Raw genomic sequence first — 57671 nt, 5'->3', positions numbered from 1 at the left:
ATCGTATATCTATTATAAAGATAAGCAATACTGCCACCTATTAAGAAACCCAAAAATAACCATTTCCAATAGGCAAGATATTTAAAGATCTCAGCTTTAATGTCAAAATTCGATTCTTTTTCCTCTGTAAAATCTTGTAAATCCTCCATTTATATTTATCTGGTAATAAGGACCACTATACCAAAGATAGTAGTTGCTAATGAGATTAATCCTGTATAAGATGTAATAAAGCCTGCAGACTTAACTTGTCTATAAGTAGGTTCTACATATACAATATCATTCTGTTTCAAATAATAGTAGGGATTTTTAAAGACATCTGCGCTAGTCATATCAACTTCTCCCACAGATTTTATACCAGCAACATCTCTTATAATCATAATATTATGACGCTTACCTGTGTAATTTACTCCTCCAACAGTAGCTAATAATTCTGGGACACTTATTCTTTCATTTTCTACATCTACCACAGTTTCTGCTCCTGCTTCACCTAATACCACTACTCGAAAATTTAGCAATCTTACGGCAATAACGGCATCCGTTACATAATCATGTATTTTATCTGTTAAAAATGCTTCTAATTCACTTCTAGTTTTTCCTGCAACCTCCACTTTTCCGAGCACGGGAAATTGAATATTTCCATCAATATCCACTAAATAACCCATTAGAGATGGATTTTGTTGACCTCCACCTCCTCCTGAAGACTGTCCTCCAGATTGCATTTGAAAAGGTAAAACTACTTCCTCATTCAAAGAAGTTACTTTGATGTGCAGAATATCGTTAACTTCAAAAGTAGGTTCAAATTCCATAGCAGTTTTCATATTCTCCAACTTCTCAGCATTTTGAAAATACAGAATCTCCTTTTTAGTAGAACAACTAGCGATTGTAACTAATAAAAAAAGTAAAAGAAATTTATTTCTCATATAAAAGTTTAAGGGTACAAATATAATCGGTTATTAATAACATGAAATCAATATAAAAAAAATTAAGACGAATTCTTTAAAAAAATTAATGCTCACTAGCCTTTCGATCTAGGCTTTGATACGAAGAATTCTTGCTTATAAATTCAGGAATAAGTTCTTTTAGTTTTGCTACAACTTTATCATTCTTTAAGTTATTAGCAGACTTGATAATCTTATTTATCTTTTCATTAATAAACTCATAATCCTGGACTTTGTCTACTCCAATCATTATCTTTTTATGATGAGTTGGAAGTGTCTTACATTCATCATTTAAAAGTTCTTCATAAAGTTTCTCACCTGGTCGTAAACCAGTTATTTTTATTTTGATATGTTTATCTGGAGTATAACCAGCGAGTTTGATCATTTTGATAGCTAAATCCATGATCTTTACAGGCTCACCCATATCAAAAACAAAGATTTCACCACCATTACCCATAGTTCCAGCTTCCAAAACTAATTGACAAGCTTCTGGAATGGTCATAAAGTATCTTATGATATCTGGATGTGTAATTGTAATTGGACCACCCTTCTCTATTTGCTTTTTAAATAGTGGAACCACAGAACCATTAGAGCCTAATACATTACCAAATCTTGTAGTAATGAATTTAGTGGTGTCTGGATCTAAACTGTTCTGACTATGAAATAACGATTGCACATACATTTCTGCAGCTCTTTTTGAAGCTCCCATAACGTTACTAGGGTTGACGGCCTTATCTGTAGATACCATCACAAAATGTCCTACTTTATATTTGACTGATAGGTCTGCTAAATTCTTCGTACCATTAATATTTACAAAAATTGCTTCATGAGGATTCCCCTCCATAAGAGGAACATGCTTATATGCTGCTGCATGATAAACAACATCAATATTCTGATTTTGAAACATCAACTCTAATCGTTTCTGATTACCAACATCACAAATTATACATTTGTAATCTAAATCCGGAAACTTAGATTCTACCTCTAATTGAACATTGTGTAAGGGAGTTTCAGCCTGATCCAATATTAATAATCTCTTTGGATTATATTGCGCAACCTGTCTAACAATCTCACTTCCAATAGAGCCTGCTCCTCCAGTAACCAATATAGTCTTTCCGGTAAGCTGAGCTTGTTTATTCTCTTTATCAAGTGTAATTGGTTCTCTATCTAAAAGATCTTCAATTTGAAGTGTTTTTACGGTTTGAGCTATAGGCTTATCTTGATCATCCCAAGAGGATACTATAGGTGCGTTAAAAACTTTAATGTCATGTTCTAAGCAATCTTCAACTATGGCAAACTTTTCTTCTGAAGTGAATTTATTTTCAGAAAGTATAACGGCAGAAGCACCGAGGTTTGAAATTTGCTGATGAATGGTACTCGTATATTTTACCACGGGCTTATCTAATATTCTGATACTCCTGTTATGTTTCTCTTTTGTTAAAAACCCTGTTATTTTGAATCTTCTAGGATGCTCAATATCCAATGCTCCAGCAATTGAAATGGCATTCTCATCCACCCCAAGAATTACAGCATCAATTAACTCTGCACTTTTCTGAGCAATCTTAAAGTACTCATAAACTTGTTTAATAGTTAATCGAAAAAGAAATAAAAGTGAAAAAGAGATCCAAAGATTTATAAGCAAACCTCCTATTAAAAAAATCTTAGCACCAATTATAAAGTAAGTGATATAATTTATAAAGATCAACGTTATAAAAGCTGAAGAAGTTGCTAACAATAATTTTATAGCATCAATATTCGAAGAATACCTAATGATACCCGCATAAGTTTTAAATACGAAGAAAAAGAAAATATTGATGAGCACAATTATCATGGCTTTTAATGGAAAGTCCAATAAAGTATAATAATTAGGTGTTAAATCTATTATGATAAGAATAGTTAGTAAGGTAGAAACCGAAACTAAAAATATATCTATAAGAAATACAACCCACCTGGGTAGATATTTTATATTTCTAATATCAAGCGATGTATCTTCACCAGATAAACTAAACTTAAGTGCATTCTTAATTCTATTCGCCATTTTTTAATTATCTATTAAAGCTTTCTCTTATAGCGCTTGAAATACGATCTCTGTCCTCATCAGATAAATTGGATCCCGATGGTAAACATAACCCAATATCAAAAAGTTTTTCTGAAACTCCATTACCATAAAAAGGTGCATCAGCAAAAACCGGCTGCATATGCATTGGTTTCCATAATGGCCTACTTTCTATATTTTCTTTTTCCAGACTTAATCTTAGATCTTCTCTACTAATTCCTCCTGTTAGCTTCTCATCTACTAAAATCACCGAAAGCCAATGATTTGAAAATATATCTGTATTATTTTCTTTAAAAACAGTAACACCATCAATATCAGAAAAAATATCTTGATAAAATTGATTCATTTTTCTGCGCAATGCAACGTGTTCATCTAAAATTTGCATTTGTCCTCTGCCTATTCCTGCAGAAATATTGCTCAATCTATAATTATAACCAATTTCGCTATGTTGATAATGTGGCGCATCATCTCTTGCTTGTGTAGCTAAAAATACTGCTTTTTTCTTAAACTCCTCATTACGAGTAACTAATGCTCCACCTCCAGAGGTAGTGATTATTTTATTACCATTAAATGATAAAACTCCAAGATCACCAAAAGTTCCACACTTTTGACCATCATAAGTACTTCCTAATGCTTCTGCGCTGTCTTCAATAACAGGTATATTATATTTCTTCGAGATTGCTTGTATTTCTTTAACCTTGTAAGGCATACCATAAAGATGTACCGCAATAATTGCCTTGGGTGTATTGCCTTTTCCAATTCTATCTAAAATGGCTTTCTCTAAATGCACAGGACAAATATTATAAGTATCCATTTCACTATCCACAAAAATAGGCTTCGCTCCTAAATAAGCTATAGGATTTGCAGAAGCTGCAAAGGTCATACTCTGACAAATAACTTCATCTCCAGGTTTTACACCCACCAAAATTAAAGCAAGATGTAGTGCAGCCGTCCCAGAACTTAAAGCTGCCACTCCACCGGTTTTAGTAGCTCCAAAATTAGATTCTTCAACGGTAGTAAATAAATAGTCATTAAGATCCTGCTCAAATCCATTCACGTTTGGTCCTAATGGAGCAATCCAATTATTTTCAAAAGCATCATTAATGAAATTCTGCTCGTTTCCACCCATGTGTGGAGATGATAACCAAATCTTATTCTTTTCCATAAACTTATTTCGTATACTTTATAATTTTACCGGGATTACCTACTACTACTGCAAAATCTGGTATGTCATTAATAATAACCGCTCCAGCACCAATCTTAACCCAAGACCCAATCTTAACCCCAGGTATTACCACTGCTCCAATTCCAATATGTGTTCCTTCCCCAATCTCTACATTACCAGCTAACGCAGAATTAGGTGATACGTGAACATAATCTGATAGAATGCAATCATGCTCTACCACTGCTCCTGTATTAATAATACAATGAGAACCTATTTTAACATCTGCATTAATACTGGAATTTGCCATCACAACAGTACCATTACTAATCTCTGCCGATTCTGATACTTCCGAAGAAGCATGTAACAGTGCCTCACTGATGTTACCTTTAAAACTCGCAGCTACTCTTTTTCGAATTGAATTATCACCGATTGCCAAAACTGTTCCACAATTCAATATTTCTGGTGTTAACTCATGAGAAACATCAAATCCATAAACTTTGATTACAGCTTTATTATCATCATAAACAGTAGTAATTTTTCCATTTATAGATTTTATAATATCTATAATTACTTTCCCATGACCACTTGCTCCGTAAATATTCATAATTTAATTTGAGCCATTAAAAGGTTCTGTAGTGGCCATATTTTCGGCATTAATTCCTTCAGAGACCACTACTTTCTGGATGGTTTTAAAAATAATCTTCACGTCTAATGCAAAAGATAGATTTTCAACATACCAGTAATCATATTCAAATTTCTGATTCCAACTAATAGCGTTTCTACCGTTTACTTGAGCCCATCCCGTAATTCCAGGTTTAACTAAATGCCTTTTATTTTGCCTTTCACTATATATTGGTAAATATTGTGGTAATAATGGACGTGGTCCTATTAAGCTCATATCTCCCTTAATAACATTTAATAATTGAGGTATTTCATCAATAGAAGTTTTACGAACAAATTTTCCTATTCCCGTCAAACGATCGGCATCAGGAAGAAGATTCCCCTGATCATCCTTGGCATCAGACATTGTTTTAAACTTAACGATCTTGAAGATATTTTTATTTTTGCCCGGTCTCAATTGAAAAAAAAATGGGCTTCCACTATTTGCCAAAGCTAAGGCTATGGCAACAAAGATCAATAACGGACTTAAAACTAATAATGCCGCAAAAGCTAACACAAAATCTATTAAAGGCTTGAAAATCTTTTGATACATATTACAATTTAGTACATTTCTCTATCTATACGTAGAATAAAATGCAATGGTTTAATCCAGTTTTAAATAGTTGCAAAAGTATGAAACCTTATCTTAATAAAAACTTAATCTAGTGTATTACCTAATGTAAACGTTTTCCAAACCTTCGTACTCCTTCAAAAGCAGTTTCCAAAAAACCTTTCTTTCATATTTCGACGTTATTTCGCTCCTCGATGATTTGCTTAAATTTACAGAAAGAGCTTTATCGTCAATAAATCTTTTCATTGATTCTTTAAGGGCTGCTTTATTTTTAGCTGGTATAATTAATCCATTTATTCCTTCTTTTATAATTTCATTACATCCATTGATATCAGATACAATGGAAGGAATTCCCATTGCTCCTGCTTGCATCACTACATTTGGAAAACCTTCCCTGTAACTTGGAAATGTTAGAATATCGGATACAGCGAAATAAGGGCGCACATCTTGTTGATAGCCAACAGCAACAATACTTGGATGTGTTTTTATAAGTTCTAAGGTTTGTGCAGATAATGGATCTAAATCCTGCTCAAATGGGCCAACAAGCATTAAAGTTATAGCAGAATTATTTAAATATAATTCTGTAAATGCTTCTACCAGTTCATTGATTCCTTTCTCGGAAACCAATCTCCCTATAAAGATAAAGACTAAATTATTTTCAGGAATTTGCAGTTCTTTCTTTTGATTATTTTGAAATTCTTCTGAATAATTTTCGGGATTAAAATATTGTGTATCTATACCGTTAGAACTGCCTTCTCCCAATACTTTCAACTTATCTTCCTTTGCAAAATTAGCCTCTAATATGATTTTCTTTAAACCATACGAATTGGGAAAAACCTTGGTAGCTAAGCTATAGGTGAAAGTTTCTACAGCATTCAAAATTTTTCTTTTCATACCCGTAGTTTCCATAAGCGGTAAACCCGCTACGGTATGCAATCTTATAGGAACTCCTGCCAATTTAGCCGCCAACATCCCTACAATTCCTGCCTTTGGGGTGTGAGTATGAACAATTTCCGGTTTTTCTTTCTTAAAATACTTATATAATTTATATACTGCCTTTAAATCTTGAACTGGAGTAATAGCTCTTGTCATTTCTACCCAGTGAGTATTTACATGATTATCTACACCATATTTATCAAGTCTAGGCTTCTCCGCAGAAATAGCCGTAACTTCATAATGATCATTCATAAATGTTAACTGTCCTTCTAAAAGCTTTTCAAGAGAAAGTGGTATAGTGGTAATTCGAACTAATTTGTGCAAAATATATATTTTCTGTAAAAATATTATAATTAACTCAGATAAAATTAATCGATAGATATTTATAAAGTAAAATTTCTGACAGAAGTTTTAGGCTGCCTTAGGAAACGATTCGTACACTTTTAGTGTACCTAATTTTACTTTCTCTGAAATGGCCTTTTCATGAGCCAAGAAATAATAAATTACAAAAAATAGAAAGTACATTATCATAGACTTTTGTCTGATGATTATCCCCAGATTAGACATAACAAACGTCATTGCAAAAGAAGTTAATAAGAAAAGCACTAAACTCATCTTCACATTAGAGGGTGCGGTTCTTATAAATTGAACGAAGTTCCTTTTAAAAATCTTTAAGAAAAGTAAGAGATAAATAAGATTCTCAAAAGACACAATGACCCCTAAAATACCTGGAGCATCCAAAAATAGAGGACGGAACCAAAATGTAAACATTTTCTCCGGAAATGAATACCCAGCCATATTCACTCCAGAAGAGCTTTCGCTTAAATCGTTGGCACGATTAGATGTGAACTTCAGAAAATCTGCAACCAGATTTTGTGAATTTTCTAAATTAACGACACCTAAGATCTTGTCTTTAGCTAAGCTTAGCGCTAATATTAATATGCTACAGATGATAGATTTGATTTTCCAATTCAATTTTTGCTTTCCACTCAAAAATCCGACTATAACCCCTACAGCAATCAATAGAAATATATGTGGTCTAATATAGAAAATAAAGAGAGAACTAATAACAACTCCCATATACCTGTCTTTAGGTTTGGAAATGGAATATGAAAATATCATTAGAAATAGAAAGATTAATGCGCCTTTTCCTAAGGAGGCTGTCCAAAAATGCATATTAGGTAAAAATAGGATCAATGATAAAAAATCAATTTTCTTAAATACTTTTACATCTAAAGAAATATTTTCTTTAAAAAATAAATAGGCGAAGACAAAGCCCATAAATCCGATCCAGGTATATAAAAGCATCATCATTTCATAACTAAATCCTAAGTAATTAATGAAAGGATAATTTATAAAATTGATAAAAGTTGTTTCAGTACCAAAGAAACCAGACCATGATCTACCAACCCTTTGTGGCCAAGAAAAATATTTATGGGAATCAGACGGATTAAATGATGCATATAAATAATAAATAACTCCAAAAAAGATATGATAGAAAAATAATTTATTCATTAATGGAATTGAAAAGAATTCATGTTTTCTTTCAAATTGCTTAAATAAATATTGAGTAAGAAGATATAGAAATGGAATAAGAAATATTACATCCACCAAATCATAAAGCTTAGATATTTCGAATTTCATAGTAATTTTTTATTTTACTATGAAATGCAAATTTTCAACCATTCAAGAGTTAACATCACAACCTATGTTGTACAATTGGCGGATTACTCTACGAATCAACCTATTATTGATAATTAGCGTGCCAAAATAATTTTAGTCCTAATAATAGTAAGACCACTAATTAAGTTTAAAATTCAGAGTTTCTACACAAAACTGTGGAAATTTTACATAAGTGTATTAAAATGTTACAAGAGAACTAAATCGCAATATTAACAGCTAATTGCTACAATTAGAACTATAAATAAATTCTTCGATTTAGTGATAAGAAAAGAGCAGTTGAATATAATCCCCCTGCTCCTTAAAAGATATAAGTTGATTAATTTTCAATCTTCAATCACCTTTATCGTTAACTGAACAGAATCTGAACAATCACCTTCTATAATAGTATAAGTAGTTGTAAACTCTCCAATTGGGTTATTTTGAAAATTGCGAATAAGTTCCCATATTGATGGATCAAATGTCCCTTGTCTAGAAATACCTTGAGCTAATAGAGTTAAATATAATTTTCTAACTTCATCCCAGCTTTCAATATTAGCTGCAACAGATCTTGTTAGTGTAATTGAATTATCTGGGCCAGCGGTTACTCCATTACAAATTGGGTCTGAATCCTTATCCTTAATAACCTTTACCGTAAGGATTACGCTATCTGTACATTCACCTTCACCAATGGTATAGACCGTTGAAAAATCCTGAAGAGGTTGACTTTGAAAAGCGGTAATAATACTTTTAATTGAAGGATTAAATGTACCTGCTCTACTAACTCCTGTCGCTAATAAACCTAGATAAAGTTTTCTTACTTCATCCCAACTTTCAATGTTAGTTGCTACATTTTGTTCAATTTCAATTAAATTGTCTGGACCTGCATCAACCGGTTCACATGGAGGTGTATTTATTGGATCTTCTATAACTTGAATGGTTAATAGAACAGTATCCAAGCATTCACCTTCATCCAAAGAATATTCAGTAGTAAAAAAGGCCAAATTTTCCTCATTAAATTGATGTATTATTTCCCAAATAGAAGGATTAAAAGTTCCTTTAGTACTTACTCCAGCGGGTAGTAAATTCACATATATTTTCCGAACCTCATCCCAACTTTCTTGATTACTAGCTTCTGAACGGGTAAGGATCGTAGATTTGTCTGGCCCCGCACATCCTATAATTTCAGTTGTAACATCTAATTGTTTAGTAATTTGTAATTCATCTTCAATTGGATCAACTGAACATGAAACTTGAATTAAAACAATAAACAAAATAAGTAATATCTTCTTCATAATCATCTGTTTTTAAGTTCATTACATTAAATTACCACTTAAGAACACATGAAAATTATAAATTCGACAGGCGGACTTTATAATCGACTAAAGACATAATTACCGTAAAATTTAAGTAATCATATGAAGGAAATACCGTATGTTTCATTTATAGAAATGCTTATAGATTAAATTTTATTTAGATATGGTTTTATTAATTGATAATATAAAACCAATTCTGGTAAAAGCTATATATTTGAAAGAAGGAAGATTATTTTAATTATATGATAAAGAAGAAATTAATTATTTATGGAATAGGAAAATTTGCAGAATATGTAAATTATGTTTTTGAAAATGATAGTGAATATGAGGTTATCGCATTTTGCATTGAAGAAAAATTCTTAGAGTTTAATTCTTTTAATAATAAACCCATAGTAAAATTTGAATCAATTGATAGTACTTACCCTCCAGATGTTCACTCTTTATTTATTGCAGTTGGGAACAACGATATTAGAAAAAGAATCTTTGACCAATCAGTATTAAAAGGATATGCTTTAGCTAATTATATTTCCTCGAAAAGTAAATTTTGGTCTAATTTAATTGTGGGAGACAATGTTTTTATAGATGAAGGATGTGTTTTACAACCTTTCATTGTAATAGAAGACAATTCAATACTTTTCACTTCAAGTTTAGGACACCACACCACAGTAGGAAAAAATAGCCTGCTAAGCGGAAGTAAAACTGGTGGAAATGTCACTATAGGCGAATTTAGTTATATCGGATTGAATGCTTCTATAAAACAAAACGTTAAAATTGGTAATTATACGATTGTTGGAATGAACTGCGCTATTGAAAATGATACAGATGCATTCTCTGTATATTCTAACAAAGGAACAATTAAAAGAAAGCTAAATTCTTCACAATTAGGAAATAGATTTTTGAAATAATGAATTTTAAAGAATTTAAAATGCTATTTCAAAAAATTGAGGTTGAGCATTACGCAAATAATGTCCCTGAAAATGTTGTAGTTAGTGTTCTTGTACAAACCTTTAATCATGGATCATATATTTCAGAATGTCTTGATTCGATTTTGATGCAAAAAACTAATTTTAATTATGAAATACTTATTGGGGAAGATAATTCTAATGACTTGACAAGGGAAATATGTATAGATTATGCAAAAAGATTTCCCGAAAAAATTAAACTATTTCTACATCATCCGAAAAATAAAATTTTTATTTTGGATGGTCCAACTGGAAATTTTAATGCTTTTTATAATTTATTCTCTGCCAACGGAGCTTTTATTGCATTTTGTGAAGGAGATGATAAGTGGACCGATCCAAATAAACTTCAAGATTCTGTGGATTTTTTAAACTTACATAAAGATTATTCCTTTGCATATCATTCCTTTGAAACTATCGACGCAATAAATCTTCCTAAATCTAGCGAAGAAGAGAAGAACCAACCTCTAGTTGACATAAATTCAATTAAATTAAAGAGATGCGCATATCATCCTTTATTGCTTACAACATGTTTTAGAAATCATTTTCAGGACATACCTGCGGAAATAGTCAATGTCATAAATATTGACTCATTTATGATAAGTTTACTAGGTAATTATGGGAATGCAAAATTTTTAAAAAAAATAAAACCTTCACAATATAGAAAACATGATGGGGGAATATGGTCTCTACAATTGAGAGAAAAACAAATTAGATCTAAAATTTTAACCTATAAAAACATCAGCAACTATTATAATAATAAAGAAAAATTAATTGCAGATTATTTTAAGGAGCGGACCACCAATTCATATAAAACCTTAATATACCATCAATTAAAAGAAGGATCTTTATTACAAATAACAACTACGATATGGAATATATTAAAATTAAAATTTAATTGAATCTAAGAAATATTTGCCGCTATTTTATTGTAAAAATTATCATATTGAGTGCTTACTATTTTAATATCAAAATTCTTTTTAGCAAAATTATAAGCATTAGTAGTAATTGAAGTCCAGTTATCCATATTTAATGCCTTATCCATACGCATAGCCATCTGTTGAATATTTCCAGGCTGAAAGCTCAACATCGCATTTTTTGGAAAGCATTCCATATTTTCAGGAATATCTGAGATTATACATGGTGTTTTGGACATTATAGCTTCAATCAGCGCACCAGATAAGCCTTCAAAATAAGAAGGAAATACGAAATAATTAGCTAATTGCAGCAGTAAATGAACATCGTTGCGATAGCCTAAAAGAAATACTTTATCCTTCAGCTCTAATCTTTCTATACAATTTTGAAGCTCCTTCAACAAAACTCCTTCTCCAATTAATAGTAAAATTACATTAGAGTTATTATCACTAAATTTTTTAAACGCCTTAACTAAATCTAATTGGCCTTTACCTATACTCAGCCTTGCAACATTAAGGAAAACGGTTTTGTCAATGGCAATATTCAATTCTCTCCTTGTTTTAGAAATTAATCGATCGCTAGTTTTTTTCTCTTCAAAACTCCTACCCCTATATATAACCGTTACCTTATTGCTAGGAATTCCTAAGGCTTTTACATTACTCTTCTTAATTGCTTCGGAGTTACTAATAAAATAATCAACATTTACTGCTGATATTCTATCTCTAAATTGAGTTGATCTTAATTTTAATTTAGAAATAAATGATAATTGCTTAAATCTATTAGCGTTATAAGAATTACTAACAAAACTCCCTACGAATATAATTGAAGGAAAAAGCCTTTTTAATTTTCGAGCAAATTGATCTGCTCTGAATAACGTAGAATGTATAATCTGTGGGTTTTCTAATCTTACAATATTTATTATTTTTTCTAAACCATTAGATGCATCATTTTCTAGTTTTAGCGAATAGATCTTAATAGATTTTTTATCATGTAAGTTTCCTATACCATTACCCTCGAAAAGTTGAATAAAAACAGGAGTCGCACAATTCAAATTTTGAGCTATCTGCAAAATACTTTTCTCTGCACCATAACCGCTTAGTGTATCTATGATATATAGAACTTTCATATTGAAATTTTCAAATAAATTATCTTTAATAATGCTTTAATTTTATAAGGATATGTCTGCCAAGATTTAAAATACAGCATATAAGCAAATTTATTTTTATTAATATTTTCAAGATTATAGCCGATCATATAAAGCAGTTGCGAATGTTGTTTAGGATGAAAAGAATAAGCTATTTTGTGTTTTTTAATTAGATGAAAATATGAGAGTAATTTATTAAGGGGATTGTCACTTGTGCGTAGACTTGTTTCCACAATATAACCAGATAAGGGTTTATTTATTAAATAAATATTTAAAGCTTCTGAATTGCTCCATCTTAAGCCTAATTCATAATTTTCACCAAAAAACATTTCTTCATCATACCCACCAATTTCAAAAAAGACACTCTTTCTATATGCTATACTTCCGGCTAAAAAATGTACTTTCAAGTTTTTGTACATTGAGTCTAAGCGTGTTGGTTTCCAAATGTTTTTCTTACCATTCAACGTCTTCAGGACGTACCAGCAAACAAGATCATATTCTGTAAGATTTAAACTATGAATTTCAAAAATTAAATCAGGAAAGATATAATCATCAGAATCCAGAAATATCAAAAAGTCGCCATTAGCTTGTAAAGCTCCGTAATTTCGGGCAGTTGAAACTCCTTTATTTTTCTGATAATAATAGCTGACTTTTGGATTACGAATATAGCTCTCAATAACTTCTCTAGTATTATCTGTGGAACCGTCGTCAACTATAATTAATTCCCAAAATGACAAGGATTGATTTAGCACACTTTCAATTGCTCTTCTTAAAGTATTTGAGCGATTAAACGTTGGGATAATAATAGAAATTAAGTGTGTATCTAAATTCATAAATTAAATATACACAATTGTAATTTTTTATTGATTTGGATAATTAAAACTCTGGTTGTGACTGTGATTTATTTCCTATTTCCATCATGTTTAAAGAATTAAATCCATACTTGCTATGGCAATAACTATAATGATCTAAAATCTCCCTTAAATCCTTTATATTATCTTCAGGATTATTTCCGAAATTATGAGGATGCCACCATAAATGATAAATTTCACCATTCTTTGCAGCCTTAGTCATTTCAGATTTTATTCTTTTCAATTTAAGAGAATTCACCAAACTAGAACTAGAATAAGGCCGTAATAATCTACTTGCTTTTTGAGAGTTTGGTTGATTTTTTTTGTTTTTTATTTCCGAAATTTTATAGGATTTATCATTCAATCCTAAATAAGCATCGCCTGTTCGAAATATTTTATCTCTTAATGAATCTCCTTGGACGTTAGTCCAGTACCAATTAGATGGATTAGATCGTACATTTTCAATACCTAAATCATAACAAACTTTTAAATAACTCTCATTAAATTGATTTCTAGGAAAGACTAATGATTTTAGTGATATCCCCATGTCTTTTGCAATCGTTATTGCCATTTTAAGATCTGCTTTAAAAGACTCCAAAGTTTGTCCAGATTCCAAGCAGTAATAGTGAGAATAAGTATGAGTGGCAATTTCTTGAAAAGGAGCATTATATATCTGTAAAATTAAATCCTTGGCAAAGCACATTTCTTCTACTTCTTCGTTACGAACTGTATTAGCATAATTATATGCTGAAATATTAGAATTTGTATACTCAGGTAGAGTAGATGGAAGATTTTTTTGCCATTCTGTCCAATTCTCATTGAATAACATCCCTACAGTTGCCCAAGTAACGTGAACTTCATACTTTTTAAACAGTTCTAATAATTGAGGTACTACTCGTTTTGTATTGGAAAAATAAGTTTCCTTTTCTTTATAATCAACCTTGTCAAAAACTCCCCAAAGCAGTTCAAAATCTAACGATACTACTAAATAACCACCTTCTTTTATCATAACATCACATATAAAACACAATCAAAAGGATCGCATAAAAACTTAACATTAAATATTCTTATAAACAGTTTAAGTAACAATTTCAGTTCATTGAGTAACACTTTGAAATTCTCGTAACTTTTTAATTTTTATAATTTTATCATATTTTTTCTGTGCTAAATAATAATATATAACAAAGAATAAGAAATACATTACCATGGATTTTTGTCTCATTATGATACCTAGATTCGACATTATAAAAGTCATTGCAAAGGAAGATAAAAAGAAAACCACCAAGCTCATTTTGACTACAACAGTAGAGCTTTTAATAAAACTTATAAAATCTTTTTTCAAAATTTTTATAAAAAGCAATAAGTAGATCAAATTCTCTACAGATGTAATTAATCCCAATAATCCTGGCGCGTCAAAGAAAAGCGGCCTGAACCAAAATGTAAATAATTTTAAAGGCAAAGGATAAGAAGACATATCCACTCCCGAACCTGAATTACCTAATGAAGCAGATCTATCGTCAGAAAAATTTTCAAAATCTGAGACTAAATCCTCTGAGCCATCTAAACCAGCTATTCCTAATATTTGGTCCTGAACAAGAATTAAGCCTCCTATCATAATAACGTAAATGAGCAATTTTTTACCCAATGAAATCTTCTCTTTCCCTGTCATATAACCCAATACTGTTCCTACTGCCACAAATAAGAAAACATGAGGTCTTATAAAATAAATAATTAGTGATCCTATAATTAAGGTAATTAATCTACCTTTTGGATTTTTTATGGCATATGCAAACATCATCAATCCCAAGAAAATTGGCGCACCTTTTCCTAAAGATGAAGTCCAAAAATGCATATTTGGAAAAAATAAAATTAATGTTAGTAAATCGAATTTTTTGAAAACCTTTATTTTTAAAGGAATATTTTCACGAAAAAATAAATAAGCATATAAAAACCCAAGGTATCCTAACCATGCATAGAACACCATCATCATCTCATAATTAAAATTCAAAATATTAATTATTGGCCACGAAAGAAAGTCTATAAATGTGGTACTGGTTCCAAAAAAATCCATCCATCCCATAATTGGATTTTGGGGTCGATCAAAATATAGTTTTGAATCTGAATTATTGAACAAAGCATACAAATAATATACTAACCAAAAAAATATGTGATAAACAAAAAGAATATTCATTAATTTTTTCGAAAAAAATGCATGCTTATTCTCAAAATAATTAAAAATCCCTTGATTTATCAAATGCAAAAAAATAATAAGAAAAATGGCTCCTAACATATTAAAATAATTCTAAATCACCAATAGTATAATTCCAATTTTTAAGATCTAATAGCTCATCATTCATATCTATATCAAAATTTAGATTTCTCAACGTAAGAATGGGGCCAAGATTACCAGAAAGCTGTAAAATGTTAGGGAGCTTTTTAGAATTTGTTATAACATGAACATTCAAATTTTTAGTTAGAAGCTTAATTTCATCGTTCAATTTTTTTAAACCCTTTTTATCTATATATATTTGTTCTACAATTCTTAGTTCGTTAAATTTTTTATGCTTTTTAATATAAGTTGCTAAATAAAAATCATCATCCGATCTAACATCATATTTCTGCAAAGGATTATTTTCATACCTCCACGCTAAGTATTCCGAAGATTTCACACTAAATAATTCTGGTCTTGACGCATTAATAGCATTAAAATTTCTCACTAATTCATCAAATGAACTTTCATTTCTGTTTTTTTGAATAACATATTGATGATCTTTTTTAGATCTTATAAAATTTATTGGATTTACCGGAGCTAAATGAACCTTAAGCTTATTGACTTTTTTCCAGTCCATTTTAATATAGCCAGGTAAACTTTGAGAATTTGGTGTATTAAAAATAAAATGATCTCCATTTTCTTTAGCAATTTCTAATGCTCGAAGGGTTAAATTTTTAAAGATACCTTTGCCTTGATAATTAGGATGTGTTGCGGTATCTACAGCTCTATAAGCCGAAAACACCTTATTACCCATTTGCCATTGCCAGCGCATAAACGCTCGAACACCAACTATTTTATCATCTTCTTCAGCTAAAAGAATTAGGGATTTACCAAATGGATTATCAAAGTGTTTAAACTGCCATATCTCCTCTGTTTTAGGAAGTTTAGATTCTCCTAAACTCGCTTTTAAAACAGAGATTATCTCTTTAGTATCAGAAGATGTACCTTCCCTAATAATCATAGATCAAGAATTTATTTTTGCTAACTAAAAATAGTTGTTACTTTTTTGTAACTAACAATTCTTCATATAATGCTTCTAAAGATTTAATCATTTTATTTAAACTAAATTCTTGAAGCACTCTTTCTCTTGCCGCTTTTTTGAAAGCTTCAAGCTCATTTGGATTATTTATTAATCTTAAACAAAGATCAGCTAATTTCTCCCATTCAGAAACGTCACAGGTTAATCCATTCTGCTCATGAACTATCACTTCTTTTATCCCTCCTGCATTAGTTGAAACTATTGCGCATTCCATGCTCATAGCCTCTAAAAGTGCAATTGGCAATCCCTCGAAAGAACTACTCATCATAAAGATATCCATTGCGGAAAAATAAGGTTTCACATTGGTTTTCAATCCAGTAAATTTTACTTTGTTCTGTAGATCCAATCGAATTAACTCAGCCATTATTTCTTCTTCCAATGGACCTGCACCAACTATTATTCCATAAACATTAGAATTTCTTAGGGTGATTGTTTTAAGTACTTGAAGCCACTCTACAATTCTTTTTTGAAATCTAAAAACAGCTACATTACCAATTACTATTGCATCTTTCGGAATTCCTAATTCAGTCTTTGCATCAATACCTATAGCACTATCTCTCCTAAATGATTCTGTATTTGCGCCATTTAAAAGTGTTCTTACGGGAATATTTGGATTAATATTCTTCTTAATTGAATTAGTTACATCTTCTGAAACCCCTAAGCCTAAGCTTTGCGAATTAAACGTAAATTGATTTATCTTTTTAGTAATTATATGATATCGCTCCTGCATATTATGCTCTGTATAAACAGTGGGTATTTTAGTTTTCTTATAAACAAGCCTACCTAAAAAACCAGCCCATGGGAGATGGCAGTGAATTACATCAATATTATTTCTCGTACAATAGTCAACTACACTCTTAAATTGTTTTAACAGCTGTATATTATTCTTAGCCGAGAAACAAGTTACTTTACCCCCAGCTTCTTCGATACTTGAAACCATTTGATCTTTCCAAGGAAGAAAATAAATGTAATGAAATTCAAATTTTGAGATATCATGAATTTTCAGGGTTTCCGGTAATAACATTTCTGCTCCACCTCTGCCCAATGATTTTATTATATGTAAAACCTTTATTTTTTGCATGTATTTAAAGTAAGGCGACAAATTTAAGTCATTTCAAAAAGAAGACAAGCTATTAAACAGAATTAAATAAATTAATAGAAAATATAGAACAGATTAGATAAAAAGTTTTGCTTTCACATTGTTATTGAAAATAGGCCTTATATACATCAGTAAATTCTTTTGCAATTTTTGAATTCATATATTTAGAATTTACCAAGTTAAACGCATTAGTTAATCTAATATCATTTTGATTATTAATTAGCTTTAAGAACTCATTAGCAAAATCTTCGATGTCATCTTTCTTCACTAAACTACCCGTATCTGTCGATATAATTTCGGAAATACCGCCAACATTATAAGCAATTACCGGAGTTTTACAGTACATTGCTTCTAAAAGAACTGCTGGCAATCCTTCAATATTACTAGGTAACATCAGTACACTAGCTCCAGAAATATATGGCAAAGGATTATGAACACCCTCATAAAAAGTTATGTGTTGATATAAATCCATCTCAATAGATTTATTTTCAATTCCTTTACGTAATGGACCTTCACCAAACAAATGCAAATGTGTATTAGGACATCTCTCTATTATCTTTTTAAAAATTAATAATAGTCCTGAATGATTTTTTTCACGAGTAAAAGAGCCCACGTGAATAATATTATATCTTTTAGCTCCCAATTCTATAGGTTTTTCACTATTAGACTCAATGCCTATGGGTATCACTATCGTCTTTAACTTTGTAAATGGAAAGAGATTATTTAAATCCTTCTTCGATGCATTAGATACAGATATAATTTCATAGACCTTCTTGAGTAAAAGGGAATTAATTAATTTTGAAAAAGTAGATTTGATATAATAACTAGAAGTACTAGCATTTCTGTAGAAGATAGGTTGTTTCCATCTAAATATCATTTTGGAAAATACTGCATACTTCAAAGTATCTGCAGCATTCGCTTGTACTACATCTGGCCTAAAATCTAAAATTGTTTGATTCAATTTTCTCCAACCAGCAATATCAAAATATCTATTTGATTTTTCAGATGAGAGATTACTTATTTTCTGCTGGAATGGCAATAATGCATCACCATCATATATACTAACCATTTCTACAATATGCCCTAATTCAATTAAATGATTAGAAAGTTGGCTTGCAAAGATCTCTGCTCCCCTATATTGTTTTTTTTGAATGATCTGTAATATTCTCATCTATTCAATTCTGCGCCCCAATTAATTATCGTGAATTAATCCACCATATAAATCTTCGAATTTATGAGCATTTTTTAATGGATTAAACTCTTGAACTACTAAATTATACGCATTAGCCCCCAGTTCAGTTTTTAAATCCTGGTTATTAATTATTTTGAGTAAGGTATTTTTAAATTCATCCTGATTAAAATCGTCTATTATGAATCCGGTTTTTCCATTCTCAAGAACCTCACAAACTCCTCCAACATTGGTAGCTATAGAAGGAACATGTTGACTTCCCGCTTCCAGAATCACTCCCGGAACACCTTCTACTTTACTTGCAAGAACAAAACAATCTGAAGATGCTAAAAGTTCAGGAATATCTTTTCTAAAACCTAAAAGAAATACCGTTTCTTCCAAATTTCTTTTAACTATTTCATCTTTAATAAAATTGTATAGCACTCCATTTCCAACACAAACCAATTTTAAATTTGGTTGTAATTGCTTTAATTCTTCGAAAATATCCAAGAGAAATACATGATTTTTTTCTGAACTAAAATTACCAATATGTATTGCAATACTATCTGTATCAGCTAAACCAAGCCTATTTCTTATTTTTTTTGCTTCAGAAATCGCATCTACATCCTTTATAGGAATTCCTCTTCTTATAACCGTTGTTTTTTCTTTAGGATAATCAAAAGTTTTTATAAAATCATTAATTGCTTCTTCACCAACTGAAGTTACATGATCAATCTTTTTAAAGATCTGCTTATATAAATGTTTTTTAATCCCATCAGATACCCATTCGCTTATCATACTTATATTACGATAAACTATTGGAGTTTTCGGAATAAAGTAAGACGCTGCAACCATATATTTTAAAGTATCGGAACCATTACACTGAATAATTTCTGGTTTCGTTTTTTTAATAAGCTGTACTAATTTCCTAACTAGGATTATAGAAAAACTTCCACTTTTATCACTTACCAGATCATAATTATCTGCTTTATCTACATTTAAAATGTTATCATCATTTTTATATAAACCAGCGAAAATTATTTCATGACCTAAACCTATTAATTCTGAACTAAGATTTGCTGCAAAAACCTCTGCACCACGATATTGGCGTTTGGTAACTAACTGAAGAATTTTCATCTTAGACTTCCGTTTTTAAAATATCATTGTACATTTGGAACATTTCCGCATTGATAGTATTCAAATCAAAGTTTTCCTGGAATCTTTTATAAGAGTACTTTCCCAATTTTTCTCTAAGTTTTTCATCATTATAAAGCTTTAGAATATTCATGGCAAGTGCTTTATAATCTCCTGGTTGAGAGAATAAAGCACCTTGATCTGATCCAACAACCTCTTTCAAAACTGGTATGTTAGAACAGACACAAGGAAGTTTTGCAGAGAAAGCCTCTAATAAAGCTCCTCCTAAGCCTTCATAATAAGAAGGGAAAATAAAAGCATCAGCATCTACCAATCTCTTTTCTACATCATTTACAAAACCATGTATCTTAACCTGATCACTCAAATTATTAGTAGAAATGTAGTTAAGTATTTTTTTTGTGTATTGCCCCTCTCTTCCTAAAATCTGCAACTTGATATTAGTAATATCATATTCTTCTTTTAAAAAATTTATAGCATATAAAATATCAATCTGACCTTTAGCGAATTCTTGCCTCCCAGTGTTTAGTAAATGAAAATCATTATTTTTAGAAGAAGATTTTACATTTGTATTTTCTTTCCTCCCTCTATAGATAATCCTATAATTATCATTTATTTTAAATAAAGGTAAATAATGATGATAAACCTCTTTAGTTATGGCATGGTAGAAAATATCTGAGGTTAATCTTGCTGTCCACTCATCAACTTTTTTAGCAAGCTGAAATTTCTGCCAAGAGAGTTCACTATCTTTTTTTCTTTCCAAAGAATAGGGAGTATTAACAAGACTTTGAATTACTTTACCTTTGCTAACAAAAAATCTGGATAATCTCAATATCAGATTAGATTCTGCTAAGACAGAATGAATAATATCCGGATTTTCATCCTTTACAATTTGTGAAACAAATTTTATCTTTGACCTTAAATTATTACTACCTTCATAATACACAGTGTGTATTCCAAAATTATTAACCTCATCTTCCAGCCCTATCTTTTTATGCTTCAAACAAACAATTTGTAAATTTACCTCATCCTTTAATTGAAGAAATTTCGCAAATTCTACCATTGACCTTTCCGCCCCACCAGCTCCCAGAGAATTAATTAAAATTATTATTTTCATAAATTTTATAAATCTATTTATAAGCGACCTTCCAGATCACCTGAAGAAAACTGTAAATCTTCCATTATTTTTAAATTATCATCCCGGTACACTACAACAGAATTCCCTCTTCGTTTAGAGAATCTTAAATGTAATTTCTCATTATCTAAATAATAAAGCAAAAATACCTTATTAATTTTTGCCAGTTTACTTAGAGAAGCTTTCATAAGGTTTTGATCTCCAATGTAGTCAATCAAAATTAATGTTTTTATTCCTTTAAGGGTTTCCAATCTAAATATTACTAGAGCGGATGCACCATAAGCATTTATTAATACTATCTGGTAATCATTATCTCTATAACGCCAATCTAAATATTCTTTAGAAAGGTTAGTTTTAAACCCTTTGTTATTTATACTTAGTTCACTAATATCCACATCACCATTTCTAACATTCTTTACAGTTATTTCACCACTCATGGAAGGAAAAATAATTCCAAACTTAAAATTTAAATTTTCTTCGTAATATTTCCATCCCATCTTAATATAACCAGGTAAACTATTATTATTAGGAGTATTGAAAACCAAATCATAACTATCTTTGAATTTAGCCAATCCTGTCATGGTTAGATCTTTAAATAAACCTTTACCTCTATAATCTGGATGAATTATAGTATCTACGGGACGAATCGCTTTAACTATCATTCCTTCCTTCATAAATTCCCAAAACATGAACATCCTAACTCCTACTATCTTTTTTTTATCACAAGCCACTAGTCCTAATGATTTTCCAAAAGGATTCTCATAGTGCTTCCATAAAAATGAAGCCTCAGTGTTTTTATCACTAAGGCCTAGATGGATTAGATCAATGATCTCTGGAACATCCGTAGAGTATTCAATTTCTCTAAATGAGATCATACAATTCTATTTTTCAAGGTCATTAATTTAGAGTGCAAACCAGAGATTTTAACTTTAAACTCATTCAATTCTGTATCTGAATTCACTCGTATTCTAGAAATCCTCATAGGATTAATATCTTTTTTATTTAATTTATGATCAAATAGAAAGGCCATATCTATACCGTTATTTTTTAGAATCTCTTCAGATTCTTTATCCCAATTACCATTGGGATATGCAAATATTTTACCCCCTGGAAGTTGCCATTCTTCAAAACTTGCCAGAGACAATTTTAGATCATTATTCAATTCCTGATTAGTACATTTATTAACCATTGGATGAGTATGTGTATGGTTTCCAATGAACATTTTTCCATTTTGCATCTTTAACATATCATCTATAGTTAGCTGTCTAGAAGCAACAGGATCCAGTTTTTCTAAATAAGCTACTCTTTCAGAATTCGACATTTTTTTTAGGCTATTAACAACCACTCTAGATTCTGCATATGATTTCCCTTGGTTTTGTAATGCTATTTCCACCCACCTACACCAAAAAGTGTTCGCAGAATTTATAAGTCCAGTAATAACAAACATTACAGATGGCAGATCGTATTTTCGCAATATTGGCAAACCATGATCCAGTACAGAGACATCACCATCATCAAATGTTATTAATAATGAATTTTTAGTTAGAATTTTTCCATCATAAAGGTATGCATGCAAATCATTTACACTAATAATATTATATTTTGATTTAACCAAAAACTTTATTTGAGCTTCAAATTTATTAGAATCAATTATATCATGATACGCTAGAACTCTTAAATTACAAGATTCTGGTAAAAATAAATTAGAGATGAAATTGAGAAATTTATATGATTTAGATTTCATTATTAGTAAGTTTTACCTAATTTTCTTCGATAAGCATCCATTACCGCATTTAGCATAAATTTTGAATTTTCAGTACCGTATTTCCAACCTTTTAGATAACCAAATGGAATTTTAATTAAAGCCCTTAGCGCAATTTTTTTGGCTAATTTCTTTTTATCGAAAGTGTTATTTAACATATAGATTAAATTCCTATAAGAATAGTAATCTCTTTTTAAATTAGATATACTTTTTTTCGGTACTAAAGATCTAGTCGAATTAATATTTAGCCGATTACTATGAACCCGATGCTTTAAAAGTGAATTCCCTTTAACAACAATTCGAAATCCCTTTAATTTCAAACGTTGTAAAAACTCAAATTCTTCAAAACCAAAAAATAACTCCGGATTAGGATAAATACCGGTATTGCGAATAACCTTCGCATTGATAATAAGATTATGATTACCTCCTATTGAATCGCAATCTAAAACTCCATCACATTCCGAATCTTTAAATCTCTCTCTTAATCCAGTTTTATAATTAAATTTAGAACCTACAGAACCAATAGCAGCTATATTATTATCAGAATTGTCTGCTAAACATAATAGCTCCTGAAATTCATCCAGAAATATTGGAGGGTCATCATCATCACCCCAATACACCCAATCAAATCCATGCTGAACTAAATATTCCAATCCTATTTTTGCTGCACCTGCAGGACCAGAATTATGTCCAACACGTAGATAGATTATCTTCGGATTATCCAAATTAGATATTAATTCCTCCGTATTGGAATTATCACTATTATCCACCACAAGTAACTTTAAAGGGGATAATGTTTGATCAAAAATTGAATTAATGGTATTTTCAATTTGCTCAGATCTATTATAAGTCATTATAAAACCTGCAAAATATTTATTTTTGTCATTCATAAGCTATTTTAGAAATTATAGCATCTAGTTGAAACTTTAAATAATAGTTTTCTTAAGATTTGAATAAATTGTATTTAAATATCCTTAAAATCTTTTTAAGAGATGGTTTTGATTTTAAGGATTCCCATGCATAATGATTCGCTTCTTTTTTCAAACCAATCTTGTAGGCATTAAAAGCAACAATACCTTCATAGTTGCTTTTAATAGTTGGCCTTAACTTAAAAAAATTATAATGCTTAGTAAGAGTTCTTTTACATCCCAAGTATTTAGCTTTATTATTATATCTAATTCTATCACCTAAATGAATATGTATTTTTAAATGCGATTCTTTGATATTAAAAATCTTAATGTTATTTAGGTCGAGATATGGAATTAAACGAATTGATAATTCGGTATGTTGTCCTGAACGAAGTTCATTGTCAAAACCACCTATTGCTGTGAAAATTTGTTTTTTCAATAAGTAACTTCCCCCGTTTGTAAATTGCCCTTCATGATTCTCAAACAAGTCCTCTAGCTTACCTGGTAGTTTTATTTCTACTAATTTACCCGATTCATCAAGGATTTCCAAACCACAACACACTACACTGGCGTCATTCAAATCAATAACCTTAATGTACTCTTGCAACCAATCTTTATCGGCCTCATCATCGCTGTCAAGAAAAGTTACAAATTCTCCAGTAGAGTGCTGAACACCAACATTTCTTGAATGAGCAGCTCCAGAATTTATTTTATTTACATACTTAATTCGTTCATCCTTTAAAAAAGGGGATATAACTTCTTCAGTATTATCTGTAGATCCATCATCTACAATAATTAGTTCCCAATCTTCAAAGCTCTGATTTTTAATGCTCCTGATAGCACGACTAATTAAATTTGCGCGATTATGTGTAGGTATAGTTATAGAAATTTTAGGCATATTTTGTAATTATTAATTGAAAAATATGTGGAATTTTTAGGAAAGTTCTTGAAGTGATACAAGTTTCTTAAAATAAATTGAGCTATCGTATAGTTCTTGAAAACTACCTTGTTCTTCAATTCTTCCTTTATTCATTATTACAATTTTATCGGCATTTTTAATCGTAGAAATACGATGAGCCACTATTAAAATGGTATAGTCCCCTTGTAAATTATCCATATTTTTTTGTATCTCTTTCTCAGTTTCAGAGTCCAAAGCGCTAGTAGCTTCATCTAGAATAAGAATTTCAACATCCTTATACAGCTCTCTGGCAATAGAAATACGCTGTTTTTGTCCTCCGCTTAGATTACTACCAAAACTGCCTAATAAAGTGTTTTCTCTTTCTTCTTGTTCCTGAACAAATTCATAAATAGCTGCCTTTTTAATAGCATTAGTAAATTTAAGAATATTAACCTCAGACTTTTCATCCCAAAAAGTAATATTATTAAATATTGTGTCGTTAAAAATTACTGGGTCTTGAGTTATATACCCAATTCTAGACTGATATGAAGTAAGATTCAGTTCCGATATAAAATTTTTATTGATTATTATTTCACCCTGATCTATTGGTAATAGTCCGGCTATTAAATTTACCAAAGTTGTTTTCCCACTACCACTTTCTCCAACAAAAGCAATAGTCTTATGTCTTGGAATATCTAAGCTAACCCCATTTATTATAGTGTTAGGACCATACTTAAAAATAACCTTATTTAATTTTATTTTAGAAATCTCGTCCCTAATTACTATCGAGCCTTTCTCCTCTTTATTAAGTTTTAATTCTTCACTAAAACGAGACATATTCTCCATAGATCCAGAAACGGCCAAGAATTTATTCCATTGATTTTGCATTTGCATTAAAAAATTCAAAGCTCTGTAAAAGAATAATAAACTAATTAAGATTGGCCCTAGAGATGAACCTAAAAGAGAAGTTTGAATATAAATAACTGTTACAACCACTAACACTACAATAGGCTCCCTAGATGCAGTTAAAAATGCCCCTAATTTACCAATCCTCACATTGCTCGTCTCAATCTTATCAATTGAACTTTTCAACTTATTAGAATATTTAGATATACTACCTGTAGCTTTTAAATATTTAAAATTTGAAACATGTTGTATTACCAAACTTTGAAAAACATTATTCTCACCAGTTAGTTTCCTCGATGCACCTTTGGTGTTTTTATAAATCTTTTTATAAACAAAATTTGTTAAAATACCTCCAGCAGAAACTAATAACGCAAATTTAGTATCAATTGTAAAAGCAAAATACATATATACAACCACCATTATTCCCGCTTGAAAAGCAGTAAAATAGGTCAAAAATGCCCGTGCAACACGATCTACTTCCCCTGTCATAGTATTCTGGATTCTTCCAGGGTCCGAACTTATAAAGTATTTAAATGCCAAATTATTTAATCTTCTAAGATTGGTAAACCTAATTTTGGTTATAAATTGCTGTTGTACATTAACCTTATACACTTCATATAAGTAAACTACTATACTCTTAGCAATAAAAAAACAAGCCATGAGTAAAAGTATTCTTACTAGAGTAAGATCAATATTTAAATCTGTTATAAACCTTAGTAAAAAATTTAAATTTTCTGAACTCGCGCTTTGTGTACCGCCAGTATCACTAACCATAGTTAACAATGGTAAGAACATTGTTAGTCCTAGTCCATCCAGAAAACCAATTAAAACACTTAATAATAAAATTATGAAGACTTTGTATTTCAAAGCTCTGTAAAAATAAACCAGACTTTCAAAATATTTTTCTATTAGTTTTTTCAAAATTTAAAATTTATTAAAGAAAATTCGTCCCCAAATTATCCAATTTTTAATGTTCAACTTTTCATAATAACAATTTTCATAAAAAGTAGTTATTCCGTCTGAAATTGAATTTACATTGAAATTTTCATGAAATATTTCCCTTGGGAAATTTTCATCATACACTTCAGATACCAATAAATTTTCTGATAACTCTACTCGTTCTGAATAATTATAATGTAACATCGCTTTCCAATTATCTTTAGATAATCTTACCAGACCATGTTTCTTGGTTGGTACTGCAATATTACCACCAGTGTAACAAGCCTCCATTGTTGTTCTTCCATTAGTTACTTTAATATCAGCAATTGACAATAAAGATTTTGGATTATTAGTAAACTTTGGAGAATCTATAATGAAAATGTTTTTTAAGCCTTCATAATCAGTTAAATCTAAACTTTGATCTCTGTGACCTATTAATAATAATTTTACATGACTATTGTGGGAATAACTATTTCGAAAAAAATTTATAGTAGCTATAATACCATCTTTATAATAAGAATTAAGTCGTCCAATTCTTAATATAATAAAATCATCCCTCTTATAATCAATTAGGTCCTTCAGAGAATTACATAAGGCCTCATCTTGTTCAAAAGGTAAGATTCGATTGGGAAAATATCCCAAGTTCATAATTGGGTAGTCAAAATTGTCTCTATGCTGTTCTAAAAATTCAAAATTCTCATTAGAGATTGCAATAACATTATGAAAATGATTTGATTTAAATCCTGAATTTCCTTTTCCACATTTGGTAAAAACAGTTTTACTTTTTGCGATTACCTGAGATAAATATGTTAGAAAAAGTACGTTATTACCAAAAACATGAACTATAGCAGGCTTTAATCTAAATAAATACTTTAAATAATGATACAAAGATTTAAATGTTCCGAAAAATCCGGAGGTATTTAAAAAAATATGATTAGAACCTAAAATTTGAGTTACAGCTTCAGAATCAAAATCCCCAATTACGAAGAAAAATACATCATGTTTTAAAGACATGGCCTTGGCAATAGTGGCTGCACTATGAAAACTACCACCCTTCCCAGTATTACGCTTTTTTAAATTCGCAATTATATAAAATACGGTCATTATTTACACTATATAATACGCTGTTCTACTTCCAAATTAATATTGTATTCTTGATAAACTTTTTCCTGAATCTCTTTAATAAGATTTAATACATCTTCTCCAGTAGCATTATTATAATTAACAATGAAACCTGCATGCTTTGTAGAAACCTGAGCGCCACCTACTGAAAAACCTTTTAGACCCAATTTCTCAATCATTGTGCCAACATAATGACCTTCCGGCCTTTTAAAAACACTCCCGGCATTTGGATAGTCTTTAGGTTGCTTAGCCCATCTTGAAGTCTTAATATCATCCATTTTCTCTCTAATTAATACTGGATCTCCCGAAATTAATTCTAACCAAACTTTCAACACAATTTTATTAGTGTTTTTTTGGAAAAATGAATTTCTATATTCAAAATTGGCTTCATCTTTTGTGATTTCCTTTACTTTTAAATCATCTAGATCTAAATATCTAGCCCTTAAAAAATGATCTTTGATTTCAGAACCACTTGCCCCAGCATTCATTACGATTGCACCACCAAGTGAACTCGGAATGTCATAAAATACTTCCAAACCTGAAAGGTTATGAGCTAATGCTAATTCACTCATTTTTTTCATTTCGATTCCAGCTTCAGCTTCAATTACATTACCTGTAACCTTATATTGTGCAAATGTTTCCCCAATTAGCAAAAAATCTTCCTCATAATATTTTTTGGAGAGAATTACATTATATCCACCTCCTAAAATAATTTTCTTACTATCCCTATGAACGGTATATAATTCTATAAAATCATCCTCGTTTTGCGGGAGAAAAGCTCTTTTACAGAAAGCTTCAATTCTATAATTGTTATAAAGAGTTAAATCCTGATTTTCTTTTAATATCATTTTTGATCTGTAATTTCAATTTGCACACCTAATTCTGATAGCTTTTTCTGAAGATTATTATAACCTCTAAGCGCCATATCCACATTATTAATTACAGATACTCCATCACTTAACAAAGCTGCAATAACCAAAGCCATACTGCCTCTTAAATCGGTGGAAGTAACCTCTGCAGAAGTTGGAACGATATCACTATCCCCTCGTGTAGTAATCTTCCCGCTTTCAAATGTTAATCTATCATTATAAAACTTAGAAAGCTCTTCACAATATTTAATTCTCTCCGGATATCTATAATCAAATATTCTACTAAAACCATCTGCATGAAGACCTAGTAAAGTATAGAATGGTTGCATATCAGAAATAATACCAGGATGTGTACCTGTTGCTAATTCAAAAGGTTGAATTATTCCATTAACTAAGCAATCATCAGAAATTCTAATATTCTTACTATTTCGATAAAAATCAATACCTGCTTCCTTTAAGTGCAATAGCGGAATGTCCATTGTTGAAAATGGAACGTCTAAAATAGTAATATCTCCTTTAGAAAGGATTCCATAAACCATCCAAGTTAGAGCTTCAATTCTATCTGGCATTATAGAGTATATAGAACCTGGAATATAGCTTTGTCCTTCAATCTGAATAAAACTATTACCCACTACCTTGATATTAACCCCTGAAGCCCTTAAAAAATTTATTAGATCTTCTACCTCTGGTGATATATACGCATTTCTCATTGTAGTTAAACCTTTAGCAATAGCTCCACAAATAAGTGCAGATTCTGTTCCGCCAATGGTAGAGATAGGGAAATTTATATCAGTACCTATAAAACCCTCTGAAATAACTTCAATATGATCTTCAAACTCTTCAACTTTAGCGCCTAGTTTCTCCCAAACCATCATGTGCAAGTCATAACCTCGTTGTCCTATCTTACAACCACCTGGATAGGGTATTTTAGCTTTTCCATCTTTTTTGATCAAACCTGGAACTAACAAATATGTAGTTCTAAATGCATAATTATAATGATCTAAATTTTCACTAGATAATTTTGATGAATCAATTTTAACCTGATCATTATCCCTATCTATATTTAAGATTCCTCCAATATCTTGTATATATTCAAATTTGAAATTAGCATCCACCAACTCCGTTGGAAAATTATTTAAAATAACCTCCTTATCGCAAATTAAAGATGCAGCTAATAATTTTGTTGCTGAATTCTTTGCACCACTTACTTTAACTTGGCCTTTTGGAATTTGACCTCCGGTTATACTAGCCTTTTTAATATTCATTTCTTATTAATCTTTAATTTTTTCAAAAATAACTAAATTGATCTATAATTACTTCAACTCTAATTCGTTTAGAAGACTTTCAACAGATTCATTGTCAATAAATAATCTCTTCCAAATAGCATAATTCAAAAAGTTCCAAAATAAAAAACCTTTAGAATTTTTTTGTAATTCTTTTAGGATCTTAATATCTACAACCTTTGCTGCTAAGGGTATTAATGGGTTCATTACACCTTGTCCAATCCAATCTGTCGGTGAAATAAAGAAACCTTTCTTTTTTCTATTAATTATAAACTCTGGCACATCATTTTGTCTGGCAACATAATGCAATAGACCTTTCATTTTTTTTAGTTTAAGATCCCAAGGAAGAGACATATTATATTTTATAAGATTTTCATTATTGAAGGGGTAATATATAATATTTTTATGTGCTTCAGCAATTTTGGACCATATACCCTCTGTCGCAGATTTATCTCCAATAAAATCTAAACTTGTCATAATTTCATACAAAGATTTATCTGATACATTATCTATAATTTTGAGTCTATTAGAATTAATCTGTTCTTCTGTTACATTAAAATATTTTGCTACCCATTTTTTATCACCTTGATTCCCTATAGACCAAATAAAATGATCCTTATTTGCAAAAGGAAGGTGTTTAGTATCTCTATAGCGCTTAGCAATATTTAATTCCTTAGACAAACTGTGGTCACCAAATTTCCAAATAAGCTTAGGAAACGGTGGAATAGATAATAATTTATACTTTAACTTTTGAGAATTATTAAGACTATTATGGCTTGGTGAACCAAAAAATCCATCAGCTCCTTGACCAGAAATAACAATTTTATTGTTTGGCATGTTTTTAAACAATAAATTGAACATTACCGTTTGTAAATGAAACAAGGGCTCTTCTGCTAGATATATAGATTCAATTACACCTTTTACATAATCATTATTGGTAAATTCTTTATGTTGGTGATCTGCCTTAAAATATTCTGCTGCTGTCTTAGCATATTGCGCCTCTCCAACTTCTTTATTGTCAAAAGGATAGCATGTAGAAAAAGATGTAGAAATATTAAACTTGTGATATAATATCTTATAAAGTATGGAAGAATCTAAACCTCCACTTAACATACTCGTCACCCTATCTTTTACAGGTCTTAAATTTGTTAAACTTTTTTCTAACAAATTTTTAATTTTATCCTGATAATTTTCAGCGTTAGAATAAACGAGATCTTTGTTACTACTTTTGCTGAAGGGTGCATAATCCTTATTTTTAAGAAGAACTATCGCATTACCGTCCAGCTGTACACTAATTTTTTCACTTGGTTTTAATTGAAAAATATCCTTATATAAAGTGTTAGGAGCTGTAACAAACCTATGAACAAAAAATTCTGATAAAATAGCTGTATTCTCAAAGAGTTGAACACCTGCTTTCTTTAATAATTTAATATGACTCGAAATAAGAATTTCATCTTCTGTATGATAGTAATAGACCTTTCGTCCCGATAGTATTTTCTTTTCAACATTTAATCTGCCAGATGTCTTATCAAAAAACATGCTTACATAATCTAAAGCTGAATTATCATCGTTTTGAATCACATTTCCAGTAGGAGTCTCTGTAAACGTTAAATCATTATCATTTTCACTAACACTATTTAAAAAATTATCATAGCAAATCTGTATCTCGAAATTATTATAATTGTATATTATCTCATTCTCCAATTCTGGAAAATGAAATTTTTGTTGTTTAATAGAAATCTTAATTAAATACATAATGTAATAGTAATTTGTTTTTAGTTATCCAAAACAAGGATTGATAAACGATAAAGAATAAAATAGAAACTCTTTTTTATTATTGATATTATATTAAAAACAAATTAGTTATTAGTATCAGGAATTTTAGTTTTCAATAACGGTGCTATCATATTTGTTAATAGTGAAGCTCCACGTTTGTTTAGATGATGATAATCTTTAAAATAGTATTTATTATTAAATACTGATTTTTCATTAAAATTATAGAACTCTCCCTTTTCCTTAAAATACCTATCGATATCTGTACGATTAGTGAAGTTATATGTATAAGGAGCTTCTACCAATATAACTGGAATATTATGTGATTTAATTAGGCTCAGATTACTCTCGAAAGCAGATAATTGCCCTTTTTTAGGCGACCATATTTTATCTTTAACATAGTCAAAATTATTCGTCCCTAAAGTTTCTACATACCCTCCATCAACATATTTTTCTTCTTTCGGATATTTCCTATTTGGTTTTCTACCTAATATTTTATATGAAATGATATTGATAAAAGAATTATAAACTGCTAAATTATACGTAGCCAACGACATTTTTACGAGTGATAAATCTATATTATCGCGCGAAGATAATAAATTCAAAGTGGACTCGACTCCATCACTCATAAAAGTATTGGGGTATACCTCATATACAATAAGTTTTGGTGTTAACTGATTTAAATATTCTTTTAATAAGTAGTTGGTTTGAACATGAGTCTGCGAACTAGTACCTATATTAAAAGTTTTAAGATCGTATTCATTTAGAATTCTTGGATCAAAACTTCTATAAGAATGAGAGGATCCAATAAATAACACATCTAAATCCTTAAGTTTTTTAGCTTCAGAAAATCTAAACTCGTTAAAGCCACTCTCTGGCTCATACATAACATTTGCATTTGTTCTTCTCATTAATATATCACCTAATAATAATAAGCCTATTACATAGGTAAATAGACCAAAAAGAATAAAAAAGAATGTATTTATAAGAAAAGATCTCATATATTAAAATTGAAAATAAATAAAACTGGTTTTTTCAGTATACATAAATACACCTATCATAAAAATAATAAAACTATAGAATGTCCATCTCAGAAACTTAGACTTAATAATAGTTAAATGATCCAATGCATGCTCTCCTTTTCTCCCATACCATTCAATTCCAAAAAAGAATATTATTAAGATAATTAAAATCTTTTGTAAACCAATAACATTCAAATCAGGTGGGTATACGAAAAATGACTCAGAAAAAATACTTCCAATATAACTAATAGCATGACCGACATTCTCTGATCGAAAAAAGATCCAAGCAAAAATTGTTAAAATAAATGTGCTCAGCATTTGTACTAACTCCTTTAAGCTTGGGAACATGGAATTTTCTGCAACCATTCCTAAATTATTTCGATTTTTGTTAGATAGTAATAAGGGTAAAAAGTAGATAGCATTTAAAGCACCCCAAATAATAAATGTCCAATTAGCACCATGCCAGAAACCACTAACAATGAAAATTATAAAGGTATTTCTGATTTTCACCTTAACACCTCCCTTACTTCCACCCAAAGGAATATATAAATAATCTCTAAACCAAGTAGATAAAGAGATATGCCACCTTCTCCAAAACTCTGCAATATCTCTGGAGAAATAGGGAAATGCAAAATTCTGCATAAGATTGAATCCAAATAATTTTGAAGTTCCTATTGCTATATCTGAGTATCCACTAAAATCACAATATATCTGTATTGTAAAAAGAAGTGCACCTATAAAAAGAGTACTGCCAGGTAGTTCTGCAGAGTTTTCGAAAATATAATTAGCATATACTGCACAATTATCTGCAATCACAACTTTTTTAAATAATCCCCATAAAATTTGTCTTAAACCATTTACTGAATTTTCATAAGAAAAATTTCTTTTTTTATAAAACTGCGGTAATAAATTGGTTGCCCTTTCTATAGGTCCAGCAACTAATTGAGGAAAAAAACTAACAAAAGCAGCAAATTTCACAAAATCGTTTGTGGGTTTTAAATTACCTCTATAAACATCAATACTGTAGCTTAAAGTTTGGAAGGTATAAAAACTTATACCGACTGGTAGGATTATATTAAGCGAATTTGTATTTAGCTCATATCCAAAAATTGCAAACGCACTTTTAAAATTATCGATGAAGAAATTATAATATTTAAAAACTCCAAGAAATCCAAGGTTAACTAATATGCTAACCCATAATAGTATTTTCTTATTTTTTGGGGAATTTGTACTTACAATTCCTCGACCTATCCAGTAGTCCAAAATAGTACTGAAAATTATTAAAGATAGGAACCTATAATCCCACCATCCATAAAAAACATAACTGGAGAATGCAACTAGTAAATTTTGATGTTTTAAATTTTTATTGAAAACAAACCAATAGAGAATAAACACTATTGGTAAAAAAATTGCGAAATCTAAGGAATTGAATAACATTTCAAAGTAATAATATTAAAATTCTATTTATGAATCAGTATTGGTTTGACAAATAAACCAACTAAAATTTTGATCTAAATTTACTTGTAGTTCAATATAAATTTTGCGATTTTTTCACTAACCTCTGCACCAGAAGTTTTATATAAATGATTACCATCTGTATATTTATACTCAATATACTCCTTGGTAAGATCTAAAAAAGGTACATTAAATTTTGAAGAGGTATTGTTTATCTTAGAATCAAATTCCGGATATACACTATTCTCCATTTCCAAAAATTCGGTAGATACAGGAAGACGTACTATATACACCTTACCATATTCCTTTAGGAAGGAAATAGTTTTTTCAAAATATTCATAACGTTTATCTGAAAATTTGTAAACTTTTAATAGTTTTTTGTAAGATTTTATTTTTGATTTGTTTCTTACCTCAAAATCCTTTTGTTTCATAGATATATTAACCTCATTCCAACCATCAGGATGTAGAAAATCATCATCTATATAATCAAACTTTTTAGTAAGTATATAAATGTACGGATAAGAATATTCTTGATATAGATATTCGAAATTAGGATTGGAAGTAACACTGCTTACCGTTGCTAAAAATTTATCATTTTCTCTGAATAATCCTACATCATTGGCATCTTTATGTCTACTAGAAACACTATAAGGGTCTACTGTAACGATAAAAATTCCATCCTTGGTATTTCTGTCAATTTTTTTCTTAATTGCCTCCAAATAAACGGGACCATAAGGACTGTGGGCTACGGTAAATGCAAAATTATTCACATCTGATCTATTTAGAATTCCATTTATTACCGCTGGTTGGAGTCCTTGAGCAGCCTTTGAGGTACCTATTATGAGCGAACTCTGTTTAGAAGAGGTGAAGTTTGTATAGTATGAATCAGAATTTCCATCAGCTAATAGAAATATTCCTATCGCTATTAAGCTTAGAAACATCAAAAACATCGATATTTTAATTAAAAAACTTTTCATATTAAAATTGGAAATAAATAAATGCTTGTTCCTTTCCATCAAAAAGAAAGATCAATGTTGCAATGAACATATAGAAGCCCCATCTAGCATAACGTGAAGTTTTAAACCCTAATTTTTCTATTGCATATTCATTGCGCCTTCCAGACCATTCTATGGTTATGAAGAATAATAACAATAGAATAATCATAAAAGGAAGAACAGTAGGTATACTAAATAATGTTTTTGAAAAAATCTCTTTAAAAATACTTAGAGAATGTCTAATATTTTCTGCTCTGAAAAATATCCATGCTAAAACGGTTAAAAGAAAAGTTCCTAACATACTAAGCAACTCTCTCATATTAGGTAAGGAAGAATTTGATGCTACAACATCCAAATTACCCCTATTTCTATTAGTTAAAAGTAAAGGTAGAAAGTACAATGCATTCAAAAATCCCCAAATCACAAATGTCCAATTAGCACCATGCCAAAAACCACTAACAATAAATATTATAAAAGTGTTCCGTATTTTGAGCCATACACCACCTCTACTACCTCCAAGAGGTATATAAAGGTAATCACGAAACCAAGTGGATAGTGAAATATGCCAACGTCTCCAAAATTCTCCTATGTCTCTTGAAAAATATGGAAAAGCAAAATTTTTCATTAAATTAAAACCAAACAATCTTGAAATTCCTATTGCGATATCAGAATAACCCGAAAAATCACAATATATTTGGAATGTAAAAAATAATGCACCAATTACTAAGGTGCTGCCAGAATAATCATCGGAATTATTAAATATTAAATTTGCGTATTCTGCACAATTGTCTGCAATAACAATTTTTTTGAAAAGTCCCCATAAAACCTGCCTAAGACCATCTATAGCTTTTGAATATTCAAATTTTCGATTTCTATAGAACTGCGGAAGTAAATTAGATGCTCTTTCTATTGGACCAGCCACTAACTGCGGAAAAAAACTAACGAACGCAGCAAATGATATAAAATTCGAAGTAGGTTTTAAATTACCTCTATATATGTCTATAGTATAACTGAGAGTTTGAAAAGTATAAAAGCTTATACCTACCGGTAATATTATATCCAATGAATTGGAATTGATTTCATTACCGAAAAAACTAAATGCAGACTTAAAATTATCCAGAAAAAAATTATAATACTTAAAAAAACCTAAGAAACCAAGGTTAATTACAATACTGCACCATAATAGAATTTTCCTTTTTGAAGGAGCATATTCTTTTGATAACGCAATTCCAATAAAATAATCAACTAATGTGCTGAATATAATTAGGCTTAAAAATCTCCAGTCCCACCAACCATAAAAAACATAACTAGATACAGCTACTAATGAGTTTTGCCATTTTAAGTTCTTGTTAAATACAAACCAATACAGAATAAAAACAATCGGCAAGAATACTGCGAAATCTAGGGAATTAAATAACATAATTTAAGATCAACTAATTTCCTATGGAGTAAAATTCAAAACCAATTTTCTCTTTTGTTGCTCTTTCGAATAATCTTCTACCATCAAATAAAAAGGCTGGTTTCAACATATTATCGTAAATCTCTTTCCAATTCAATTCTTTAAACTCATCCCATTCTGTTAAAATAGCTACAGCATGAGCGCTTTCACAAGCTTCTTTAGCTGAGTTTACCACTTTTACGAGAGATCTGTTCTCTGAATCTGTTCTTGATCCTAAATAATCTAAATCTGCATAAATCTGCTCTGCAGTAACTTTTGGATCATATACAACAATTTCAGCCTGTTCATTTAAAAGATAATCTGATACATAGATCGCTGCAGATTCTCTAGTGTCGTTTGTATCTTTTTTAAAGGCCCAACCCAAAATCGCAACTTTTTTTCCTGAAACTGTGTTATATAATGTCTTTACAATATTAGCTGCAAAACGCCTTTTTTGATGATCATTCAAAATTATCACCTGCTCCCAATAATCTGCTACTTCTGTAAGACCATAAGATTTAGCAATGTATACAAGATTTAATATATCTTTTTGAAAACATGATCCACCAAAACCAACTGATGATTGTAAAAATTTCGGACCGATTCTCGAATCCATCCCGACAGCTTTAGCAACTTCATTAACATCAGCTCCCGTCTTCTCACATAACTCACTCATAGCATTTATGCTAGAAACTCGCTGTGCTAAAAATGCATTGGCCGTAAGTTTAGATAATTCAGAAGACCAAACATTCGTTGTTAAGATATGATCTTTGCTCACCCAGTTTGCATAAACATCCACTAATGCATTAACAGCTTCCTTGCCCTTATCAGAATCAATATCTCCACCTATTAATACTCTATCTGGAGCTAATAGATCTTGTACCGCTGTTCCTTCTGCTAAGAACTCCGGATTCGATAGGATTTGAAAGTTTACTCCATTTCCTGTGTTCACTAAAATGTTTTTTAAGGCCTCTGCTGTGCGAACAGGTAAAGTAGATTTTTCTACAACAATCTTGTCCGATGTTGAAACTCTAGCGATCTGCCTAGCACATAATTCAATAAATTTAAGATCTGCTGCCATCCCCTTACCCATTCCGTAAGTTTTGGTTGGAGTGTTAACAGATATAAATATCATATCTGCCTTGTCAATAGCCTCATCTACATTAGTAGAAAAAAACAAGTTCCTATCTCTTGCCTCCGCAACAATATCAGATAAGCCTGGTTCATAAATTGGGATATTATTTACATCCCTATCATTCCAAGCAGAAATTCTTTTTTCATTGATATCTACAACTGTAACATTTATATGCGGACATTTTTGAGCTATTATTGCCATGGTTGGACCACCTACATATCCAGCTCCAATACAACAAATATTTTTAACTTTCATTCTATAATTTTTTATCACATTTATCACCTAAAACACCCTTAACATCATAAACCACCGCTTTTTCTGCTTTTAAAGCATCAAAATTTATTTCTAAAAATTCATTATGAGAAACTGCAAGAACTATAGCGTCATACTTCTGTTTAGGCAATATTTTCGTAGTCTCTAAAGAATATTCATGTTCAACTTCTTTAGGATTTGCTAAAGGATCAAAAACGGTAACATTCATACCATATTCTTTCATGTGCTTAATTACATCAACCACCTTGGTATTTCTTACATCCGGACAATTTTCCTTGAAAGTTATTCCTAGAACGAGAACATTTGCACCCTTCACTTTAAGGTCGTTATGCAACATTAACTTAACAACTTCTGACGCTACATATTGTCCCATAGAGTCATTCATTCTTCTACCAGCAAGTATGATTTCAGGATGATACCCCAATTCTTGAGCCTTCTGAGCTAAATAATAAGGATCTACACCAATACAATGCCCGCCAACTAAACCCGGTTTAAATGGCAGAAAATTCCATTTGGTTCCAGCGGCTTCTAACACGTCATGTGTATCAATATCCATCATATTAAATATTTTAGCCAACTCATTTACGAAAGCAATATTAATATCTCTTTGCGAATTCTCAATTACTTTTGCTGCTTCTGCAACTTTAATCGTTGGTGCCAAATGTGTACCAGCAGTTATTACATTTGCATACAAATTATTCACTCTTTTTCCAACTTCTGGCGTAGATCCAGCAGTAACTTTTAAAATTTTCTCTACCGTATGCTCCTTGTCACCCGGATTAATTCTTTCTGGTGAGTATCCTGCAAAAAAGTCTACATTAAATTTAAGACCGCTAACACGCTCTAAAACCGGCACACACTCGTCTTCAGTAACTCCCGGATATACCGTAGATTCATAAATAACAGTATCTCCTTTTTTCAATACTTTCCCTACACTCTCACTACTTTTATAAAGTGGAGTAAGATCTGGTCTGTTATTCTTATCTACCGGAGTAGGAACAGTAATAATATAATAATTACAATCTTTTATATCTTCTAATTTGGTAGAGCAAAATAAACCGTTGTCGTCCGATGGTGTATCAACCAAAGCAGATTTTAATAATTCATCTTCAACTTCTAATGTACTATCATGACCACCCATTAATTCTGCAACTCTACTTTGATTAATATCAAATCCAATTACTGAATATTTAGTTGCGAACAACCTAGCTAAAGGCAATCCAACGTAACCTAAACCGATTACTGCTATTTTTGTATCCTTATTCATCTATATTTTATATTAAAACTTCCATCAAAAGATAATAATGAAAGAAGATATTATATTTTATTTATATTATTTTAAATTTTCCCAATACCATTTTACCGCTTCCTTAAGCCCAGATCTAATATCAAATTCCGGATCATAACCTAAGGTTGATTTTGCCTTGTCTATTGAAGCCAATGAATGTGGAATGTCACCAGCTCTTTCAGGTCCATGCTTAATTTCAACATCTCCAATCTTTGGATCAAATTCTGATAAATATTGCTTTAGTAATGTAGTTAATTCTAAAAGGTTTGTTCTGTCTCCAACAGCAGTGTTATAAACTTCATTAGCCGCTTTTTCACTTTCCGAACTCAATGCTAATAAGTTCATTTGAATTACATTATCAATATAAGTAAAATCACGAGAATACGTACCATCACCATTAATCACAGGAGATTCATAATTCATAAGCTGAATTACAAATTTTGGAATAACAGCAGCATACGCTCCATTGGGATCTTGCTTTCTTCCAAAAACATTAAAGTATCTAAGCCCTATCGTATCTAAATTATAAGCTTTCTTAAAAATATCTGCATAAAGTTCATTTACATATTTTGTAATAGCATAAGGAGAAAGCGGTTTTCCTATAATATGCTCTACTTTTGGTAGATTTTCGGAATCTCCATAAGTTGATGAACTCGCTGCATAAACAAATCTTTTCACATTTGCATCTCTAGCAGCAACCAACATATTTAAAAAGCCAGAAACATTTACATCGTTACTGGTAATAGGATCTTTAAGGGATCTAGGAACAGAACCTAAAGCAGCTTCATGCAAAACATAGTCAACATCTGACATGGCCTTATGACAAGTCTCTAAATCTCTGATATCACCTTCAATTAATTCGAAATTCGAATCTTTTTGAAGTTCAATCAGGTTTTCTCTCTTTCCAGTTGAGAAGTTATCAAGGCAAACTACTGATGCACCTACTTTTAGAAGTGCTTCACATAAATTTGAACCTATAAATCCCGCACCACCGGTAATTAATACTTTAGAAGAACTTAATCTTGAATACTGTTCCTTAACCATTTAGATCGAAATTTTTTCAATTACAAGCGGCAAAGATAGCATTTCTTAATTAAGGCGCTACAAGGTATATCTTAAAGAAAACAAAAAACTCTTAATATTTCAGTGCTCAATAAATCAAATAATTCCATTTGCTATTTTCATTAAGTACTCACCGTATTTGTTTATAGAATAGTATTTTCCACTTCTAATGAGTTGATCTTTATCTATAAAACCATTGCGATATGCGATCTCTTCTATACAAGCTATTTTCAATCCCTGTCGTTTTTCTATAGTATGTACAAAGTTAGAAGCTTCTAAAAAAGATTCATGAGTCCCTGTATCTAGCCAGGCAAATCCTCTACCCATTAATACCACTTCTAATTTCTCTTCAGCTAAATATTTCTGGTTCACACTCGTTATTTCTAATTCCCCGCGCTCGCTAGGGTTTACAGATTTTGCTATTTTAATAACTGAATTTGGATAAAAATAAATGCCCGTTACTGCATAGTTACTTTTCGGATTAATTGGCTTCTCTTCTATACTCTTAACTTCACCTATACCATTAAAATCTACAACTCCATATCTATGTGGATCGTTTACGTAATACCCAAAGACGGTTGCTTTTTTATTTTTGGAATTTTCTACTGCTTTTTTGAGCATGTCCGTGAAACCTTGTCCGTAAAAAATATTATCTCCCAATATCAAACACACGTCATCTTCCCCGATAAATTCTTCCCCGATAATAAAGGCTTGGGCCAAGCCATCGGGAGATAGTTGTTCTTCAAAAGAAAATTTCATTCCCAACTCTTTTCCATCTCCTAACAACTTTTTAAAATTGGGAAGATCTTCGGGGGTAGAAATTATTAAAACTTCGCGCATTCCTGCTAACATTAAGACAGATAAAGGATAATAGATCATCGGTTTATCATAAATGGGCAATAGCTGTTTAGAAATTGCCTTTGTTATAGGATAGAGCCTAGTTCCGGTTCCTCCTGCTAATATTATTCCTTTCACACTTTATTTGTTAGGGTATTTATTTAAATAATAATCCTTATATTTTCCGGAAGTTAAACGATTTAACCATTCCTCATTATTCAAATACCAGTCAATTGTTTTATCTAATCCTATTTCAAAAGTTACAGATGGCTTCCATCCTAAGTCTTGATAAATTTTTGAGGCATCAATAGCGTATCTTTTGTCATGACCTGGTCTATCTTTAATATAATTAATTAAATTTTCAGATGCTCCTTGATTTCTATTTAATTTTTCATCCATTTTAGCACATAGCAATTTTACAAGATCAATGTTCTTATATTCATTAAACCCACCTATATTATAGGAAGATTTATTTTCGCCTTTATGAAAAGCTAGATCAATTGCTTTTGCATGATCTATAACATATAACCAGTCTCTTGTATAATTTCCATCTCCATAAACAGGCAAAGGTTTACTTTCAATAATATTCTTGATAAAAAGTGGAATCAATTTTTCAGGAAACTGATTTGGACCATAATTGTTGGAGCAATTTGAAATGATATATGGCAAATTATAAGTTTCTCCGTATGCTCTTACGAAATGATCAGAACTTGCCTTAGACGCGGAATATGGAGAATTTGGTTTATATGGAGTTGTTTCTGTGAACAAACCCTCTTCGCCTAAAGTTCCAAACACTTCATCTGTACTAATATGATAGAATAAATTATTTCCAGAAGCCTTAGACCAATTATTTCTTGCAGCATTTAGTAAGTTTACAGTCCCGATCACATTTGTTTTCAAAAATATTGAAGGATCATGAATCGATCGATCCACATGAGATTCTGCTGCTAGGTGAATAATTTTATTAAATTTATAGGTGTGAAATATATCATCTATTTTCTCAGCATTACTAATATCTACCCTTAGAAAATGATAATTTTTTTCATTTTCAATATCTTGAAGATTTTCTAAATTTCCGGCATAAGTCAAAGAATCTAAGTTATAAATTTCATATTCAGGATATTTTTTGACAAAACGACGCACAACATGAGAACCTATAAACCCAGCACCCCCAGTAATTAATATCTTAATTGCATTTAAATTGTCGATTTTCTTTATCATATCTAATAATTCAAAATTCTTTTCATTTTTTAACCTAATATTTTATTATTATGGTAAATTTTAAATAGTCCAACCTCAGAAGTTTGTTATTAATCTGTAGTTTTCAAATAGTATAATACCTGATTTTTTAAAACTTTTTCAAATCCTAGTTCCATCAATTCTTTCTCTAATAAACTTTGCGAACTATAAATTATTTTGTTTGGATATGAAGTGGTTAAAAACAGCGCTAGATTTCTCTTTTTCTTTAGAATATTTTGAATCTTTATCTGAAAATTAGAATTTTCTAAATTCTGGTTAAAATCCGAAATTCCTAAAGAGGATGAGGGATATAAATAATTAAAAATATGGCTTTTATTTCCATAAAAATAGACATCTATATCTTTTCCTATAAGCCTTTGCCTCTCATATGTGATATCTGTAATATAATCTGCTCTCTGTTTAGTAGTTCTAACTAAATATAACTGATGAATGTTTAGAGGTGCATTTAAATTCCACATATTGTCATCTTCATATGGACTAATAACTTTTACAGTGATACCTAAAAAACATATAACAATTAAATTACCTATCCAGAATCTAGCATTTTTAGGACTCAATATTATGAGAAGAAATGGAAATAATAAAAATAAAAAAGCAGCTTTAAGTAAACCAGTATTAGATCCAAATGGATGTACAAATAGCATGAAAATAAATAAGATAATTATTTTAAATTTTATTCCATAAATACTAATCTTATTTTCTATAAGATAAATTGTAACGAAACTAAAGGCTATTGATACGTAATAAAGAGTAAAATTATATTTATACACAACGCTTACTGTTATTGCCAAGAAAAATTGAGCTAAATAAAATAGGAAATAACTCATTTTGATGTTTCTAGCTCTTTCAATATTAAAAGATAGAACTTTATATGTTAAAATAAAATATAAACTGAACCCAAATATTTTAGCAAGATCTTTTAAATATGATATTAGCAGTAAACCAGGTTTGTGGCTTGAAGTATTTATTTCTGCCAAAAAGTGTTCAGAAAAGTTGTTATTAATTAAATAAAATACAGATAGAATAATAGTTGAAGTTAAAACAACATACAGCATTGGAATTTTTAAATGTATTGATCTTTTATAGTCTCTATAATTCTCTTCAAATAATAATAGAGCAAACAAAATAGGTATTAATATTAGATTCGGAAATCTTATAAAAACGGCTATTATTACCAATACTGATAGCAACAGAATCTTGTATCCTTTTTTATTAATTAAATAACTGTAACATGTAAAAAAGATTAAAGTTAGAATAACAGTCGTTAAAGTATCATATCCAAGAATATTTGTATTAAGCGAAGTTGTAAGTATTAACAAGATAGTAATGTAATTCAATATGTCTTTTTTACTAATAATTTTTCGTAAAAAAACTATTGTAATTAGACCTGGAATAAGAAGTAATAAACTATTTATAAATCTAAAAACTATAACCTGCTCACCAAATATTCTTGCTATAAAATTTATAAATAGAGAAGTTAGGATAAAAGAGAATTTATATTGATCATTTACTGGATGAATGGCCTCATTTATGTGATAAAAAGAATCTGTAAAATCTAATCCATAGAAAATTGTAGAGAAATAAATTACTACTGCAACTACAACTAAAATTGAAGATAAATAATTAAAAGAATTCGCTCTCATTAAAAATTTATTAAAATAATTGATCATTTCTAACAATTGGGAATATGAGGTTACAAGTACTTCTGCACAAATATACAAATGATAAACAGAAACCTAAAAACAACCATCACCTTCCATTTTTTCTTAAAAACTATAACCAAATTGTAATAAAACAGGCGCTAATGTTTACTAAATTTTTAATTTTATTTTAATAAATTAGTTACTTAAACTTTTAAGTTATCTAAATTGCTTTAATTTGATTAAAAAGATTTATCAATTTTGAATGAATTAAATTTACGAAAGAACTATACTCAATTAAATAGTTCATTTCCAAAAAATATTACGTTTAATATTGGCGTAGACGCAGGTTTTTTTTCTGAATTTAATAACATGGTATTGGCCATGTTATATTGCTTACAGAATAAAATTAGATTTACCATTTATTCGAAAAAGGCTAATTTTGCTCTGAAGAATGGTTGGACAGATTTCTTTATTCCATTTTGCGAAGAAAGCAGTTTTTACTTACATAGTAGATATAATAAAAGAAGTTATCAATTAAGAAATTCAAACCTTTTACCCCCTAAAGTTTTAAAAAAAATTACAAGAAGTAATTTTCTAACTCAAGATATTTGGAACTATTTCAGAAATGAAGAATTTTTTAATACTAGATTTAACATCCCAGAATTAGGGCTCGATAATTCATGCTTATTAGATGCCACACAAGTAATTATTAAAATGATATGGCAATACGATCCTCAAAGTAAAAAAATCATTGATGATCATATAAATTCTCTAAATATTCCTCAAAATTATATTGCAATACATATTAGGTCTGGCGATAAATTAATCGAAACAGATTTATATAATATTCAATTATATATGAAAAAAGCTATTGCCATAAGTGATGTAAAAAATGCTTTTATTCTAACCGATAATTACTCTATTATTGAACAGCTTTTAGAGAACTATCCAGATTGGAAATTTTACACTCTTTGTAATCCATCAGAACGAGGATATATACATGCAGATTTTGTTAATAAAGATAAAACTCAAAAATTTTTACAGCACTTAAAATTATTCGCTAGTATGGATATCTGTTATAACTCTGATAAATTTATAGGTACTTATAGCTCAAACCCCGGCATGTTTATGGGAATGAGAACAGGAGAAGATAAATGCTTTTGTATTGATTACGATTCCTGGATCTTATGGTAATCATTGATGTTATAACATTTTATTGGTTCAAACGAACATCAAATAACACTATTAATTAGATTTGATATCTTAACAACTTCAGTTAACTCTAGACTTACATATAAGGGTAAACATAAAATGGTTTTTGATATTTCTTCAGAAATTTTCATCTCCTTATACGTTACATAACTTAAAGTGTTTAAGGATGGGTAAAAATAACGACGTGGATAGATCTCATTTTCATTCAAGAGCTTCTCAGCTTCTATCAACTTTTCTTCATTTTCAAAAACTATTGGATAATAACTATAATTCCATTCTGTGTGCTCCCTAAGTTTTATAGGCCTTATTCTATGAAAAAAAAGGCTATCATTGTATTTATCTACTAGCACTTTTCTAATAGCAATAAGTTGACCGACATAAGGCAAAACTGATAATCCCATAGCTGCTTGCAATTCACTCATTTTTGCATTAATTCCTAAGCCGTGATAATTCAAAGCCCCATCATGACCAAAATTATGACTATAAAATAGTTGTTTATAAAGTTGATCATTCCTAGAGAATAATGCTCCACCTTCTCCAGTATGAAAAAGTTTAGTTGCATGAAAACTACAGGTGCAAACATCACCAAAATTGAAAATAGAATCACCCTGATATTTTACTCCAAAGCAGTGTGCTGCATCGTATATTACATTCAGGTTAAATTTTCTTGCGATAGCAGAAATCTTATCTATATTACATGGATTTCCAAATACATGAGTAGCAAGAATAGCTGTTGTATTTTTAGTGATTGCAGCTTCGATCTTATTCTCATCAATTGTCCAATATTCAGGATCGATATCTACAAATACCGGAATACAATTCTCCCAAACGATAGATGATGTGGTGGCCACATAGCTGAAGGGTGTTGTAATTACTTCTCCTTTTTTTGCTAATATTTTCAATGCAATCTGAATAGGCAAAGTTCCATTTGTGGTAAGGATTACATTTTCAATATTTAGATAACCCTTTAATTCAGATTGCAATTGAAACAATAATTCACCGCCATTTGTTAATTGATTACTTTCCCAAATCACTTTCAATTTAGACTGATACTCCTCTCTAGGAGGTAAAAATGTTTTAGTAACTGGAATCATTTCTTTAAGATCAAATTATATAATTCATTTAGGCTTTCAAACTTCAAGAGAAAAGCCGATAATAGATATAGCGATAGTCCTATAATACCTCCCATTAAAACTCTTACAATGTCAAAATTAGAATTTAACTGATATCTATCTAAAAAGAAAACTAAAGCTCCGACTATTATAGATAATAAAAAGGTTGGTAAGACATCTTTCAATTGTTGAATAGCAGAGTAACCAATAAACTTACCAGTATATTGCGCATTTACAAAGAAAGCCAAAATAGAGATTATAACTTGTCCTATGAGCATTGGAATAATTCCTAAGCGGACCGTTATAAGTAATGTTATTAGAATTAATCCCTTTTTTAAAACTTCTATTTTTAAAAATAGATCACTTCGACCTTTTACATTTAGGATATTGAGATTGTAAGAATGTAGAGGTAAGAGAACTCCAGTTATACAAAGAATCTGAAAATACGGAACAGCAGGTAGCCATTTATCTGTAAATAATAAGCTAAAAGTTGGTTCTGCTAAAACTGCTAAAAAAGTTAATACGGGAGTCAGAACAAAGACCACAATTTTAATTAGCTTTTTATAAACTCGTTTTAACTGCACATCATCATTCTGAATTACAACAAATAACGGGAAAGTCACACGATCTAATGCGTTTGTTAAATTGTTGACAGGCAATTGTTTCATCGTTTCTGCCCTAGTATAGAAACCTACCTGTGCAGGAGAAAAATATTTTCCAATTACAATTAGAAAAATGTTACTAAAAACTTTATCCAATAGTTCGGATATTGTTAATTTATACCCATATTTAAAATGACTTCTAAATTTATGAGTATTAAAACATAACTCTGGACTCCATTTTGAATATATCCACAACTGCACAGTATTTAGTATTGAAGAGAATAAACTACTCCAAACCAAACTCCAGACACCATACCCGGCAAATGCCATATATATCCCAATACCTCCTCCTACAATCGCTGATGGAATTGAAATAATAGTTTGTGTTTTAAAATCTAATTTTTTCGTTAGTCTAGCTAACTGAACTGCAGAAAAAGCTGTTACTATAAATGATAGGCAATAAATTCGTAAAATCCCCGTAAGCTTGGGCTGCTCATAAAATATTGCAATGTACGGTGCTGTTATAAAAATTAGAAAGTAAATTATAAGACTTACAATCAAATTATAGTAAAAAATAGTACTGTAATCTTCATTATTAAGATCTTCGCTCCTTATTAAAGATTTATTCAGACCACTATGCAATAGCGTATTCCCTACTGCTACGAAAATTGCTATCATCCCAATCAAACCAAATTCTGCTGGGGTTAATAATCTTGCAAGTATAATGGAAACACCAAAACCAACGAGTTGATTTCCAAATTGCTGTGCATACGTCCAAACCAACCCAAATGTCGCCTGCTTTTTTAATGACATTTATAAAGATTATTCAAAGGAGTTATTTAATATTTTCTTTAAAAATACATACAATAGATTTAACAAAAGGGTGTTCTTTTAATAGATTGAGATTTGAACTTATAATCTAAGAGTTTGATTCCTATTCCTATTACTATATTTACTGAAATTTATAAAATTTGCAACTATGACAACACTTAAATTATGGTTTACCGATTTTGACCTAAATTTTAAAGTGGATGATAATTATATTTATCATCTTTTAGCAAAGGATTATACCATTGAGCTAAATTCGGAAAATCCAGATTATTTAATTTACTCATGTTACGGTCATCACTTTCTTAATTATAGCTGTATAAGAATATACTATACTGCCGAAAATTTGATTCCAGACTTTAATTTGTGCGATTATGCCATAGGCTTTTCTAATTTGGAATTTGAAGACAGATACTTAAGGTTTCCATATTTCGCCACATTTGAAAATCAGTTTAATGATCTTCTTTTAATCAAGAATTATGATTATTCCATCATTAAAGAGAAACCGTTTTTTTGCAATTTTATTTTCGCGAATTCTAATGCAGATCCTACTAGAGATACCTTTTTCCATTTACTAAGCAAATATAAAATGGTTTCATCTCCGGGGAGACACCTAAATAATATAAAGATGGATGTTGGAGAAAGATTTTCAAGGGATTGGATGTATTCAAAGATAAACTTTCAATCTAAGTGTAAGTTTTCAATAGCTTTTGAGAACACATCTGCACCAGGATATACCACAGAAAAGATACTTCACGCTTTCAATTCCAATACAATACCTATTTATTGGGGAAATCCGGAGGTATCTCAAGATTTCAATGCTGCTTCCTTCATAAATTGTCACGATTATGAAAATTTTGAAGATATTATTAGTGTAATCAAATCAATTGACAATGATGACACAAAATACCTGGAAATGCTTAATACTCCCTCATTTATAAACAATATCGTTCCTAATCATTTAGAAAATACTAAACTTTTAAATTTCTTCGAAACTATTTTTAGTAAAGATAAACTGAAAAAAAGATCTCAGTTTGGCGCTCAATTAAAATACGAATTAAGCCTCAAAGCACAAATGCAACTAAAAGATAAATTTTCAAAGTATTCAAAAATTTTAAAATTTTTGAAATAAAAATGTAATCTGAATTTTTTTAAGAAAATTAGGCTCATTGTATCAATTGCTAATTTCAAAATTGAAACAGTGAAATTAAAATTGGCATCAAACTCACAACAATAAAATTACAGTTCCACTGCCATAATAAGTATTATACTTTTCTTCTCGTTAAACTTATACTAAACCATCCGAATAAATTTTATATCAAAAGCATAGAATGTATCTTCAATTATTAAATCAATTAAAGAAATTATGAAAGATTACGGAACATTATCTCAGGCAATGAATATATTGAAACTTGAGGAAGGATATGAACATGATTTTAATTTACTAGATGAAAAGATTGAGCTAAAATCTCAGAAAGAATCTTATGCTACTAATGAATTTGATGTAGATAAGGTTTTAAGATTTGAAGGTATGAGTAACCCAGATGATAACTCTATATTATATGCAATTACCACACACAACGGTAAAAAAGGTTTACTTGTAGACGGTTACGGAATTTCCGGAGGGCAAATATCTAAAGAAATGATGGATAAGCTAGATTTGAAGGAAAACAGACCGACAGAATAGATAGTTAATATAGTATTAAACCATACTATAAATTTGCAGTACGCTAGATACTATCGTAATTTTGAATAGTAATTAATATTTCAATAAAAGAAAACTATGAGTTATTTAGGACTTGACGAGAAAAAAACATCCAATACAGTAAAGGAATTAAATATTCTTTTAGCAGATTATCATTTGTATTATCAAAAATTAAGAAATTTTCACTGGAATGTAATAGGTAAAAATTTCTTTGATCTTCATGAAAAATTTGAAGAGCTTTATGATGATGCAAAATTGAAGGTTGATGAAATTGCAGAGAGAATTCTTACCCTAAGATTCCAACCAACAAGCAATTTAAGTGATTACTTAAAAGCATCTAGTATTAAAGAATCTGAATCTGACATTTCTGATTCAAATATGATCAAAATACTTTTAGAAGATCACGGAACCTTACTTAAGCAAATGAGAAAAGTTACAGAAATAGCTGAAAAAGGCGGAGACGAGGGAACCATAGATCTTATTGGTGCTTACATTAGAGAACTTGAGAAAACAAGCTGGATGTTAGATGCATGGAAAATGAAAACAACAGAAAACCATAAACCAGTATAATAACATTTAATAAATGTTTGAAAAATTTGATTTCAATAAATCAGTTAAGGGAATTTGGGATAAGTTAGCCGAGTGGCTAGATTCAATTATTCTAAATTTCCCTAATTTTATTTTAGCCTCCTTAGTTTTCTTATTCTTCGTGATGGTTGCAAAGTATGCTGCAAAATTATTTGATGGCATACTTAGAAAAAAAGGGTCTCAAGATTCTATAAGACAGATCACAGCCAAAGTTGTGAAAGTTATAGTGATCTTAATAGGGTTTTTCATTGCTTTAGGATTATTAAACCTAGATAAGATCTTAACATCTATACTCGCTGGTGCGGGTGTAGTAGGTTTAGCAATAGGTCTAGCTCTACAAGGTACTCTTAACAATACATTTTCTGGTGTAATTTTAAGTTTCTTACCTGAAATACAAATTGGAGATTGGGTGGAAACCAATGGTTTTAAAGGTGAGATCATGGAGATCAACCTTAGAAGCATTATTATTAAAGAGCCGGATAATAATTATGTAATGATCCCTAATTCTAAGATCATAGATGAACCTTTTAAGAATTACACAAGAACTAATAGATCTAGGGTAATGTTAGATTGTGGCGTTTCTTACAGTAGCGATCTAGAATTTGTTCAAAATCTTACTAAAGAAACATTAGAAGATATTTTTCCACAACGAGGTAATGAGGAAATTGAATTTATGTATCAGGGATTTGGAGACAGTTCTATCAACTTTGTAGCCAGATTTTGGACAGATGTAACTAATAGTAAAGATATCTTAGTTGCAAAGAACAAAGCTATTATCGCAGTTAAGAAAGCTTTTGATAAGAATAATATCAATATCCCATTCCCTATAAGAACTATAGATTTTAGTAACCAGTTATCGGTTAATAAGCCCAACATAGAACCTTAAGGAAGGTAAAAAGATATAAATATTCATAAAAAAGCCCAATCTATTGATCGGGCTTTTTTTATTCAATATCATTTTATTCTTAGAATGTTAAACCTAAACCAACACTTATTCTGGCTCCTTCATCTCCAGAAAAGAGACTTACATTTCCACTCAAGGAACCTGCACTGTTAATCCAAAATCCTCCACCGTAGCTATCATGCCATGCCTTACTTGCATCTGTTTCAGACCAAACTCTACCTATATCATATCCTCCAAAAACACCTATCTGAAGTGGTAAAAATCGTGTTTTAAATTGATCAAAACTATAACGGAGATCACCGCTTGCAACAAAATATTTCTTACCGGAAAATCTGTCTTCTCTAAATGAACGCAATCCGTTATCTCCTCCTAATTGAGCAGATTGATAAAACTCATAATCATCTCCTATATTAACTTGGGCTTGCGCTGAAGATTTTAATACGAGCTTTCTACTTGGTATTAGCGCATTATAAAACCCTAAGTAAGGTTTGAAATAACCGTAAACCTGGTCTACATCTGCAGTATTTACCTGTCCTCCTAAATTTAGTTCAAACTTCATCCCTCTGGTAGGATTTAGGATATTATCATAACTTTCATATCTATACATCGCATCTGCTCCTGCAAAATATTTTCTTGAAAATAGATTTTGATCATCAGAAACAAAATCATTGGTTATAAATCTACCTTCATCCTCTTTTACCTCAACCGTTTCAAATGTAGCTTTGTATCCAAAATAACTTCCAAAAGGAGATTGGCGTACAAGTCCTAAGTGAATTCCTAATTTTCCAACTCCTACTCTATTATAATCATACCCTAAATCGTCATCATAATTCTTGGTTTGATTTCCATAACCAAAAAAGTTCTGAGTGAAATTCGGATTATTGAAATATCCTCCAACTTCTAAATTGAAATTACCTACAATATTTGCAAATTCTCCTGCATACGAAATATAATAACTATCTGTACCAAAGTAATATCCCACACCATAAGTATGTTGAGAAGTAAACGGGTTTCTCTTAAAATCAAAATTAGATTTTACACTTTCCACGCCTATCTTAAATCCTTCATCTGGGTTATACCCAAATCCCGGAGTAATGCTATTAGAAGAATAGATCTTTTTATCTTTATCATAAGTATTTCTATTATAACTATCAGACAGTCTCACTTTAGCTGAATTAGCCTCGATAAATGTATTGGGCTGCGATTTATAATCGTGTATCTTTAGCTTGTTGCTATTTTTCACACTATATACATCATTATTCTGCCCACCAATAATTCTTAGAAATATATAATTATCTCCCTCTCCTCCAACGTTTATCTTATCATCATCATCCAACCCGTAGATCCAGATTTCATTGGTCTCTTCTTTACTATACGTTTTTTCACTTAAAATTTCTGCCCGTTTCCCATTTTTATCTCTACTGATCTTTACATTTGTAAGACCATTTGGCATTCTGGTAATATCAATAAAATCATCTTTATCTGTACCAGTCACGATCGCTAAGGTTGCCAAATAATCATAATATCTTTTAGAAATATCCACAATATCATCTCTTCTACCCTTTAACTTCTGTATTAGATCTTTAGAAGTTTCCCCTTGAGTTTCTGGTGGAAGTTTAGAGAAAGCATCTTCAATAACATCATTTGTGATATGTTCTTTCACATATTTTGCTTGCTGCAACCAAGTTTCTTTACCTACATTTTGTAACAATTCTCTATCTAATCCAGTGGCAGCGGTATTAAACCATTTAACGTTATTGATATCCTCACCGTAAACCGCAAATTGTTTTGCAAAACCACTTATTCCTCTCAAAGTACCAAAGAACGCACCGTCAAAATTTGAGAATACCTGGTCTCTATCTCTTGGCACCGGTTCAAACATATGTAAACCATCTTCTGTATCTTTTTCAGACCATCTCCATTGATCACTATGTCTGTCCCAATCTCCAATAAGCATATCAAAAACACGAGCTCTAACATATGCAGCTTCATCTAACTTATATTTCTCATCTTTTCTAAGCTTCTCGAACATATCTTCTGTACTTATGATATCTTCATTTGGATATCCGAATGAAGGATAACCCTTCCAGCCTTCTTCCGGTCTTTCCTCTATCATATAGATCTCATCACCGTGTCCATTATTATATTTACCTAATCTTTTTTGCTTCGGAAGATAATATACCTTAGGGTTGGTGTGATTAATATTAACTGCATCTGCAAGCGTAGGGATAGCAAGAAAACCATAAGGATGAGCAGAGGTATAAAAATCCTGAACCAAGTCTTCTGCAATTGTATTCTCCAATCCATCTTGCATTGCATCACCCTTAAAAGCAACAGTTTGCAAAAATTGTATAGCCTTTTTCTTAACTCTTCTTAAATTATACTCTCTACCTAAAGAATCTTTAACTCTTACAGAAATAGTTTGGTGACCTCCACCTTCTCTAATTGGAGTTAAACCTCCGTATAACGTATCAAGATCTGCAACTTTTAAAGTAACATCTGTTCCATATAATGCGCGATATCTATCACCCCAAAGCGTTTTAAAGGCTTCACCTTTCTCGGTTTCTTCTTTACTATAAACCGACGCTATTTTGGTTGCTTCAAAATCTTCAGGAAAATCTGAGCTATCAAACTCTTTTGGAGCTTCAAAGACTTCTTTTTGATATAATAATACCGGCTTATTATTTTCACTGCCAAAATAGCTTACCCAAGAAGAACCATCTTCAAAAACATCATAAACGGCAAAACCTTCTCCTGCAGAAGCAAAGAGTCCATCATTACTTAATACAACATAAGAATCTTTAGATCCAGAACCAGATACTATTTGGCGAATACTATCATGCTCTATATATTGTAGCCCATGTTCGTGTCCAGAAACAAAAATGGATCTCTTATGGTTTTGCACTAAGGCTTTTAATCTAGCAGCAAGAGATTTATAACGTTCATTTTGAGCATCTTGAATAGATACTCCTCCACTGGTTCTAATTAAAGATGCCAAAGAACCAAGCACTGGAATAGGAATTTTCTTCTGGGCCGGATATATATGTCTTGCAAAATTATACTGTCCTCCATGAACACCATTGGTGAACACCGGATGGTGCAATGCTATTACTACGGTTTTATCCTGATTTTTATCTAATTCTGAAGCAAGGGCATTGAACATTGCTTCTCTAGATTTGATCTGTGGACTGTTATCATTAATTAAAGGATGCCTGTCCCAATCTTCTAAATACCACTGAGAATCAATTATTAATAGTTGTATCTTTTCTGAAATATCTACACTTTCAAAACCATTACCGGTATCTGGAGCCCATTTTAATTTCTCAGGATATTTTTCCTTTAAATAATCTTTTTGTCTATTTAAGCCTTCAATGCCTTCACTATACCAATCATGATTTCCAGGGATAAAGATTACATTTCCATCGTAACTTTCTAAAGCATCCAGCTGTGCATCCAATCTATATTCAGATTGTTCTCTAGAGGGATCGTTCTTAGAAGGCATTCCAACAGGATAAATATTATCCCCTAAAAAAATAGCGTAATTATCTTTACTTTTTACAGAATCTATATAACTTTTAAAAGCCAAAAGCGCGGCAGAAGAGCCTCCAGGCGGTGAATAGCCGGCATCTCCCACTAAATAAAAGGTTTTCTCTATTTTCTTATTTAATGGATATTCAAAATTACTTGTAGGCTCCCCAGTTCTATATTTGGGAGCGTATGTTGAACAACTTAAAATTAAGAATAATCCAAGGATAGTTAGAATTATGTTATTTTTTTTCATAGAAATCGAAGAGACGTTTTTTTTTTCTAATTTGGCGTGATCTTAATAGAAATTTGATGACAGATTTAATTAAAAATGCAGAGAAATTCACCTTTAAATTATTTAAAGAGAATTTACCAAATACCTTTATATATCACAACTACAACCACACGCAGCGAGTGGCTAAAAGTACTAAAGAATTAATTGACAATTCTGAAATTAATGTTAAAGAGGCAGAGGCGCTAATGCTTGCTGCTTGGCTTCATGACACTGGTTTTACTGTAACCTATGAAGGTCATGAAATGGAGAGCATTAAGATTGCTGAAGACTTTCTAAAAGAACATAATGCAGATACGGAATTAATCCAAATGGTAGTTAGCTGCATAGGAGCAACTCAGATGAATTATACTCCTAAAACAGAGATTCAGGAGATTATTAGAGATGCCGACTCTTCACATTTTGCTAAAGAATATTTTGGAGAGACTAGCGAACTTCTTAGACAAGAACTTAAGCTTTTGAACATTCATAATTTTTCTGAAAAAGAATGGAGACAGGAAAATATTAAAGTATTTACTGAAAAACATAAGTACTATACCAACTATGCTCTTAGGAAATGGCAACCTGAAAAAGAAAGTAACTTGTTAGAAATTTTAGAAGCTCAAAATAAACAACATAAAAAAAATAAGAAAGAGGATACAAAAGCAAAGCTAAAGGCAGAGTATAAGAACAATAATCCAGAGCGTAGTATACAGAGTTTATTTAGAATTACACTTAGAAATCATATTAAACTAAGTGATATTGCAGATACAAAAGCAAACATTTTGCTTTCTGTAAACGCCATAATCATCTCATTGGCACTTTCTAATCTTATTCCCAAATTAGATGCTGTATCCAATAGACACTTATTAATTCCCACTTTGGTTCTTGTAGTTTTTAGTGTGGCATCTATAATCCTGTCTATTATGTCTACAAGACCTAATGTAACTACCGGAGAATTTACACGAGAACAGGTAGAAACAAGAAAAATCAACCTCTTATTCTTCGGGAATTTTCACAAAATGCCATTCGATCAATTTAAATGGGGACTTAACGAGATCATAAAAGATAAAAATTATGTATATGAATCTTTAATGTTAGACTTACACCTTTTAGGTAAGGTTTTACATAGAAAATATATGCTACTAAGACTTACCTATACAGTATTTATGGTGGGTATGATATGTTCTGTAATTAGCTTTGTAATTGCTTTTTACTTACTTAAATAATCAACAAGATCTTCATAAGTTATAGACTTATCTGTAGAGGTTTCATCAGGGTGATATAAAATATTTACCCTGATAGCCTTTAATCCAATTACTCCTTGCACATCTTCCAGTTCTAGCAACTCTACATTATCACCCAGATAATCCTTAGTCTGTAAATACTTTATATATCTTAAATATTCTTTTTCATCGCTACTTTGAGAGTAAATTATAGCAATTTTACCTTTCTGTGTAATACGCTCTTCGGTATTCTTAATGTAAGCTTTGTCAATTCGCTTTTTAATAATTTCGTACCTGGCATTATAAGTACCATCTACATCAAATTTCTTTTCATCCATTCTATATCTAATAGACAAAGTGCTATTAAAAACTAAGATCATAGATGCCGCCTCCAATTTCATAGGAGTACTTTTTTGAAGCTGATAGAATCTATTCTCCATTTCTACCATAGTACTCAATTGCCACAATCGTAGATTATATAGATAAACCTTGTTGTAAGGTTTGTTAAAAGCCAAAGAAGGTCCTATATACATGTTATGATCTACTCCATCTGTTTTATATCTCTCAAAATAGTGAGGATAGACCTTTTGAGCTTCTATCTGACTCTTATCTAGAAAACGAGCCATTGTTCTATTAATGCGTTGTACCGTTTCATCATATTTTTTACGATGATTGTAAACTACTCCAGTTTCCGGATTAAGTTGATCTTGATACTCATCTACCAATGCTGTTAATTCTTCAGATTGATTAGTTAGATGCTCCATAAGAGGATTAACCTCTCTTTGTAATAAATTGAAAACCTTTTGCTCACTAGAAGCATTTAAATTTTCATGAAGATCATCTTCAAACTCCTTAATTCTAAATCTAACCTGATCGTAAATTGGCAATTCTTCAATTTCGTAGGCCTTGTTTATAATGGTATCTATAAGCTCTAGTTGATGTAAAAGGTCTTTCTGAATAGCTACATTTCGCGCTTCAGAAGAGCCTACAATATCAATTTGTCCGTAAAGAGGATATATATCTTTAAAGGCGATATCTTTGAAAGAGGCAAGACCATCTTCATCTAGATCATTAATAAATTGTTTGGCTTCTTTTTCGAATATCCAGAGTACACTAGGATGAATAGAAGTACACTCACTTTGAATGACCGCTTTTATTCTATTTTCGAACTCATTCCTATTTCTTTCTACCGCAGTAACAATGTACGGCAAAACATCATCCAATTTAATGGCATTTATACTATTCAGTTCATTTTTTCGATATGATACCAGTTCAAGAATCCCTAACAATTCTTTGTCATTGGCAATTGGAGCAAGAATACAACTCTTTACATCATTAGCCTTTAAATTTTGAGCGAGTAGATTATTATCATTTAGCTTTGAATATTCATCAATATTAGCAATGGTAAAATAGGTCTGATCTTCAATTAACCTTTGAAATGATGTAGAGCAGATTCCAGTAGTGCAATCGTTCACCAACTTATCATGCAAAATAAAACTGTGAGCATTTTTGGTATTCATACGCTCAAATACCATCTCTCTTTTATTGAAAACAGTAAAGCCTACCCTTAGATCTGAAACTTTATAGATAGATTGAAAGATCTCTTTGAATTTTAATAATTCTTCTTGGTCTGAAGTTTCAGGATGTAAAAGTGTTGTTTTAAGTTCTGAAATTGCGTCATCTACCGTAACATCTATTAGATTTGTAATTGTAAATCCTCTAAATATCCAGCTTAGTGGTGGGAACATTTTTCGCCACAGATCAATATCATCTATATTCTGTATTAAAAGATCTA

49 protein-coding genes (2 of these 49 running past the window's edge) are annotated in these 57671 nt (G+C 30.6%); 8 read left to right on the top strand and 41 right to left on the bottom strand.

The window, feature by feature from the left end:
* From P163_RS04680 to P163_RS04640, 9 genes are all read right to left on the bottom strand, one after another.
* A protein-coding gene (locus tag P163_RS04680; protein WP_034888167.1) for a GumC family protein crosses the window boundary here: on the bottom strand, positions 1 to 149 show its start. The gene continues 2257 nt to the left of window position 1, outside the view; only the first 149 of its 2406 coding nucleotides appear in the window; the start codon lies at positions 147 to 149; its stop codon lies off the left edge, out of view.
* Between the two features lie 6 nt (positions 150 to 155).
* Positions 156 to 920, bottom strand: a complete 765-nt coding sequence (locus tag P163_RS04675) for a polysaccharide biosynthesis/export family protein (RefSeq protein WP_034888165.1) — start codon at positions 918 to 920, stop codon at positions 156 to 158.
* 85 nt (positions 921 to 1005) lie between these two features.
* Entirely contained in the window at positions 1006 to 2976 is a 1971-nt protein-coding gene (locus tag P163_RS04670) for a polysaccharide biosynthesis protein (protein ID WP_034888164.1), read from the bottom strand.
* 7 nt (positions 2977 to 2983) lie between these two features.
* Complete coding sequence (locus tag P163_RS04665) at positions 2984 to 4159, bottom strand: DegT/DnrJ/EryC1/StrS family aminotransferase (protein ID WP_034888163.1); 1176 nt, start codon at positions 4157 to 4159, stop codon at positions 2984 to 2986.
* A gap of 4 nt (positions 4160 to 4163) precedes the next feature.
* On the bottom strand, positions 4164 to 4763 hold the full coding sequence (locus P163_RS04660; protein ID WP_034888162.1) for an acetyltransferase: 600 nt from the start codon (positions 4761 to 4763) through the stop codon (positions 4164 to 4166).
* Between the two features lie 3 nt (positions 4764 to 4766).
* Positions 4767 to 5372 carry a sugar transferase gene (locus tag P163_RS04655; RefSeq protein ID WP_034888160.1) on the bottom strand — a complete coding sequence of 202 codons (606 nt, stop codon included), beginning with the start codon at positions 5370 to 5372 and terminating at the stop codon, positions 4767 to 4769.
* 117 nt (positions 5373 to 5489) lie between these two features.
* On the bottom strand, positions 5490 to 6650 hold the full coding sequence (locus tag P163_RS04650) for a glycosyltransferase family 4 protein (protein WP_034888159.1): 1161 nt from the start codon (positions 6648 to 6650) through the stop codon (positions 5490 to 5492).
* A gap of 87 nt (positions 6651 to 6737) precedes the next feature.
* A complete protein-coding gene (locus P163_RS04645; RefSeq protein ID WP_051931133.1) occupies positions 6738 to 7970 on the bottom strand; it encodes a hypothetical protein in 1233 nt (410 codons plus the stop codon).
* A 362-nt stretch (positions 7971 to 8332) separates the two neighbouring features.
* A complete protein-coding gene (locus P163_RS04640; RefSeq protein ID WP_034888157.1) occupies positions 8333 to 9280 on the bottom strand; it encodes a hypothetical protein in 948 nt (315 codons plus the stop codon).
* A 263-nt stretch (positions 9281 to 9543) separates the two neighbouring features.
* Between P163_RS04640 and P163_RS04635 the strand changes: the two genes are divergently transcribed.
* Both P163_RS04635 and P163_RS04630 read left to right on the top strand, forming a co-directional pair.
* Positions 9544 to 10206, top strand: coding sequence for an acetyltransferase (locus tag P163_RS04635; RefSeq protein WP_034888155.1), 663 nt, complete (start codon positions 9544 to 9546; stop codon positions 10204 to 10206).
* Positions 10206 to 11162 carry a glycosyltransferase gene (locus P163_RS04630; RefSeq protein ID WP_034888154.1) on the top strand — a complete coding sequence of 319 codons (957 nt, stop codon included), beginning with the start codon at positions 10206 to 10208 and terminating at the stop codon, positions 11160 to 11162. The genes P163_RS04635 and P163_RS04630 overlap by 1 nt, the downstream gene beginning before the upstream one ends.
* A gap of 2 nt (positions 11163 to 11164) precedes the next feature.
* On the opposite strand, the gene P163_RS04625 is transcribed toward P163_RS04630, so the two are convergent.
* From P163_RS04625 to P163_RS04490, 28 genes are all read right to left on the bottom strand, one after another.
* Positions 11165 to 12301, bottom strand: a complete 1137-nt coding sequence (locus P163_RS04625; protein WP_034888153.1) for a glycosyltransferase — start codon at positions 12299 to 12301, stop codon at positions 11165 to 11167.
* Positions 12298 to 13152 carry a glycosyltransferase family 2 protein gene (locus tag P163_RS17765; protein WP_051931131.1) on the bottom strand — a complete coding sequence of 285 codons (855 nt, stop codon included), beginning with the start codon at positions 13150 to 13152 and terminating at the stop codon, positions 12298 to 12300. The genes P163_RS04625 and P163_RS17765 overlap by 4 nt, the downstream gene beginning before the upstream one ends.
* Before the next feature lie 43 nt (positions 13153 to 13195).
* Positions 13196 to 14179: a polysaccharide deacetylase family protein gene (locus tag P163_RS04615; RefSeq protein ID WP_034888152.1), complete on the bottom strand. Its 984-nt coding sequence runs from the start codon at positions 14177 to 14179 to the stop codon at positions 13196 to 13198.
* Positions 14180 to 14266: 87 nt separating this feature from the next.
* Positions 14267 to 15178, bottom strand: coding sequence for a hypothetical protein (locus P163_RS04610; protein WP_231556154.1), 912 nt, complete (start codon positions 15176 to 15178; stop codon positions 14267 to 14269).
* Positions 15179 to 15461: 283 nt separating this feature from the next.
* The gene (locus P163_RS17760) at positions 15462 to 16403 is read right to left on the bottom strand and encodes a GNAT family N-acetyltransferase (protein WP_051931129.1); all 942 of its coding nucleotides are present in this window, start codon (positions 16401 to 16403) and stop codon (positions 15462 to 15464) included.
* Between the two features lie 37 nt (positions 16404 to 16440).
* The gene (locus tag P163_RS04600; RefSeq protein WP_034888148.1) at positions 16441 to 17562 is read right to left on the bottom strand and encodes a glycosyltransferase; all 1122 of its coding nucleotides are present in this window, start codon (positions 17560 to 17562) and stop codon (positions 16441 to 16443) included.
* 121 nt (positions 17563 to 17683) lie between these two features.
* On the bottom strand, positions 17684 to 18751 hold the full coding sequence (locus P163_RS04595; protein ID WP_034888147.1) for a glycosyltransferase: 1068 nt from the start codon (positions 18749 to 18751) through the stop codon (positions 17684 to 17686).
* Between the two features lie 21 nt (positions 18752 to 18772).
* On the bottom strand, positions 18773 to 19885 hold the full coding sequence (locus P163_RS04590; RefSeq protein ID WP_034888145.1) for a glycosyltransferase family 4 protein: 1113 nt from the start codon (positions 19883 to 19885) through the stop codon (positions 18773 to 18775).
* Between the two features lies 1 nt (position 19886).
* Positions 19887 to 21017 (bottom strand): glycosyltransferase family 4 protein, encoded by a 1131-nt coding sequence (locus tag P163_RS04585; protein ID WP_034888144.1) that lies wholly within the window; start codon positions 21015 to 21017, stop codon positions 19887 to 19889.
* A 17-nt stretch (positions 21018 to 21034) separates the two neighbouring features.
* Positions 21035 to 21910 carry a GNAT family N-acetyltransferase gene (locus P163_RS17755; RefSeq protein ID WP_051931126.1) on the bottom strand — a complete coding sequence of 292 codons (876 nt, stop codon included), beginning with the start codon at positions 21908 to 21910 and terminating at the stop codon, positions 21035 to 21037.
* Positions 21907 to 22779: a polysaccharide deacetylase family protein gene (locus P163_RS04575; RefSeq protein WP_034888143.1), complete on the bottom strand. Its 873-nt coding sequence runs from the start codon at positions 22777 to 22779 to the stop codon at positions 21907 to 21909. The genes P163_RS17755 and P163_RS04575 overlap by 4 nt, the downstream gene beginning before the upstream one ends.
* Before the next feature lie 2 nt (positions 22780 to 22781).
* Entirely contained in the window at positions 22782 to 23687 is a 906-nt protein-coding gene (locus tag P163_RS04570; RefSeq protein ID WP_034888142.1) for a glycosyltransferase, read from the bottom strand.
* Between the two features lie 52 nt (positions 23688 to 23739).
* Complete coding sequence (locus tag P163_RS04565) at positions 23740 to 24603, bottom strand: glycosyltransferase family 2 protein (protein ID WP_034888141.1); 864 nt, start codon at positions 24601 to 24603, stop codon at positions 23740 to 23742.
* Positions 24604 to 24639: 36 nt separating this feature from the next.
* On the bottom strand, positions 24640 to 26430 hold the full coding sequence (locus P163_RS04560) for an ABC transporter ATP-binding protein (RefSeq protein WP_034888139.1): 1791 nt from the start codon (positions 26428 to 26430) through the stop codon (positions 24640 to 24642).
* A gap of 3 nt (positions 26431 to 26433) precedes the next feature.
* The gene (locus P163_RS04555) at positions 26434 to 27552 is read right to left on the bottom strand and encodes a hypothetical protein (protein WP_034888137.1); all 1119 of its coding nucleotides are present in this window, start codon (positions 27550 to 27552) and stop codon (positions 26434 to 26436) included.
* An 8-nt stretch (positions 27553 to 27560) separates the two neighbouring features.
* Positions 27561 to 28418, bottom strand: coding sequence for a UDP-N-acetylmuramate dehydrogenase (gene murB / locus P163_RS04550; RefSeq protein ID WP_034888135.1), 858 nt, complete (start codon positions 28416 to 28418; stop codon positions 27561 to 27563).
* On the bottom strand, positions 28415 to 29704 hold the full coding sequence (locus P163_RS04545; protein ID WP_034888133.1) for a UDP-N-acetylglucosamine 1-carboxyvinyltransferase: 1290 nt from the start codon (positions 29702 to 29704) through the stop codon (positions 28415 to 28417). Before P163_RS04545 ends, murB begins: the two co-directional genes overlap by 4 nt.
* A 48-nt stretch (positions 29705 to 29752) precedes the next feature.
* Entirely contained in the window at positions 29753 to 31477 is a 1725-nt protein-coding gene (locus P163_RS04540) for an asparagine synthetase B family protein (protein WP_034888131.1), read from the bottom strand.
* A 104-nt stretch (positions 31478 to 31581) separates the two neighbouring features.
* Complete coding sequence (locus P163_RS04535) at positions 31582 to 32496, bottom strand: hypothetical protein (RefSeq protein ID WP_051931123.1); 915 nt, start codon at positions 32494 to 32496, stop codon at positions 31582 to 31584.
* Between the two features lie 3 nt (positions 32497 to 32499).
* Complete coding sequence (locus P163_RS04530; RefSeq protein ID WP_034888128.1) at positions 32500 to 33954, bottom strand: MBOAT family O-acyltransferase; 1455 nt, start codon at positions 33952 to 33954, stop codon at positions 32500 to 32502.
* A gap of 80 nt (positions 33955 to 34034) precedes the next feature.
* Positions 34035 to 34916, bottom strand: a complete 882-nt coding sequence (locus P163_RS04525; protein ID WP_197055424.1) for a hypothetical protein — start codon at positions 34914 to 34916, stop codon at positions 34035 to 34037.
* Between the two features lie 34 nt (positions 34917 to 34950).
* The gene (locus P163_RS04520; protein WP_034888124.1) at positions 34951 to 36387 is read right to left on the bottom strand and encodes an MBOAT family O-acyltransferase; all 1437 of its coding nucleotides are present in this window, start codon (positions 36385 to 36387) and stop codon (positions 34951 to 34953) included.
* A gap of 13 nt (positions 36388 to 36400) precedes the next feature.
* Positions 36401 to 37795, bottom strand: coding sequence for a nucleotide sugar dehydrogenase (locus tag P163_RS04515; RefSeq protein ID WP_034888122.1), 1395 nt, complete (start codon positions 37793 to 37795; stop codon positions 36401 to 36403).
* Between the two features lies 1 nt (position 37796).
* Positions 37797 to 39080 carry a nucleotide sugar dehydrogenase gene (locus tag P163_RS04510; protein WP_034888121.1) on the bottom strand — a complete coding sequence of 428 codons (1284 nt, stop codon included), beginning with the start codon at positions 39078 to 39080 and terminating at the stop codon, positions 37797 to 37799.
* A gap of 66 nt (positions 39081 to 39146) precedes the next feature.
* On the bottom strand, positions 39147 to 40145 hold the full coding sequence (locus tag P163_RS04505) for an SDR family oxidoreductase (RefSeq protein ID WP_034888119.1): 999 nt from the start codon (positions 40143 to 40145) through the stop codon (positions 39147 to 39149).
* A 114-nt stretch (positions 40146 to 40259) separates the two neighbouring features.
* The gene (rfbA, locus tag P163_RS04500) at positions 40260 to 41138 is read right to left on the bottom strand and encodes a glucose-1-phosphate thymidylyltransferase RfbA (protein ID WP_034888117.1); all 879 of its coding nucleotides are present in this window, start codon (positions 41136 to 41138) and stop codon (positions 40260 to 40262) included.
* Between the two features lie 3 nt (positions 41139 to 41141).
* Positions 41142 to 42221, bottom strand: coding sequence for a dTDP-glucose 4,6-dehydratase (gene rfbB, locus P163_RS04495; RefSeq protein ID WP_034888115.1), 1080 nt, complete (start codon positions 42219 to 42221; stop codon positions 41142 to 41144).
* An 89-nt stretch (positions 42222 to 42310) separates the two neighbouring features.
* Positions 42311 to 43903, bottom strand: a complete 1593-nt coding sequence (locus P163_RS04490) for a hypothetical protein (protein WP_034888113.1) — start codon at positions 43901 to 43903, stop codon at positions 42311 to 42313.
* 258 nt (positions 43904 to 44161) lie between these two features.
* Between P163_RS04490 and P163_RS04485 the strand changes: the two genes are divergently transcribed.
* On the top strand, positions 44162 to 45097 hold the full coding sequence (locus P163_RS04485; protein ID WP_051931119.1) for a hypothetical protein: 936 nt from the start codon (positions 44162 to 44164) through the stop codon (positions 45095 to 45097).
* 38 nt (positions 45098 to 45135) lie between these two features.
* Here the strand turns inward: P163_RS04485 and P163_RS04480 are convergent, their stop codons facing one another.
* The gene (locus P163_RS04480) at positions 45136 to 46209 is read right to left on the bottom strand and encodes a DegT/DnrJ/EryC1/StrS family aminotransferase (protein ID WP_034888108.1); all 1074 of its coding nucleotides are present in this window, start codon (positions 46207 to 46209) and stop codon (positions 45136 to 45138) included.
* Positions 46206 to 47642, bottom strand: a complete 1437-nt coding sequence (locus tag P163_RS04475) for a lipopolysaccharide biosynthesis protein (RefSeq protein WP_034888106.1) — start codon at positions 47640 to 47642, stop codon at positions 46206 to 46208. The genes P163_RS04480 and P163_RS04475 overlap by 4 nt, the downstream gene beginning before the upstream one ends.
* Before the next feature lie 166 nt (positions 47643 to 47808).
* On the opposite strand from P163_RS04475, the gene P163_RS04470 reads away from it, so the two are divergent.
* The 4 genes from P163_RS04470 to P163_RS04455 all read left to right on the top strand — a co-directional run bounded on the left by P163_RS04470 (position 47809) and on the right by P163_RS04455 (position 50836).
* Positions 47809 to 48789: a glycosyltransferase family 10 domain-containing protein gene (locus P163_RS04470; RefSeq protein ID WP_051931117.1), complete on the top strand. Its 981-nt coding sequence runs from the start codon at positions 47809 to 47811 to the stop codon at positions 48787 to 48789.
* 234 nt (positions 48790 to 49023) lie between these two features.
* The gene (locus tag P163_RS04465) at positions 49024 to 49344 is read left to right on the top strand and encodes a hypothetical protein (RefSeq protein ID WP_034888105.1); all 321 of its coding nucleotides are present in this window, start codon (positions 49024 to 49026) and stop codon (positions 49342 to 49344) included.
* 96 nt (positions 49345 to 49440) lie between these two features.
* Entirely contained in the window at positions 49441 to 49932 is a 492-nt protein-coding gene (locus P163_RS04460) for a Dps family protein (RefSeq protein WP_034888097.1), read from the top strand.
* A 13-nt stretch (positions 49933 to 49945) separates the two neighbouring features.
* Positions 49946 to 50836, top strand: coding sequence for a mechanosensitive ion channel family protein (locus P163_RS04455; RefSeq protein WP_034888095.1), 891 nt, complete (start codon positions 49946 to 49948; stop codon positions 50834 to 50836).
* Positions 50837 to 50915: 79 nt separating this feature from the next.
* On the opposite strand, the gene P163_RS04450 is transcribed toward P163_RS04455, so the two are convergent.
* Positions 50916 to 54635 carry a metallophosphoesterase gene (locus tag P163_RS04450; protein ID WP_034888093.1) on the bottom strand — a complete coding sequence of 1240 codons (3720 nt, stop codon included), beginning with the start codon at positions 54633 to 54635 and terminating at the stop codon, positions 50916 to 50918.
* 56 nt (positions 54636 to 54691) lie between these two features.
* Here P163_RS04450 and P163_RS04445 point away from each other — a divergent pair, with 56 nt between their 5' ends.
* Entirely contained in the window at positions 54692 to 55879 is a 1188-nt protein-coding gene (locus tag P163_RS04445) for a Pycsar system effector family protein (RefSeq protein WP_034888091.1), read from the top strand.
* Here the strand turns inward: P163_RS04445 and P163_RS04440 are convergent.
* Positions 55864 to 57671, bottom strand: the 3' portion of a protein-coding gene (locus tag P163_RS04440) for a cell surface protein (RefSeq protein WP_034888087.1). The gene runs 565 nt beyond the window's last position; only the last 1808 of its 2373 coding nucleotides appear in the window; the start codon falls outside the window, past its right edge; the stop codon is at positions 55864 to 55866. The genes P163_RS04445 and P163_RS04440 overlap by 16 nt on opposite strands.

Source organism: Gillisia sp. Hel_I_29 (assembly GCF_000744275.1).
Lineage (GTDB): Bacteria > Bacteroidota > Bacteroidia > Flavobacteriales > Flavobacteriaceae > Gillisia.
Note: the sequence above shows the minus strand (reverse complement) of the source record. Positions and strands in the feature narration are given on the sequence as shown.

Excerpts from the sequence above, each read along its gene's own strand:
- P163_RS04475 (WP_034888106.1), bottom strand. The coding sequence starts at position 47,642 with ATGTCATTAAAAAAGCAGGCGACATTTGGGTTGGTTTGGACGTATGCA.
- P163_RS04635 (WP_034888155.1), top strand. The coding sequence starts at position 9,544 with ATGATAAAGAAGAAATTAATTATTTATGGAATAGGAAAATTTGCAGAA.
- P163_RS04540 (WP_034888131.1), bottom strand. The coding sequence starts at position 31,477 with ATGTATTTAATTAAGATTTCTATTAAACAACAAAAATTTCATTTTCCA.
- P163_RS04535 (WP_051931123.1), bottom strand. The coding sequence starts at position 32,496 with ATGAGATCTTTTCTTATAAATACATTCTTTTTTATTCTTTTTGGTCTA.
- P163_RS04490 (WP_034888113.1), bottom strand. The coding sequence starts at position 43,903 with ATGAGAGCGAATTCTTTTAATTATTTATCTTCAATTTTAGTTGTAGTT.
- P163_RS17765 (WP_051931131.1), bottom strand. The coding sequence starts at position 13,152 with ATGAATTTAGATACACACTTAATTTCTATTATTATCCCAACGTTTAAT.
- P163_RS04645 (WP_051931133.1), bottom strand. The coding sequence starts at position 7,970 with ATGAAATTCGAAATATCTAAGCTTTATGATTTGGTGGATGTAATATTT.
- P163_RS04545 (WP_034888133.1), bottom strand. The coding sequence starts at position 29,704 with ATGAATATTAAAAAGGCTAGTATAACCGGAGGTCAAATTCCAAAAGGC.
- rfbB (WP_034888115.1), bottom strand. The coding sequence starts at position 42,221 with ATGATAAAGAAAATCGACAATTTAAATGCAATTAAGATATTAATTACT.
- P163_RS04625 (WP_034888153.1), bottom strand. The coding sequence starts at position 12,301 with ATGAAAGTTCTATATATCATAGATACACTAAGCGGTTATGGTGCAGAG.
- P163_RS04465 (WP_034888105.1), top strand. The coding sequence starts at position 49,024 with ATGAAAGATTACGGAACATTATCTCAGGCAATGAATATATTGAAACTT.
- P163_RS04615 (WP_034888152.1), bottom strand. The coding sequence starts at position 14,179 with ATGATAAAAGAAGGTGGTTATTTAGTAGTATCGTTAGATTTTGAACTG.
- P163_RS04570 (WP_034888142.1), bottom strand. The coding sequence starts at position 23,687 with ATGAATGACAAAAATAAATATTTTGCAGGTTTTATAATGACTTATAAT.
- P163_RS04455 (WP_034888095.1), top strand. The coding sequence starts at position 49,946 with ATGTTTGAAAAATTTGATTTCAATAAATCAGTTAAGGGAATTTGGGAT.
- P163_RS04595 (WP_034888147.1), bottom strand. The coding sequence starts at position 18,751 with ATGAGAATATTACAGATCATTCAAAAAAAACAATATAGGGGAGCAGAG.
- P163_RS04575 (WP_034888143.1), bottom strand. The coding sequence starts at position 22,779 with ATGAAATCTAAATCATATAAATTTCTCAATTTCATCTCTAATTTATTT.
- P163_RS04520 (WP_034888124.1), bottom strand. The coding sequence starts at position 36,387 with ATGTTATTTAATTCCCTAGATTTCGCAGTATTCTTGCCGATTGTTTTT.
- P163_RS04515 (WP_034888122.1), bottom strand. The coding sequence starts at position 37,795 with ATGAAAGTTAAAAATATTTGTTGTATTGGAGCTGGATATGTAGGTGGT.
- P163_RS04590 (WP_034888145.1), bottom strand. The coding sequence starts at position 19,885 with ATGAAAATTCTTCAGTTAGTTACCAAACGCCAATATCGTGGTGCAGAG.
- P163_RS17755 (WP_051931126.1), bottom strand. The coding sequence starts at position 21,910 with ATGATCTCATTTAGAGAAATTGAATACTCTACGGATGTTCCAGAGATC.
- P163_RS04600 (WP_034888148.1), bottom strand. The coding sequence starts at position 17,562 with ATGCAAAAAATAAAGGTTTTACATATAATAAAATCATTGGGCAGAGGT.
- P163_RS04565 (WP_034888141.1), bottom strand. The coding sequence starts at position 24,603 with ATGCCTAAAATTTCTATAACTATACCTACACATAATCGCGCAAATTTA.
- P163_RS04660 (WP_034888162.1), bottom strand. The coding sequence starts at position 4,763 with ATGAATATTTACGGAGCAAGTGGTCATGGGAAAGTAATTATAGATATT.
- P163_RS04630 (WP_034888154.1), top strand. The coding sequence starts at position 10,206 with ATGAATTTTAAAGAATTTAAAATGCTATTTCAAAAAATTGAGGTTGAG.
- P163_RS04640 (WP_034888157.1), bottom strand. The coding sequence starts at position 9,280 with ATGAAGAAGATATTACTTATTTTGTTTATTGTTTTAATTCAAGTTTCA.
- P163_RS04450 (WP_034888093.1), bottom strand. The coding sequence starts at position 54,635 with ATGAAAAAAAATAACATAATTCTAACTATCCTTGGATTATTCTTAATT.
- P163_RS17760 (WP_051931129.1), bottom strand. The coding sequence starts at position 16,403 with ATGATTATTAGGGAAGGTACATCTTCTGATACTAAAGAGATAATCTCT.
- P163_RS04480 (WP_034888108.1), bottom strand. The coding sequence starts at position 46,209 with ATGATTCCAGTTACTAAAACATTTTTACCTCCTAGAGAGGAGTATCAG.
- P163_RS04445 (WP_034888091.1), top strand. The coding sequence starts at position 54,692 with ATGACAGATTTAATTAAAAATGCAGAGAAATTCACCTTTAAATTATTT.
- P163_RS04665 (WP_034888163.1), bottom strand. The coding sequence starts at position 4,159 with ATGGAAAAGAATAAGATTTGGTTATCATCTCCACACATGGGTGGAAAC.
- P163_RS04585 (WP_034888144.1), bottom strand. The coding sequence starts at position 21,017 with ATGAAAATAATAATTTTAATTAATTCTCTGGGAGCTGGTGGGGCGGAA.
- P163_RS04470 (WP_051931117.1), top strand. The coding sequence starts at position 47,809 with ATGACAACACTTAAATTATGGTTTACCGATTTTGACCTAAATTTTAAA.
- P163_RS04675 (WP_034888165.1), bottom strand. The coding sequence starts at position 920 with ATGAGAAATAAATTTCTTTTACTTTTTTTATTAGTTACAATCGCTAGT.
- murB (WP_034888135.1), bottom strand. The coding sequence starts at position 28,418 with ATGATATTAAAAGAAAATCAGGATTTAACTCTTTATAACAATTATAGA.
- P163_RS04460 (WP_034888097.1), top strand. The coding sequence starts at position 49,441 with ATGAGTTATTTAGGACTTGACGAGAAAAAAACATCCAATACAGTAAAG.
- P163_RS04655 (WP_034888160.1), bottom strand. The coding sequence starts at position 5,372 with ATGTATCAAAAGATTTTCAAGCCTTTAATAGATTTTGTGTTAGCTTTT.
- P163_RS04510 (WP_034888121.1), bottom strand. The coding sequence starts at position 39,080 with ATGAATAAGGATACAAAAATAGCAGTAATCGGTTTAGGTTACGTTGGA.
- P163_RS04530 (WP_034888128.1), bottom strand. The coding sequence starts at position 33,954 with ATGTTATTCAATTCCTTAGATTTCGCAATTTTTTTACCAATAGTGTTT.
- P163_RS04505 (WP_034888119.1), bottom strand. The coding sequence starts at position 40,145 with ATGGTTAAGGAACAGTATTCAAGATTAAGTTCTTCTAAAGTATTAATT.
- P163_RS04670 (WP_034888164.1), bottom strand. The coding sequence starts at position 2,976 with ATGGCGAATAGAATTAAGAATGCACTTAAGTTTAGTTTATCTGGTGAA.
- P163_RS04555 (WP_034888137.1), bottom strand. The coding sequence starts at position 27,552 with ATGACCGTATTTTATATAATTGCGAATTTAAAAAAGCGTAATACTGGG.